This window comes from Kribbella sancticallisti (assembly GCF_039530625.1).
Lineage (GTDB): Bacteria > Actinomycetota > Actinomycetes > Propionibacteriales > Kribbellaceae > Kribbella > Kribbella sancticallisti.
The window spans coordinates 1-48168 of the sequence record NZ_BAAAOS010000060.1; the positions used below are offsets into that span (position 1 = coordinate 1).

At 68.4% G+C, this 48168-nt stretch carries 52 protein-coding genes; 19 read left to right on the plus strand and 33 right to left on the minus strand.

Annotation, left to right across the window (positions count from 1 at the left end; genetic code table 11):
- Positions 1-196 (plus strand): hypothetical protein (locus ABD255_RS37940; protein WP_344221646.1); only part of this gene is annotated, 196 nt, incomplete at its 5' end.
- A gap of 132 nt (positions 197-328) precedes the next feature.
- Positions 329-976, plus strand: coding sequence for a hypothetical protein (locus ABD255_RS37945; RefSeq protein ID WP_344221647.1), 648 nt, complete (start codon positions 329-331; stop codon positions 974-976).
- 81 nt (positions 977-1057) lie between these two features.
- Here the strand turns inward: ABD255_RS37945 and ABD255_RS37950 are convergent, their stop codons facing one another.
- Entirely contained in the window at positions 1058-1654 is a 597-nt protein-coding gene (locus tag ABD255_RS37950) for a helix-turn-helix domain-containing protein (protein WP_344221648.1), read from the minus strand.
- A 152-nt stretch (positions 1655-1806) separates the two neighbouring features.
- Between ABD255_RS37950 and ABD255_RS37955 the strand changes: the two genes are divergently transcribed.
- Positions 1807-2112 (plus strand): hypothetical protein, encoded by a 306-nt coding sequence (locus ABD255_RS37955; RefSeq protein ID WP_344221649.1) that lies wholly within the window; start codon positions 1807-1809, stop codon positions 2110-2112.
- Here ABD255_RS37955 and ABD255_RS37960 read toward each other — a convergent pair.
- Together ABD255_RS37960 and ABD255_RS37965 are read right to left on the minus strand one after the other, a co-directional pair.
- Entirely contained in the window at positions 2035-3555 is a 1521-nt protein-coding gene (locus ABD255_RS37960) for a leucyl aminopeptidase family protein (RefSeq protein ID WP_344221650.1), read from the minus strand. The genes ABD255_RS37955 and ABD255_RS37960 overlap by 78 nt on opposite strands.
- 129 nt (positions 3556-3684) lie before the next feature.
- Positions 3685-3852, minus strand: a complete 168-nt coding sequence (locus ABD255_RS37965) for a DUF3117 domain-containing protein (protein ID WP_012923066.1) — start codon at positions 3850-3852, stop codon at positions 3685-3687.
- A gap of 178 nt (positions 3853-4030) precedes the next feature.
- Between ABD255_RS37965 and ABD255_RS37970 the strand changes: the two genes are divergently transcribed.
- Both ABD255_RS37970 and ABD255_RS37975 read left to right on the plus strand, forming a co-directional pair.
- Positions 4031-4840, plus strand: a complete 810-nt coding sequence (locus ABD255_RS37970; RefSeq protein ID WP_344221651.1) for a PaaX family transcriptional regulator — start codon at positions 4031-4033, stop codon at positions 4838-4840.
- A 32-nt stretch (positions 4841-4872) separates the two neighbouring features.
- Positions 4873-5664 carry an enoyl-CoA hydratase/isomerase family protein gene (locus tag ABD255_RS37975; RefSeq protein WP_344221652.1) on the plus strand — a complete coding sequence of 264 codons (792 nt, stop codon included), beginning with the start codon at positions 4873-4875 and terminating at the stop codon, positions 5662-5664.
- A 90-nt stretch (positions 5665-5754) separates the two neighbouring features.
- Here ABD255_RS37975 and snpA read toward each other — a convergent pair whose 3' ends face one another.
- From snpA to ABD255_RS38015, 8 genes are all read right to left on the minus strand, one after another.
- Positions 5755-6423, minus strand: a complete 669-nt coding sequence (gene snpA / locus ABD255_RS37980; protein ID WP_344221653.1) for a snapalysin — start codon at positions 6421-6423, stop codon at positions 5755-5757.
- A gap of 155 nt (positions 6424-6578) precedes the next feature.
- Complete coding sequence (locus ABD255_RS37985; protein WP_344221654.1) at positions 6579-7139, minus strand: DNA-3-methyladenine glycosylase I; 561 nt, start codon at positions 7137-7139, stop codon at positions 6579-6581.
- On the minus strand, positions 7136-7612 hold the full coding sequence (locus ABD255_RS37990) for an SRPBCC family protein (RefSeq protein ID WP_344221655.1): 477 nt from the start codon (positions 7610-7612) through the stop codon (positions 7136-7138). The genes ABD255_RS37985 and ABD255_RS37990 overlap by 4 nt, the downstream gene beginning before the upstream one ends.
- Positions 7612-8631, minus strand: coding sequence for a DivIVA domain-containing protein (locus ABD255_RS37995; protein WP_344221694.1), 1020 nt, complete (start codon positions 8629-8631; stop codon positions 7612-7614). The genes ABD255_RS37990 and ABD255_RS37995 overlap by 1 nt, the downstream gene beginning before the upstream one ends.
- A 120-nt stretch (positions 8632-8751) precedes the next feature.
- On the minus strand, positions 8752-9621 hold the full coding sequence (locus ABD255_RS38000) for an LOG family protein (RefSeq protein ID WP_344221656.1): 870 nt from the start codon (positions 9619-9621) through the stop codon (positions 8752-8754).
- A 44-nt stretch (positions 9622-9665) separates the two neighbouring features.
- Entirely contained in the window at positions 9666-10727 is a 1062-nt protein-coding gene (dapE, locus tag ABD255_RS38005; protein ID WP_344221657.1) for a succinyl-diaminopimelate desuccinylase, read from the minus strand.
- Positions 10714-11430: a VOC family protein gene (locus tag ABD255_RS38010; protein WP_344221658.1), complete on the minus strand. Its 717-nt coding sequence runs from the start codon at positions 11428-11430 to the stop codon at positions 10714-10716. Before ABD255_RS38010 ends, dapE begins: the two co-directional genes overlap by 14 nt.
- A gap of 145 nt (positions 11431-11575) precedes the next feature.
- On the minus strand, positions 11576-12178 hold the full coding sequence (locus ABD255_RS38015) for a CGNR zinc finger domain-containing protein (RefSeq protein WP_344221659.1): 603 nt from the start codon (positions 12176-12178) through the stop codon (positions 11576-11578).
- A 62-nt stretch (positions 12179-12240) separates the two neighbouring features.
- On the opposite strand from ABD255_RS38015, the gene ABD255_RS38020 reads away from it, so the two are divergent.
- Complete coding sequence (locus tag ABD255_RS38020; protein ID WP_344221660.1) at positions 12241-12897, plus strand: maleylpyruvate isomerase family mycothiol-dependent enzyme; 657 nt, start codon at positions 12241-12243, stop codon at positions 12895-12897.
- An 18-nt stretch (positions 12898-12915) separates the two neighbouring features.
- Here the strand turns inward: ABD255_RS38020 and ABD255_RS38025 are convergent, their stop codons facing one another.
- Genes ABD255_RS38025 through ABD255_RS38050 form a run of 6 tightly spaced genes read right to left on the minus strand, consistent with a single transcriptional unit; the run spans position 12916 to position 19362 of the window.
- The gene (locus ABD255_RS38025) at positions 12916-14988 is read right to left on the minus strand and encodes a DUF4185 domain-containing protein (RefSeq protein WP_344221661.1); all 2073 of its coding nucleotides are present in this window, start codon (positions 14986-14988) and stop codon (positions 12916-12918) included.
- 9 nt (positions 14989-14997) lie between these two features.
- The gene (locus tag ABD255_RS38030) at positions 14998-15210 is read right to left on the minus strand and encodes a DUF2961 domain-containing protein (protein WP_344221695.1); all 213 of its coding nucleotides are present in this window, start codon (positions 15208-15210) and stop codon (positions 14998-15000) included.
- Positions 15114-16223, minus strand: a complete 1110-nt coding sequence (locus ABD255_RS38035; protein ID WP_344221662.1) for a glycoside hydrolase family 172 protein — start codon at positions 16221-16223, stop codon at positions 15114-15116. The genes ABD255_RS38030 and ABD255_RS38035 overlap by 97 nt, the downstream gene beginning before the upstream one ends.
- Before the next feature lie 13 nt (positions 16224-16236).
- Complete coding sequence (locus ABD255_RS38040; RefSeq protein WP_344221663.1) at positions 16237-17034, minus strand: carbohydrate ABC transporter permease; 798 nt, start codon at positions 17032-17034, stop codon at positions 16237-16239.
- Positions 17024-17986, minus strand: a complete 963-nt coding sequence (locus ABD255_RS38045) for a carbohydrate ABC transporter permease (protein ID WP_344221664.1) — start codon at positions 17984-17986, stop codon at positions 17024-17026. The genes ABD255_RS38040 and ABD255_RS38045 overlap by 11 nt, the downstream gene beginning before the upstream one ends.
- Positions 17983-19362 (minus strand): ABC transporter substrate-binding protein, encoded by a 1380-nt coding sequence (locus tag ABD255_RS38050; protein ID WP_344221665.1) that lies wholly within the window; start codon positions 19360-19362, stop codon positions 17983-17985. Before ABD255_RS38050 ends, ABD255_RS38045 begins: the two co-directional genes overlap by 4 nt.
- A 216-nt stretch (positions 19363-19578) precedes the next feature.
- Here ABD255_RS38050 and ABD255_RS38055 point away from each other — a divergent pair, with 216 nt between their 5' ends.
- The 3 genes from ABD255_RS38055 to ABD255_RS38065 are packed head-to-tail and all read left to right on the plus strand — an operon-like array spanning position 19579 to position 22287.
- Positions 19579-20247: a KpsF/GutQ family sugar-phosphate isomerase gene (locus ABD255_RS38055; RefSeq protein WP_344221666.1), complete on the plus strand. Its 669-nt coding sequence runs from the start codon at positions 19579-19581 to the stop codon at positions 20245-20247.
- Complete coding sequence (locus ABD255_RS38060) at positions 20244-21239, plus strand: ribokinase (protein ID WP_344221667.1); 996 nt, start codon at positions 20244-20246, stop codon at positions 21237-21239. Before ABD255_RS38055 ends, ABD255_RS38060 begins: the two co-directional genes overlap by 4 nt.
- A gap of 49 nt (positions 21240-21288) precedes the next feature.
- Positions 21289-22287, plus strand: coding sequence for a LacI family DNA-binding transcriptional regulator (locus ABD255_RS38065; RefSeq protein WP_344221668.1), 999 nt, complete (start codon positions 21289-21291; stop codon positions 22285-22287).
- A 49-nt stretch (positions 22288-22336) separates the two neighbouring features.
- Here the strand turns inward: ABD255_RS38065 and ABD255_RS38070 are convergent, their stop codons facing one another.
- The 4 genes from ABD255_RS38070 to ABD255_RS38085 all read right to left on the minus strand — a co-directional run bounded on the left by ABD255_RS38070 (position 22337) and on the right by ABD255_RS38085 (position 25826).
- Positions 22337-23134 carry a MerR family transcriptional regulator gene (locus tag ABD255_RS38070; protein ID WP_344221669.1) on the minus strand — a complete coding sequence of 266 codons (798 nt, stop codon included), beginning with the start codon at positions 23132-23134 and terminating at the stop codon, positions 22337-22339.
- Between the two features lie 43 nt (positions 23135-23177).
- Entirely contained in the window at positions 23178-24059 is an 882-nt protein-coding gene (locus tag ABD255_RS38075) for a Rossmann-fold NAD(P)-binding domain-containing protein (protein ID WP_344221670.1), read from the minus strand.
- A complete protein-coding gene (locus ABD255_RS38080) occupies positions 24056-24919 on the minus strand; it encodes a phosphotransferase family protein (protein ID WP_344221671.1) in 864 nt (287 codons plus the stop codon). Before ABD255_RS38080 ends, ABD255_RS38075 begins: the two co-directional genes overlap by 4 nt.
- A gap of 64 nt (positions 24920-24983) precedes the next feature.
- Positions 24984-25826, minus strand: coding sequence for a nucleoside hydrolase (locus ABD255_RS38085; RefSeq protein ID WP_344221672.1), 843 nt, complete (start codon positions 25824-25826; stop codon positions 24984-24986).
- 96 nt (positions 25827-25922) lie between these two features.
- Between ABD255_RS38085 and dapD the strand changes: the two genes are divergently transcribed.
- Positions 25923-26861, plus strand: coding sequence for a 2,3,4,5-tetrahydropyridine-2,6-dicarboxylate N-succinyltransferase (gene dapD / locus ABD255_RS38090; protein ID WP_344221673.1), 939 nt, complete (start codon positions 25923-25925; stop codon positions 26859-26861).
- Positions 26862-26967: 106 nt separating this feature from the next.
- A complete protein-coding gene (locus ABD255_RS38095; protein ID WP_344221674.1) occupies positions 26968-27945 on the plus strand; it encodes a VldE C-terminal domain-containing protein in 978 nt (325 codons plus the stop codon).
- Position 27946: 1 nt separating this feature from the next.
- On the opposite strand, the gene ABD255_RS38100 is transcribed toward ABD255_RS38095, so the two are convergent.
- Both ABD255_RS38100 and fdxA read right to left on the minus strand, forming a co-directional pair.
- Positions 27947-28372 carry a class I SAM-dependent methyltransferase gene (locus tag ABD255_RS38100; RefSeq protein ID WP_344221675.1) on the minus strand — a complete coding sequence of 142 codons (426 nt, stop codon included), beginning with the start codon at positions 28370-28372 and terminating at the stop codon, positions 27947-27949.
- Between the two features lie 90 nt (positions 28373-28462).
- Positions 28463-28789: a ferredoxin gene (fdxA, locus tag ABD255_RS38105; protein WP_012923087.1), complete on the minus strand. Its 327-nt coding sequence runs from the start codon at positions 28787-28789 to the stop codon at positions 28463-28465.
- A gap of 128 nt (positions 28790-28917) precedes the next feature.
- Between fdxA and ABD255_RS38110 the strand changes: the two genes are divergently transcribed.
- Together ABD255_RS38110 and ABD255_RS38115 are read left to right on the plus strand one after the other, a co-directional pair.
- The gene (locus ABD255_RS38110) at positions 28918-29856 is read left to right on the plus strand and encodes a GNAT family N-acetyltransferase (RefSeq protein ID WP_344221676.1); all 939 of its coding nucleotides are present in this window, start codon (positions 28918-28920) and stop codon (positions 29854-29856) included.
- A gap of 37 nt (positions 29857-29893) precedes the next feature.
- Positions 29894-30325 (plus strand): type II toxin-antitoxin system PemK/MazF family toxin, encoded by a 432-nt coding sequence (locus ABD255_RS38115; RefSeq protein ID WP_344221677.1) that lies wholly within the window; start codon positions 29894-29896, stop codon positions 30323-30325.
- A 42-nt stretch (positions 30326-30367) separates the two neighbouring features.
- On the opposite strand, the gene ABD255_RS38120 is transcribed toward ABD255_RS38115, so the two are convergent.
- The 4 genes from ABD255_RS38120 to ABD255_RS38135 form a co-directional block, all read right to left on the minus strand.
- Positions 30368-32143 carry a VanW family protein gene (locus ABD255_RS38120; RefSeq protein WP_344221678.1) on the minus strand — a complete coding sequence of 592 codons (1776 nt, stop codon included), beginning with the start codon at positions 32141-32143 and terminating at the stop codon, positions 30368-30370.
- Between the two features lie 64 nt (positions 32144-32207).
- Positions 32208-32723, minus strand: a complete 516-nt coding sequence (locus ABD255_RS38125) for a flavin reductase family protein (protein ID WP_344221679.1) — start codon at positions 32721-32723, stop codon at positions 32208-32210.
- A gap of 103 nt (positions 32724-32826) precedes the next feature.
- Positions 32827-33738 (minus strand): N-acetyl-1-D-myo-inositol-2-amino-2-deoxy-alpha-D-glucopyranoside deacetylase, encoded by a 912-nt coding sequence (gene mshB / locus ABD255_RS38130; protein ID WP_344221680.1) that lies wholly within the window; start codon positions 33736-33738, stop codon positions 32827-32829.
- A gap of 84 nt (positions 33739-33822) precedes the next feature.
- On the minus strand, positions 33823-34119 hold the full coding sequence (locus ABD255_RS38135; protein ID WP_344221681.1) for a response regulator transcription factor: 297 nt from the start codon (positions 34117-34119) through the stop codon (positions 33823-33825).
- A gap of 118 nt (positions 34120-34237) precedes the next feature.
- Between ABD255_RS38135 and ABD255_RS38140 the strand changes: the two genes are divergently transcribed.
- On the plus strand, positions 34238-36604 hold the full coding sequence (locus ABD255_RS38140; RefSeq protein WP_344221682.1) for an ATP-binding protein: 2367 nt from the start codon (positions 34238-34240) through the stop codon (positions 36602-36604).
- A gap of 173 nt (positions 36605-36777) precedes the next feature.
- On the opposite strand, the gene ABD255_RS38145 is transcribed toward ABD255_RS38140, so the two are convergent.
- From ABD255_RS38145 to ABD255_RS38170, 6 genes are all read right to left on the minus strand, one after another.
- Positions 36778-38490 carry an ABC transporter substrate-binding protein gene (locus ABD255_RS38145; RefSeq protein ID WP_344221683.1) on the minus strand — a complete coding sequence of 571 codons (1713 nt, stop codon included), beginning with the start codon at positions 38488-38490 and terminating at the stop codon, positions 36778-36780.
- Between the two features lie 174 nt (positions 38491-38664).
- Entirely contained in the window at positions 38665-39705 is a 1041-nt protein-coding gene (locus tag ABD255_RS38150) for an ABC transporter ATP-binding protein (RefSeq protein WP_344221684.1), read from the minus strand.
- 23 nt (positions 39706-39728) lie between these two features.
- Positions 39729-40826 carry an ABC transporter ATP-binding protein gene (locus tag ABD255_RS38155; RefSeq protein ID WP_344221685.1) on the minus strand — a complete coding sequence of 366 codons (1098 nt, stop codon included), beginning with the start codon at positions 40824-40826 and terminating at the stop codon, positions 39729-39731.
- 58 nt (positions 40827-40884) lie between these two features.
- The gene (locus ABD255_RS38160; RefSeq protein WP_344221686.1) at positions 40885-41889 is read right to left on the minus strand and encodes an ABC transporter permease; all 1005 of its coding nucleotides are present in this window, start codon (positions 41887-41889) and stop codon (positions 40885-40887) included.
- Positions 41890-41891: 2 nt separating this feature from the next.
- Positions 41892-42938 (minus strand): ABC transporter permease, encoded by a 1047-nt coding sequence (locus ABD255_RS38165; protein ID WP_344221687.1) that lies wholly within the window; start codon positions 42936-42938, stop codon positions 41892-41894.
- 119 nt (positions 42939-43057) lie between these two features.
- Entirely contained in the window at positions 43058-43447 is a 390-nt protein-coding gene (locus ABD255_RS38170; protein ID WP_344221688.1) for a (deoxy)nucleoside triphosphate pyrophosphohydrolase, read from the minus strand.
- 60 nt (positions 43448-43507) lie between these two features.
- Between ABD255_RS38170 and ABD255_RS38175 the strand changes: the two genes are divergently transcribed.
- The 5 genes from ABD255_RS38175 (at position 43508) to ABD255_RS38195 (ending at position 48114) form a co-directional block, all read left to right on the plus strand.
- Positions 43508-44158: a hypothetical protein gene (locus ABD255_RS38175; RefSeq protein WP_344221689.1), complete on the plus strand. Its 651-nt coding sequence runs from the start codon at positions 43508-43510 to the stop codon at positions 44156-44158.
- A 107-nt stretch (positions 44159-44265) separates the two neighbouring features.
- The gene (locus ABD255_RS38180; RefSeq protein ID WP_344221690.1) at positions 44266-44559 is read left to right on the plus strand and encodes a hypothetical protein; all 294 of its coding nucleotides are present in this window, start codon (positions 44266-44268) and stop codon (positions 44557-44559) included.
- Positions 44559-45359 (plus strand): hypothetical protein, encoded by an 801-nt coding sequence (locus tag ABD255_RS38185; protein WP_344221691.1) that lies wholly within the window; start codon positions 44559-44561, stop codon positions 45357-45359. The genes ABD255_RS38180 and ABD255_RS38185 overlap by 1 nt, the downstream gene beginning before the upstream one ends.
- A 36-nt stretch (positions 45360-45395) precedes the next feature.
- Positions 45396-47288 carry a fumarate reductase/succinate dehydrogenase flavoprotein subunit gene (locus tag ABD255_RS38190; protein WP_344221692.1) on the plus strand — a complete coding sequence of 631 codons (1893 nt, stop codon included), beginning with the start codon at positions 45396-45398 and terminating at the stop codon, positions 47286-47288.
- Positions 47289-47361: 73 nt separating this feature from the next.
- Positions 47362-48114, plus strand: a complete 753-nt coding sequence (locus ABD255_RS38195; protein WP_344221693.1) for a succinate dehydrogenase/fumarate reductase iron-sulfur subunit — start codon at positions 47362-47364, stop codon at positions 48112-48114.
- The last annotated feature ends 54 nt before the right edge of the window (positions 48115-48168 follow it).

Consider the following 48168-nt stretch of genomic DNA (forward strand, 5'->3'; position numbering starts at 1 on the left):
CGAGGTCATCCGGTCGGTATACGCCGACGTCATGGGGAAGCTGCCCGACGCCGCATGGGCGCCCGGCGCCACCATCGTCCGTGAGCTCGTCCCCGCCCCGCCGGAACCGCCGGAGCTGCCGGAGACGAAGTGGCGCGCCCCCAGGGGTGACGCGGCGAAGGGTTCCGGAGATGCGCTACAGATCTCCGCAGGCTGATGTCACGGCGACAACCTTTCGAACGCCGGCCGCATCAATCCTGGTAATCCTTACAGAACGGGGACAGGACATGAACATCCGTAGAGCAGGACCCCAGCGACGCCCGACGGTGAGGCTGTTCAGGGGTGCGTGATGACTACTTTCGACAGTCGTTCCGCTGACACTCCTCTTGAGGCAGGCGGCCGGCCGCTGTCCCGAAGCCGGCTCAAGGCGACGGCGTTGCTCGCCGGCGTCACGATCAGCGTCGTGACCACTTTGCTTGTCGCCGGTTGCGGTGGCCAAGTGGACGAGCAGTCCGCTGCTCCCAAGCCCAGCGCGAGCATCTCCAGTACAGGCAGACCGATGCCGACCGCGCCCAGTGCCGCCACGACGGCGACGGGCCCCGTGACCGGCCAAGAGCTCGGCTGGCTTCACGCGGTGGAGATGCTTCTCCCGAGAATGAACCAGACCTTCACTGACAGCCCATCCGACCTCACACCCTCCGCTCTTAGATCGCTGGCGAACAAGGTTCGCGGCTGCAGCCGCGAGGTGGCTCGGATCGGCCCGTCCAGTACTCGCATGCAGCCCGTCTACGCGCTCGTCAAACAGGGTTGCCAGGAGTACGACGTGGGGGCGACATGCTTTGCGGACGGCGCCCGCATGGGCACCCCTTCCAGCTCGGCGGCGCTGCGAAAACTTGAACAGAAGATCAACTGTGGCTTCGCGTCTTCCGGGAAGGGCGGTGCTCTCCTGACCGCTGCCCAGGAAAAGGCCGCCGAGGTCAAAGCCGAGATCGGGTGAGTCACCCGCACCAGGAGGCAGCTCGGCGGGGTGGAATCACCTGGCTGACACGCGTCACCTCGTGGTGGGTGCCTCGGGCAACTAGTTTGACGATCGGGATTTCGGGGCTATTCGTACGTGGGCGCGTTCGCCCTGTTTGCCGATCAGGCTGAGGAACTCGACGGGGCCGGAACTGGTGGCGCCGAACCAGTGCGGAGTGCGGGTGTCGAACTCCGCTGCCTCGCCGGGCTTGAGGATGAGGTCGTGCTCGCCGAGGACGAGGCGCAAGGTTCCGTCGAGGACATAGGCCCAGTCGTAGCCCTCGTGGGTGCGCAGATCGGGCTCGGTGTCGTCGTCACCGGCCGGAAGCACGAACTTGTAGGCCTGGATCCCTCCGGGCCTACGGGTCAGGGGCAGGATGACCGACCCGTCGTCGCACTTGATGGGCCGCAGGGCGATCCGGGGATTACCGGTGGGTGGAGCGTCGACCAGTTCGTCGAGGGTGACCCCGTGGGCACGGGCGAGCGGAAGCAACTGCTCCAGCGTGGGGCGCCGTAGGCCGGCCTCGAGCCTGGACAGAGTGCTGGTCGAGATGCCGGTCTCGGCCGCGAGGTCGACGAGGGTGACGTCGCGGCGTTGCCGGAGTTGCTTCAGCCTCGGTCCCACCGCGCTGAGGGTGCGATCCCACGAGTTGTCCATGGCCTCGATTTTCCATTCGGCAACGAAGTTTGCTCAACCGTTCCCAATCGTCGCACGATCGTCAAGGAGCCCACTGGGCTCCATTGCGACCACCCCAGCGCCGGAACTCACCGCTCCGGCGCCGGTCTCCCCTGCCTTCCCGAGAGGAAAAGATGACCACGAACCACCCCGCACCGGCGGGAGCGGCGGACCCGACCATCCACGATCCACGCCGACGTCGGGCGATCCTGATCGCGGTCTGCATCGCCCTGATGGCCGTCATCGCCTCGGTGTCCGGGCTCAACGTCGCCCAGCCCGAACTCGCCGTCGAGTTCGGCGCCTTCCTGTTCGTCTACGTCATCGCCCGCGGTCCCAGGAACACATCAGCGGGCTCGGTCCAGTCAGTTGATGCCGGCGGTGGGGTTGTCGGAGGTCAGCCAGGTGGCGAGGAGGCGAGCGCCCGCGCCAGTAGCGCCTAGGGAGTACTCGTACTCGTCGCGCGGGGACTCGGCGATGCTGGAGAGGTCCAGGTGGGCCCAGGGAAGGTTGCCGGTGAAGGGCTTCAGGAACAGGGCGGCGGTGATGGAGCCGGGACCCTTGGAGCTGTTGACGGAGTCGGCGATGGGAGTGGAGATCAGGTCGGTGTAGACATCCGGCAACGGCATCCGCCAGAGGCGTTCGCCTGAGGTTTCGCCGGCTGCCGTCAGTTGCGCGGAGAGGGCGTCGTCGGTGGCGAACAGGCCGCCGTACAGCATCGACCCCAGGGAGACCTTGATCGCGCCGGTGAGGGTGGCGATGTCGACAATCGCGTCGGGCTTCAGTTCGGACACGGCGTACGCGAGTCCGTCGGCGAGAACCAGGCGGCCCTCGGCGTCGGTGTTCTTGATCTCGGTGGTGCGGCCGCCGTAGTGCTTGACCACGTCGTCGGGGCGGTACGCCGTACCGGACGGCATGTTCTCGGCCGCGCAGATCAGGCCGGTCACCTTGACCTTGGCGCCGAGTTCGCGCAGTGCCGACATGGTCGCGATCACCGAACCGCCGCCGGTCATGTCGCGCTTCATCGACACCATGCTCTCGCGCGGCTTGAGCGACAGGCCGCCGGTGTCGTACGTGATGCCCTTGCCGACCAGGACGACGTACGGCGTGTCCTTGGTCGCGCCGTCGGGTGTGTAGTCCAGCCGGATGAATCGCGGCGGCCGGGTGGACCCCTTGCCGACCGCGAGGATTCCGCCGAAGCCGTCGGCGGCGAGTTGCTTCTCGTCCCAGACCGTGACGTCGAGCCCGCCCGGGCCGGCCACCTCGGTCGCGCGGGCGGCGAGCCAGGCCGGGTCCTTCTCGTTCGAGGGGGTGGTGGCGAGCTCGCGGGCCAGCCAGCCGGTCCGGCCGATCACCACACCACGTTCCAGTACTGCGTCGCGGTCGGCCTCGGTGCCGTCCGTCAGCACGATCCGCTCGACCAGCGGCTTGCCGGGATCGACCGTCTTGCGGGTGAAGGTGAAGGAGCCGAGCACGATGCCCTCGGCCAACCCCTGGAGCGCCTCGTCCTCGATGCCTTCGGCAACGACCGTGGTCAGCTCGTCCTTGCCGCGGCCGAACCGGGCGATCGCCGCCCCGGCGTGTCGCAGGTCCTTCGCCGACCCGTCGCCGGCGCCGGCCAGCAGCACCTCGGTCACGTCGCCGGTCAGCAGCGGGTACGCCGCTGTCGCGCCCGCCGCGGGACTGAACCCAGTGGCGACCTGTGCCTCGAGCAACCGGTCGAGGTCGACGCCGAGGCGTTCACCGGTCTCCTTGGCGGCGGTCGGCAATCCCGCCTCGCCGACCACGATCACCCAGGTACGCGACCCGTGGACCGGAAGGCCCGGCTGCCAGACGACGGAGGGCAGAGTCGGGAAGATGTTGCGGGCGCTGCTGCGGCGAGCCACCTGAGGGTCCTCACTGTTTGATCAAGTAGTTTCGGGTGCAACCGTAACGACCCCGGCCGGTGCCGGAAACGGCACCCACCGGGGTCGTGGACTAGTCACGGGTGCGCTGGAGCACCCCGGGAGATCGGATCAGCCGACAACGGCCTTGAGCGCGTTCCCCAGCTCGGTCGCCTCATCGGCGTTCAGCTCGACGACGAGCCGACCGCCGCCCTCGAGCGGAACCCGCATCACGATGCCCCGGCCCTCCTTGGTGACCTCGAGCGGACCATCGCCCGTCCGCGGCTTCATCGCCGCCATGCGCGCACCCCTTCCCTCATTGGATACTGCCCTCTTCGGTGTTGAGCGACGACACCGCCCGGACCGTCGCCGGCGACCGTGCGGTGATGCGCCGTCGGCGCGTATCGCAGTGTGTATCGCGACCCATTATCCCCGATCGCGGGCCAGAGCCGTGCACCATACGGCAGACTCAGGTCTCGTGCACGCCCGTTCAGCCCTCTTCGACCTGTACGGCGACCACCTCCGCGCCCGAGGTGGCCGCGCACCGGTGGCCGCCCTGGTCCGGCTCCTTGCCCCGCTGGGGGTGCATCCTCCGGCTGTTCGGACCGCCGTGTCGCGAATGGTTCGGCAGGGCTGGCTCGAGCCTGTCCGGATCGATGCACAGCCTGGTTACGAACTGACCGCCCGGGCGCGTCGCCGGCTCGACGACGCCGCCGCGCGGATCTATCGCACCGATCGGACCACCGGAGCTCCGGGCAACGGACGCGGCGACTGGGACCGGCACTGGCATCTCGGCATCCTCCGCGAGGTCCCGAACGCGCGCCGGCGCGAACAACTGGCGAGCCAACTCGCCTTCCTGGGCTGGGCTCCGCTGTCCGACGCGGCCTGGGTCGGGCTGCGCAACGACGCCGAGGTGGACCAGATCCTCGGCCTGGAAGGGATCGCCGCCGATCGGTTCCGGGCCCCCGTCGACGACGGCGCGGTGGAGTTCGCCCGCCGGGTCTGGCGACTGGACGAACTCGGCGCGTCGTACGACAACTGGCTGAACGAGGCGAAGTCCCTGGCCGAGAGCGCGGGCGACGACGTCAGCGACGAGCAGGCGTTCGCCGTACGGTCGGAACTGGTGCACGAGTGGCGCAAGTTCCTGTTCCTTGATCCGGGGCTGCCGGCCGAGTTGCTGCCGGACGACTGGGCCGGCACCCGGGCGGCCGCGTTCTTCGATTTTCACGCGACACGCCTGAGCCACGCGGCCGGGCGTTTCGTCGACAACTGCCTGACCGTTCACTGATCTGTTTCACCGATTGTTGGGAGCCTGCCACGATGAGTGACTCTGTCGTGTACGACGTGTCCGAAGGTGTCGCCACCATCACGCTGAACCGGCCGGAGGCGATGAACGCCCTCGACACGCCGACCAAGGTGGCGCTGCGGGACACGATCCAGGCAGCGGCCGAGGACGACGCCGTCCGGTGTGTGGTGCTGACCGGGACCGGCCGGGCTTTCTGCGTCGGCCAGGACCTGAAGGAACACATCGGCCTGCTGCAGGCCGGCGACATGGACGCCCTGTGGAACACGGTGCCCGACCACTTCGCCCCGATCGCGCTGGCCGTGGCCGAGATGCCGAAGCCGGTGATCGCCTCGCTGAACGGCGTGGCCGCGGGCGCCGGCGCGTCGATCGCCTTCGCCTGCGACTTCCGGATCGCGGCGGACACGGCGGGGTTCAACCTCGCCTTCACCGGGATCGCGTTGTCCTGCGACACGGGCGTCTCGTGGACGCTGCCCCGGCTGATCGGTCAGGCGAAGGCGCTGGAGTTGCTGTACTTCCCGCGCACGGTCCCGGCCGCGGAGGCGTTGACGCTCGGCCTGGCGACGAGCGTCGTACCGGCTGACGAGCTCGCGACGGCGACGGCCGAACTGGCCGGACGGCTGGCGAACGGGCCGACCGTCGTGTACGGCTCCGTCCGCCAATCCCTGGCGTACTCCGCCTCGCACACGCTGGCCGAGTCGCTGGAGTTCGAGGCCGGCAAGATGCACCTCACCGGCGACACCGAGGACCACCGCAACGCCGTCACCTCCTTCGTCGCCAAGGAGAAGCCCACCTTCCACGGCAAGTAGTCCCTCGGGCCGTCTCGGTGGGATGACAGCGACCAAGACCGCGGCCCGGAGTTGATGAGGCTCCGGGCCGCGGGATTGTCTGCGGTGGAATCAGCGGACGGTTTGGAAGCTGCTCAGGCCGGTGAAGCCGTTGGCCCAGAGCTGGTTGACCCGCCTGCGCTCGGTCGAGTTCGGGTAGGCGTTGGTGCAGGACGGGCCGGGGCCACCGCCGGACATCAGCTCGCTGCAGGGGCCGGAGTAGTGGTCCGGGAGACCGAGGACGTGGCCGGTCTCGTGGGCGGTGATCCGGGTCGGGTCATACACCTGGGCCTGGCGGTAGTCGAGGAAGATGTAGCCCCGTCCGTGGCCGTTGGTGGACGCGTACGAACCGCGCGGGTCGTTGCCCTCGGTGTAGTAGAAGTCGTAGCCGCTGGTGCTCTGGACCAGCCGGACGTTGGTCACCGAGGAGTTCCAGATCTGCGTGGAGCGGGAGATCTGGGTGGCGAAGGTCGGGGCGTTGACGCGGTACCGGACGGTGACCGCGGCGAGCTTGTTGCCGCTCTTGGCCTGCTTGGCCAGGGCGGACTTCATCACCGCGTCGTAGAACGCCTTGTTGGCGGCGGCGTCCTGTGGCGACCCGGCGTACGACGAGACGGTGGTCGACCGGACCGGCTCGGGTGCGGGGGCAGCGGTGGCGGCCGGGGCGCCGGCGAATGCGGTGACGGCCATTGCGGCGGCGGCCAGACCGGCGAGGGAAGACAGGATCTTACGTTGGGGCATGGGCGGGCCTCACTCCAGATCTGTGGCGGAGAGCGATCGGCGGACTACCGAACGCGTCTGACCAGGAAGTGATAGCAAGGATCGGGCTTTTCCGCAGTACGCCGGGAAATAACCGAGGGTATACCTGCGCGTACGCTGCGCTGACCCTCGCGGAACTAGCGGGCGATGCAGTCGGACAGGTGGTCGTTGACGATGCCGGTGGCCTGCATCAGGGCGTACGCGGTGGTGGGGCCGACGAAGACGAACCCCTTCTTCTTGAGGGCTTTCGACATCGCGATCGACTCCGGCGTGGTGGCGGGGACGTCGGCGTTCGTCTTCGGCGCCGGGCGGTCGGGCGGCTGGAAGGACCACAGCAGGGTGGTCAACTCGCCCTCGTCGAGTTCCAGCAGGGCGCGGGCGTTGGCGATGGTGGCGTTGATCTTCAACCGGTTGCGGACGATGCCGGGATCGGCCATCAGACGGTCGAAGTCGGCCTGGTCGTAGCCGGCCACCTTCTTCGGGTCGAAGTCGTCGAACGCCCGGCGGAAGTTCTCCCGCTTCCGCAGGATCGTGATCCACGACAGGCCGGACTGGAACCCCTCGAGCGTCATCCGCTCGTACAGGCCCTGGTCGTCGCGGATCTCCCGGCCCCACTCGTCGTCGTGGTACGCGATGTACTCCGGGGCCGAGGTCGCCCAACTGCAGCGCGGGCGGCCGTCCGGGCCGGGCACGGTCATCGGGCGACCGCCTTCGCGAGGCGGTTCAGCGAGATCCGCATCATCAGCTCGAAGCCGGGGCGGATCACCGGCCACGCGGCTCGGCCGAGCCGTCCCAGCGGGGGGATCACGTCTTCGAACCAGACGAACGTACTGCGGGGCGCGGCGTCGCCGGGCGAGGTGGTCGCGGGGTGGATGGCGAACGTGCCGGCACCGCGGACGATGGTGCCGAGGTGTTTCACCGTGCATTCGCGCGGCGGATCCCAGTGCGTGATGACCATGTCGTCAGTGAACCCGAGAGGACCGACACTTGTGCGCGCCGCGACGCCTCCGCCTACTCCGCGGCCCTCGTTGCCGGTCGCCCAGACGCGGGTGAACAGCATCCATTCGGACTGGCGGTTCCAGTCCATCGCGGCGTCCCAGGCGGATTGCGGGTCGAGGGGGAGGTCTACGGCGGCCTCGGCGTGGCAGCGCGGGGTGTCGTCGGAAGGCATCAGCTGGGCCGTTGCGGGACGTTCACGTCAGGTGCGGCGCTGTGGCGGCCTCTGTTGGGGGTGTCTTCTTCGTCCTGCTCGTTGGCTGGTGGTTGCTCTTCAGCCGTTGGCTGCGGGGGGTTCGTGTGGTCGGGGGGTGGTTCTTTGGCCTGGAACCAGGGTTGGGGGTCCGGGGCTTCGGAGGGGTCGTGGGTGTGGACCAGCTCTTGGAGGAGAGGCGGGAGCGGGACCTGGGCTGGCGGGTGCGGTTGGTCGTCGAGCACCGAGTGGGCTGCGGGGTCCTCGGGGGTTGGTTCTTCGAGGGACTCGGGCTGAGGCTGCTGCTCGGCGGGGTGCTCGATGGTGGCTGAGGGCTCTTCAAGCGCTTCGGGTGCGGGCTGCGGGTCGGCCGGCTGGTCGGCGGTTGGTGAGGGCTTTTCAAGAGCTTCGGACACGGGCTCGGGCGCAGGTTGCTGATCGGCCGGCGGCTCGGTGAGGGCTGAAGGCTTCTCAAGAGCTTCGGGGTCAGGCTGCGGCTCGGCGGGCTGGTCGGCCGGGGCCGGCTGCTCGGCCGAGGCTGGCTGGTCGGCTGGGGCCGGCTGGTCGGCTGGGGCCGGCTGGTCGGCCAGGGCGGGCTGCTCTGCTGTGTCGGGGAAGTCGCCGCCTACGAGGATGGGCTTGGTGTAGCCGGTGTCGTCGAGGTCGGGGGCGGAGTACTCCGCGCGGGCGGTGAAGCCCGCACCCTCGGGGCCGTGGATGATCGGGGAGACGGCTCGTTCGAGGTCCGCGATGCGGCGGTCGCGTTCGGCGACCTCGCGGGCGACCCGCTCCAGCAGCGTGTCGACCTCGTCCATCCGGTAGCCGCGGACGCCGACGCCGAACCTCGCGGTCTCGATGTCGTCGGAGGTGAGCGCTTGCCGGGCCGGCACGCTCAGGTCCGGCCGGTCGTCGTACGCCGGGGCCATGGCACCCCACCGTCCCGAGGCCACGACGGCAACAGCTCCGATCAGGAGCACGACAATCAGCCCGAAGAACCACATCACGGGTCCGATCGTGCCATGTCGACGGACCTCACCGCACAACCGCCGGTGTCATGACCCCGATCCGCCGCCCGGATCCAGCTCGTCCGAACCCGGGTCGGCTCCCGCCCGAACCCGCAATCAGCTCCCGTCCGAACCGAGCCGGTGCGCCTCGCGCCGCTCCCGGGCCGCGGGGCTGTCGGCTTCGGCCACATCCTGCGCCGCCGCCGCCGCGGCTTCCTCGGCCGCCGCGTCGGCCAGTTCGCCGGCCTTGACGATGTAGCTGACCGCCTCGTCCACGTCGTCGGTGACGGTGAACATCTCCAGGTCGGCCGCGGAGATCTTGCCGTCGGCAAGCATCGTGTCGCGCAGCCAGTCCGCCAGCCCGCTCCAGTACGACGTACCGAACAGCACCACCGGGAACGAGGTGACCTTGCGGGTCTGGGCCAGGGTGAGCGCCTCGAACAGCTCGTCCAGGGTGCCGAAACCGCCGGGCATCACCACGAAGCCCTGCGCGTACTTCACGAACATCGTCTTGCGGGTGAAGAAGTAGCGGAAGTTCATCCCGATGTCGACCCACTCGTTCAGGCCGTTCTCGAAGGGCAGTTCGATGCCGAGCCCGACGGACACGCCGCCGGACTCCGAGGCGCCCTTGTTCGCCGCCTCCATCACGCCGGGCCCGCCGCCGGTGATCACCGCGTACCCCGCGCCGACCAGCTTGCGGCCGAGCTCCTCCGCGGCGACGTACATCGGGTCCTCCGGCTTGGTCCGGGCCGAGCCGAACACGCTGATGGCCGGACCGAGCTCGGCGAGCATGCCGAACCCCTCGATGAACTCCGACTGGATCCGCAGTACCCGCCACGGGTCGGTGTGCACCCAGTCCGACGGGCCACGGCTGTCCAGCAGCCGCTGCTCCGAGGTCGACTGCTGCACCTGGTGGCGCCGCATCACCACGGGCCCACGCTGCTTCGAGCCGAGCGGACGGTCGGGGTGGATCGATGGTTCTGCCATGCACCCAGGTTAGTGCGGCGCCGAAGTACCGGCCTGTCGAAACCCTAGTCCGTCAACCAAGTCCTCAACCGTTGTTCACATTGCTCGATCTCCGCCTCGGGGACGTACTCCTCCTGCTTGTGCGCGAGCAGCGGGTCGCCCGGGCCGTAGTTCACCGCCGGGACACCCAGCAGAGTGAAACGGGCCACGTCCGTCCAGCCGAACTTCGGCTTCGGCTCGCCGCCGACGACCTGCAGGAACGCCGCCGCGGCCGGCCGGTCGAGTCCCGGCAGGCCGCCGGGCGCGGTGTCGCTCACCGCGACCTCGAATCCCTCGAAGACCTCCCGGACGTGCGCCTCCGCCTCGGCCTCCGAGCGGTCCGGCGCGAACCGGTAGTTGATCGTCACCGTGCACAGATCCGGTACGACGTTGCCCGCCACCCCGCCGCTGATCCCGACCGCGTTCAGCCCCTCGCGGTACTCCAACCCGTCGATCGGCACCCGGCGCGGCTCGTACGCCGCCAGCCGGGCGAGGATCTCCCCCGCGGCGTGGATCGCGTTCTTCCCCATCCAGGAGCGCGCCGAGTGGGCACGCTCCCCACGGGTCGTCACCTCGACCCGCATCGTGCCCTGGCAGCCGGCCTCGACCACGGCGTTGGACGGCTCCATCACCACGGCGAACACGCCCTGCAGCAGTTCGGGGTGCGTCCGGGTCAGCTTGAACAGCCCGTTCCGCTCGGCCTCGACCTCTTCGCAGTCGTAGAAGACGAAGGTGAGGTCGCGGTTCGGCTCGGTCAGCGTGGCGGCGAGCCGGAGCCCGACCGCGACGCCGCCCTTCATGTCGCAGGCGCCGAGCCCGTGGATCAGCCCGTCCGCGCGCCGCGACGGCAGGTTCCCGTTCAGCGGGACGGTGTCCAGGTGCCCGGCGATCACGATCCGCTCGTCCCGGCCGAGGTCGGTCCGGGCGACCACCGTGTTGCCGTGCCGGGTGACGGTCAGGTGCGCGTACGCCGACAGCGCCGCCTCGACCGCGTCGGCCAGTTCCTGCTCGGTCCCGCTGACCGACGAGATGTCGACCAGGGACGCGCACAGGTCCGGTCCGGGCTGGGTCAGATCAAGCTTCGCCATCAGCATCCTCAGAGGCGTCCGCCTCGGTCTCGGGGGGAAGGAACACGCAGAACTCGTTGCCCTCGGGATCCGCGCAGACATGCCAGCCGATCTCGTCGTCCTTGGGCCGCAGCAGTGTCGCACCCGCGTCGAGCACCGGCTGCAACTCGTCGGCCGTAACGTCCCAGTGGATCCGGTTTTTCACCGTCTTCGGCTCCGGCACCGGCACGAACACCCAGTACGGGAACGGCAGCCCCGGCACGTTCTCGAGCCAGTACCACGGATTCTTTGGGTCGTGCGCGACGTCGCCGCCGATCACCCCGGCCCACCAGCGCGCCTGCGCCTCCGGATCGGCCGCGTCGACCACCAGTTCCATCAGCCGGTACTCCGGAACCTTCTCGCGCACGAAGCCGCAGACCTCGCCGCCCTCCGGATCACCGAGCACCGCCCAGTGCTGCTCCTCGGTGATCGGCCGCCGCACGACGGCCCCGAGCTTGACCAAGTCCTCGATCGCGCTGGTGTGCACGTCCAGGTGGACCCGCTGCTTCACCGTCCGCGGCTCGGGCACCTTGTTGATCCAGATGGTCTTCTCCGGCCGGTCCCCGACCAGCACCTCCGGGTTGTCCGCCGGCGAGGTCAGACCGAGCGCCTTGCCCCAGAATGACGTCATCGCGCTGGACCAGGTGACATCGATGCAGAGGTCCTTGAACCGCGCCACAGTCATATCGTCAGGCTAACGGCCCGCCGCCCTTTGAGGGGTTAACCCCCGAGACGGTGGGTTGTCCCCCTAGATTCCTGCGGGGCGACCCTGTCTTTGAGGGGTTAACCCCTCAGAGGCCGCAAAGGGCTCAGGGGGCGATGGGATGCGGTCAGGCGGTGATGTGCTTGCGCTGGTAGTAGCGGTTGACTCGTTCGCGGTTGCCGCAGGACGGGGAGCACCAGGTCTGGCGGGGGTCGTCCTGGAGGAAGTACTTGACGCAGCGGGCGGCCGGGCAGGCCCGAAGGCGTTGGCGGTCGGGGCCGGTGAGGAAGTCGATGCCGGAGCGGCCGATGGCGCCCAGCAGGAGGGCGAGTGGTTCCGACGAACGACCGGACCACCGGGTGACGGGTTCGCCGGTCTGCGGCCAGTCCAGGTGGGTGGTGCCGAGTTCGTCGGCCGCCTCGTTCAGCAGGCGCAGCGCGGTCGAGGGCTCGAGCAGGGTGTTCGCATCGGCCTTGCTCGGCGGCGCCGGACTCACCGCACGCGCGAAGAGCGATCGAACCGCCCGGCGCAACTCCCGCAGAGGCTCCCCAGCCTCTCCAGCGCCGAAGATCAGCGACGGGTCGAACGGTCGACCCAGCAGGTCAGCGACCAAGGGACTGTTGCGGCGAAGCCACTCCTCGACCCCGGCCGACGACTCGAGCCCGTCCGCGACGCCGCCCTGTCCGTCATGCCGCACGGTCGCCGCGAGTTCGAAGGCCAGCACACTCATACGGCACATTCTAATGGGAAACCGGCTTGCTGCCATATGACGTGGCGTCTAGGGTCGGAATCGTGAAACCTGAAGTGATCGCGGCGGCCGGCCGCCTGGACGGAGTACTGGCGGAGCTCGACGACACCGCGGCGCGGGCGCCGTCGGGGCTGCCGGGGTGGTCGCGCGGCCATGTCGTCACCCACCTCGCCAACTTCAGCGAGGCGATGACGCGGCAGGTCGACGAGGCTCTCGCGGGCCGCCTGGTCGAGATGTACGACGGCGGCCGCCCGGCGCGTGACGCCGCGATCGAAGCAGGCGCGGGAAGGCCGGCCGAGGAGCTGAGGCAGCACGTCAGCCGGGCCACCACGGGACTGATCGCGGCCTGGGAGCGGGTGGACGACTGGACCCGCCCGGTCCGGCACCGCGACAGCACCCTCGGCGCCACCGTCTACGCCGGCTGGCGCGAACTCGAGGTCCACACCGTCGATCTCGCGATGGCGCCGACCAGCGACGAGTGGTCGGAAGAGTTCTGCCTGCACCTGCTCGACTTCCTCCGCCCGCGCACGCCCGACGGCCTCCACCTGATCCTCGACACCGGTGAGAACCGGTGGGAGAACGGCAGTGGCGAGCCGCGCGTCCTGAGCGGCAGGCTGACCGATCTGACCGCCTGGATGGCCGGGCGCCAGCCCCGGGAGCCTCTCACTGGAGACCTCCCCGAGCTGGCACCCTGGCCCTGATCCGCAGCCGGCTTCTAATCAGCTGACGGTGAAGTCGTCCACCTGGATGAACGTGTCCACACCTGGTGCGGTGAAGCCGGCATAGACCGTGACCTCGTGGACTCCCGCCGGGATCGTGACGGGGACCTCGTGGTGCACGTAGCCGGTCGACGCACCGAAGGTCTTCTCCCCCAGCACCTGGCTGCCGTCCGCGCCGAGCCGTACGCCGAACCGGCCGCCGCCTGCCGGCAGATTGGCCGACGCGTTGATCCACGACCCGAACGTGTACTGCGCTCCCGGCGTCACCGGCACCTTCTGGGTCAACGCGCTCCAGCCGGTTCCCGACGTACGGATCCAGCCGTTGTTCGCACCGGAGTGGGCGAAGCCGAGACCCCGGTCGACGCCGTTGAACGCGCCGCCCTCGAAGCTCCAGGCCGCCTTGCCGCCACCTGTTCCCTCGAAACCACCGTCAGCCAACTGAGCGGCGTACCGGACGGCCACCTCGGAGACCGTGCTGAAGCTCCGGGTGCCACCCGGCAGGCCGATCACCCGGACGCCGTCGGTCTCCACCGGCCGGAACGTCAACGTGTACGTCGTATGCGCGCCTGCCGAGGCGTCGCCGGGATAGGCGGGCGACACGGTCTGCGCGCCGACCTCGACCCAGGCGCCGTTCTGCTTCACCTGGACCCGCGGGCGCCCGGTGAAGAAGCCACCCTGGGCGGAGACGGCACCTGAGCTGAAGTCGACCCGGTTCACCTTGTGCTTGGCCGGCCAGGTGTAACCCCACCAGGACGCGCCCTTCACCTCGTCGTCGAAGTCGCTCTCGCTACCGGTCGTCGCGCCGTCGTTGAGCGTCGCCAGGCTGCCGGACTGCGAGGACTTCGAGATCGCCACGGCGCCGGTCGACGGCGCCGCCAGGTTCGCGTTCGACGGGAGGTCGGTCGCGGGGGCGCTCGAAGAAGGCGTGAGCACCATCTTGCGGAGGTTGAAGTTGTAGACCGAGGTGCCGATGCCACCGCCACCGCACGGGCAGACGTTGGCCTGCAGATACATCGTCTTCCCGTCCGGCTGGACGAACTTGGACGGAATGGTCACCCCGTAACCGCCGTACTTCGAGGTCGACCACGGGTAGCCGCTGAAGTCCTTGCTCAGGAAGTGCTTCCACGGGCCCCACGGCGTCGGCGACTCGTAGAACTCGAACGTGTACTCCGTCCACGACGTGTAGACGTAGCGCTTCTGCTGGGGCAGATAGGTGACACCACCCTGCGAGATCACGCTAAGGTTGCTCGCGTTCGTCCCGTAGGTCTGGGCGTAGAGGCGGCGCTGGTCGGTAAGTACCGGTCGCCGGTCCGCCACCTTGCCGGACCACTCGGGCCGGCCGCGGTCGTTGCTCCCAGCAAAGAACTCCCAGGCGCCGCGGTCCTGCACCTTGGCCTTGGGAACGCGCGCCATGAACACGTCCTGCGGATCGGCGACGGTGTCGTCGAAGGAGTCCCGCCAGTTCCCGTCCAGCCCGTAGGCGTAGACGTAGCCGTCGGGGGCGGCCGCGCCGCCCTTGCCGTGGTCGGCGAACCAGATCGTGGTGAAGACGTGGTCGGCGAACATCGGCTTGCGCTTGTCCCAGCTCCAGGTCCGGCCGTGGTCGGTGGACTTGAGGATGGTCGCCGCCGGGACGTCGTTGAAGTCGAGGGCGAGATCCTGGACCGCCAGGTACATGGTGTCGCCGACGCAGACCATGCCGGTCGGCTTGCGGTTGTACCCGGTGCCGCTCCAGATCGAGCCCACCTGGTCGCCGCGGGCGATCGTCGTACCGGACAGGCTGCCGGGGTCGCCCTTGATCTCGTTGACGGCGATGTCCGCGAACTCCTGGTCCAGGCTGAAGCCCTTGCCGTCACCGTTGGCGGCGTACAGGTTGCCGTTGCCGGCCCAGCAGGACGGCCAGAGGTCACCGTCACTCCGGCTCGGCGTTCCCTTGGTCTCGACGGTGGTGGTGCCGACGTAGGTGCTGGGCCCGTCGACGGCCACAGCACCTCCCCCGGCGGATGATTGGGTCAGGACGGCGGCCGATCCGAAGACGAGCGGCAGCACGGCCAGCAAAGCTTTACGCTTCACGGAGGACTCCTAGAGTCGGGCGGAGACCGGCAGCAGGGTCAGCGGCTTGCCGGGGAGGGTTTGGTACCAGTAGGCGACCGAGGACCAGTCGTCGTTGCGCTTGTTCGCGTGACCGTGTTCGAGCGTCACCTTGATCGAGGACCGGAAGGTGATCGGGTCCTCGATGTGGAACCGATACAGCGAGATCTCCCCGCTCCAGTTGGGCCCGCCGGGCAGCGTGATCCCGTGGTACGGCGAGGAGTAGCTCTCGCCAGTGCCCTGCGTCGGGTGTCGTTTGAGTGATTGCGGTGTCCAGGTGCGTGCATCGCGGTGGCGGAGGGAAGGCCTCGATGTGGTTCATCGTGGCCTTCCCTCCGCTGCCGCGAGGTGCGTGCCTGGGCGCCGCAAGCGCCGAACGACACCCGACGCAGGGCACTTAGGCACCAGGCGGTGTTGAAGTAGTCCTCGGTGCCGGTGCCGTGCAGCGACGGCGGGAACGGCTCGCCGTCGATGAAGATCATGTCGTCGCCCTCGCCGTACCAGTTCCACTCCGCCGAGTCGCGCAGGTTCCGCACGTTCAGCACACAGCCGACGTAGTGACCCTTGCCTTCGGCATCCAGTACGACGTAGTTGCCCGCGCCGTCGAGGTTCGTCCCCTCGACCTGGTACTCCCGCAGGCTCTGCTCGCCCTGGCCGATTCCATCGGTCGGGTTCTCCCGGTGCCAGGACGCGTGGAAGTAGCCGAGATCCTCCTGTACTCCGTCGAACAGCTCGTAGTCGACGTAGTAGTAGAAGAAGACGGGCACCTCCGACAGCTCGGAGATCAGCTCGATCTTCGCCCGCGACGCGAACGGCATGTGGAACCAGCTGTTGAACCCCTTGCCGTCCTGCGGGCTCATCTGCAGCGGCGCACTGCTGAAGTTGACGGTCTTGCCGAAGCCGACCCCGAAGAAGTCCCCCAGCGGCACCAGCACACTCGGTCCGGGCTGGTCCTCCCAGGTGATCTTGAGGACCAGTTTCCGCAGGTAGTCCCCCTCGGCCTCGTCCGGTCCCCACGCGGTGTCCCGCGCGACCGTGCACCAGATGTGGTTGATCGATCCGGGCCCGTCGAGATCCGCCAGTACGGCGGTCTCCCCCGGCTGGATCGTCAGGCGGTCGTCGTTCCCGCCGGAGCGGTCCCAGCTGGACGCGCGGCGCCGCCGGGAGTTCCTCAGCCGGGGGAGATCGCGCAGACTGCTGCCGTAGTCGCCGTACATGCCAGCCTTTCGGTTACTTGAGACCGGTGGTCTTCATCGCGTCGACCAGGCGCTTCTGGCCGGCGACGAACACCACGACGGTCGGGATCGCCGCGATCACCGCGGCCGCGAGAATGAGGTTCCAGGCCGAGGCGTACTGCCCCTGCATGCCCGAGATGCCGAGCTGGATCACCCGGAGATCGGGGTTGCGGGTGATGGTCAGCGGCCAGAGGAACGCGTTCCAGTTGGCCAGGAAGAACAGCACCGACAGCGACGCGAGCACCGGCCGGCTCAGCGGCAGGATGACGCTCCAGTAGCGCCGCCAGTAGCCGCAGCCGTCCAGGTCGGCGGCCTCTTCCAGCTCGCGCGGAATGTTCAGGTAGTACTGCCGCAGCAGGAAGATGCCGAAGGCATGGAAGATGCTCGGCACGATCAGGCCGGCATAGCTGTCGAGCAGGCCGAGCTGCTTGGCGACCAGGAACAGCGGCACCAGGATCACCGGCAGCGAGACGAGCAGGGTCGACATGATGCCGGAGAAGATGATCCCGCGGCCGGGGAACCGCAGCCGGGCCAGCGCGTACGCCGCCATCGAGTGGAAGAACAACGCCACCACCGTGACCACCACGGAGACGATCGCGCTGTTCAGCAGGAAGGTCGGCAACGGGATCTTCAGCAGCACGTACCGCAGGTTGTCGAGCGTCCAGGTCGACGGCCAGCCGAACGAGAACACGTCCTCGGCCGGCTTCAGCGCGCTGATCAGGATCCACAACAGCGGTGCCACCGCCACGATCGCCAGCACGTGCGCGAGGATCGGGAAGAATCTAGTCCTCATCGAAGCGACCTCCTCGCGTGAAGGCGAACATCAGGCCGGTGCAGAGGATGAGGATCGCGACGACCACGGTGGTCAGCGCGGCCGCGTAGCCCATGTTGTTGAAGGTGAAGGCCTGCTCGTAGATGTAGAGCACGACCGTGCTGGTCGCCCGGGCCGGACCGCCCTTGGTGAGCACGTAGACCAGGTCGAACGCCTGCAAGCCGGTCACCGCGCCGATGGTCGAGTTCACCACGACGAAGAAGCTGGTCGGCCGCAGCAACGGCCAGATCACGTACCGGAACCGCTGCCACGCGCTGGCTCCGTCGATCTCGGCCGCGTCCTCGAGCTCCTTCGGGACATCCTTCAGCCCGGCCAGGAAGACCAGCATCTGGTAGCCCATCAGGAACCACACGCTGATCACCACATAGGTGCCCAGCGCAAGCGACGGCGTACCGAGAAACGACACGTCGCCGAGGCCGAGCGGGGCCAGCAGGTTCGAGATCGCGCCGCGCTTGTCGACCAGCAGGAACTGCCAGATCAGGCCGACCACGACCAGGCTGACCACGTTCGGCAGGAAGAACGCGGACCGGACCCAGCCGATCCCCTTGAAGTGGTTCCGGACCAGCATCGCCAGCGCGAAGCTCACCACGAACGCGATCGGCACGAAGGTCACCACGTAGATGCCGGTGATCCGCAGCGACGCCCAGAGCTGGTCGTCGGAGCCCATCAGCCTGTAGTTGGCCAGCCCGACGTACTGGTAGTTGCCGAAGCCGTCGACCTTGAAGAACGCGACGCCGAAGGCGAGCACCATCGGCAGCGCGACGAAGATCAGCAGGCCGATGACGTCCGGCGCGAGGAAGGCGTACGCCGCCATCGCCTCGCGCCGCTTCTTCGTCATCGGCGCCTTCTCACGACCCGCCCGGGCCTTCACCAGTCGAGGCTCGGACGGTGGTGCGCTGGTGGTCGCCGTCATGTGATGGGCGCACCCTGGTAGGTCTTCAGGAAGGTGTCGATCTTCTGCGCCGCGTCAGCCGCCGCCTTGCCGGGATCGGCGCCGTTCAGCTGGCAGGCCTGGATCGCGTCCGCGATCGGCTGGTACACCTCCGGTGGGAACCGCGGCTCCGGCTGCCCGGTCGGCGCGATCTCGCTGACGAACTTCTTCAGCACGCCCTCGCCGAAGGCACCCTTGGCGTCCGCGGCGGCCTGGACCGACTTGCGCGGCGGCACGTTGGTCTTCACCACCGTGTTCCACTGCCGCTGCCGCTCGACGCCCTCGGCGTCGGTCGACCCGAGCGCCCAACTGATGAACTTGGCCGCGGCCTCGGGGTTCTTGCCCTTCGAGTTCGCCACGAAGGCCCAGCCGCCGAGGTCGGTGGCCGGCTTGCCGCCGTCGGGGGTGGGGTGCGGAATGATCCCGTACTTGAAGTTCTTGGCCTTGGTCCGCATGTCCGCGACGGCCCAGATCCCGCTCTGCTGCATGGCGACGGCTCCCGAGCCCAGGTTCGACACGACGTCACCGCCGCCGTCGCCGAGGGCCTTGCGCGGCGCCACCTTGTTCTTGATCGTGTCCTGCCAGAACTTCAGCGCCTGCACGGCGGCCGGCGAGTCGAAGGCGACCTTGCCGTCCTTGATCGGGGTGCCGTCGCCCTGCCAGAGGAACGGGTACCAGGTGAAGTTCTGGTAGTAGCCGGGCAGCGTCTCGAACATCACGCCGTTGCGCTTGTCCCCGGTCAGCTTCTGGGCGACGGCCAGGGTCTGGTCCCAGGTCTTCGGCAGGTCCGCCTCGGACAGGCCGGCCTTCTCGAACGCGGCCTCGCTGTAGTACATCGCGAGCGGCTCGATCTCCATCGGCAGGCCGTAGATCTTGCCGTCGACCGACCGCGCCTCCAGCAGACCGGGCAGGTAGTCCGCCTTGGACTCGGCGGGCAGCGCCGACGACAGGTCCTGGAGTACGCCGCCGTTGTAGTAGCGGAGGAAGTCGCCAGGGCTGATCAGGAAGATGTCCGGGCCCTGCCCCGACTGGAACGCCGTCTGCAGCGTGGTGCCGCTGAGGTAGTCCTTGCCGGGGATGTAGCGCAGCTTGACCTTGACGTCGTTGTTCGCGTTCCACTGCTCCGCGAGGGTGACGAACCACTTGCTCTGCGGGCCGTTGTCGTCGGCGGGGCCGTAGAAGTTCCAGAACGACATCTCCTTGCCGCCGCCGCCACCGGCGTCGTCGCCACCGCACGCGGTCAGCAGAGGTCCACCGACGGCCGACGCGGCCAGTGCGCCGAGACCGCCACGCAGCACGGACCGCCGGCTGATCGGCCTGACCGGCAGCGTCGGTTTTCCGGGGGAGTTTGCGGACATCAGATGCTCCAGGGGGTTGTCCGGCCCAGATGGGCAATCGATTTCTCGCAATCTACGAGTGTCGCCGGAAGTGGTCAAGAGTTACCGCCGGATGACTTCGATCAGATATCGGTTTCCTTCTTGTTTTGAACAGGATGCAGACGTTGACACCACCTCGCCTCGCTGCCTACTCTTCGGAAATCGATTTCTGACTTCAGACCGGAAAGCGGGTCGAGGATGCCAGTTGTGCCGAACCGTGCGGACGCCCACCGCGCGGCCGACGAGCTGCCGCGGGACCTGGTGACGCGGGGCCTGGCCGCGGCCCGGAGCGCGATCGAGACCGAGGCCGCCGCCGTCTCCGCGCTGGCGGACCGGCTCGACGGCGTCTTCCTCGACGTCCTCACCGCCGTCGCTGCCTGCGAGGGACACCTGGTCGTCACCGGGCTCGGCAAGTCCGGTCTGGTCGGCCGCAAGATCGCGGCGACGCTTGCCAGCACGGGCACGCCCGCGACGTTCATCCACTCCGGCGACGCGCTGCACGGCGATTCGGGGGCGGTCACCTCCCGCGATCTCGTGCTCGCCCTGTCCGCCTCGGGCGAGACCGCCGAGGTGTGCGCCTTCGCCCGGATGCTGCGCGACCGGGAGATCCCGGTGATCGCGATGACCGGCGCCGAGGAGTCCACCCTGGCCGGGCTCGCGACGTACACGCTCGACACGATGGTGCTGCGCGAGGCCGATCCGCTGAACCTCGCCCCGACCGCGTCCACCACCGCCGCCCTGGTGATGGGCGACGCGCTCGCCTGTGCGCTCGTAGTACTGCGGGAGTTCACTCACCACGACTTCGCCCGGTTCCATCCGTCCGGGGAACTCGGCCGCAAACTGCTCGGCCGCGGGGAGGATGCATGAACCGCCGGTACGACGTGTGCGTGCTGGGGTCGTTCATGAAGGACCTGGTGGCGAGCGCGGAACGCCGGCCGCTGCCCGGGGAGACCTTGCACGGCACCGGCTTCGCGGAGTTCCTCGGCGGCAAGGGTGTGAACCAGGCCATCGCGGCGGCGCGGATGGGAGCCCGTACTGCGATCGTCGGCACCATCGGCGAGGACCGGTACGGCGAGGAGTTCCTCGAACTGCTGAAGACCGACGGGGTCGACACCGACTGGGTGGTCCGGCATCCCGAACTCGGCACCGGCGTGGGCCTTCCGCTGGTGCTTCCCGACGGCAGCAACTCGATCATCATCGTGTCCCGGGCGAACTCGGCGATCACCGCCACCGATGTCGAGGACGCCGCCGAGGTGCTGACGTCGAGCGCGGTACTCAGCGTGCAACTGGAACTCCCGGTCGAGGCGAGCAGAGCTGCCCTCCGGCTCGCCTCGGCCGCGGGGGTGACGACGATCCTCACCCCGGCACCGGTGGGACCGGTCGATCCGTCCCTCGGCGCGTACGTCGACATCCTGGTCCCGAACGAGGTGGAGGCCGCGGCGCTGACCGGCCTCGACTGCGACGACGAGTCGCAACTCCCGAAGATCGCCCGCAAGCTCGCCGACGAATGGGACCTCCGCGGCTGCGTCATCACCCTCGGCGGCCGCGGCGTCTTCGTCCTGGACCGCTCAGGCACCTCGAACTCCAACGGGGGCGAGGAGATCCGCATTCCGGGCCACACCGTGGCCACCGTCGACACCGTTGGTGCCGGCGACGCATTCTGCGGCTCACTCGCGGCATCTCTGGCCAGCGGCGCGGCGCTGGCGGACGCAGTACGGCTGGCGAATGCGGCGGGTGCACTCTCTACAACGGTGAACGGCGCCGCCGCCTCAGCCCCCGACCGCGCCGCGGCTCAAGCGTTGCTCGACGCGGACCCAGTTGACGAGTCACCTTTCCCCGTCGGACCTGCGCCCGCATGAGACCCTAGTGCCGTCCAGACGGCAAGTAGGCCTCAAGCGGGGAGCGAGCATGACGACGATCTACGACGTCGCGCGTAGATCTGGCGTGTCGCCGGCCACCGTCTCGCGGGTCCTGAGCGGGCGCCGCAACGTGGACCCGGAGCTGTCCGAGAAGGTCCGCGCCGCGGTGGCGGAGCTCGGGTACCGGCCGAACGGGGTGGCCCGCAACCTGCGCCGGGCCAGTACGAACCTGTGGGCAGTGGTCATCTCCGACATCGAGAACCCGTTCTTCACCTCGCTGGTGCGCGGGCTCGAGGACGTCGCCCAGACCGAGGGCTACCACGTGGTGCTGTGCAACTCCGATGAGGACCCGGCCAAGGAGGCGGCGTACGCGTCGGCGGTGCTGACCGAGCAGATGGCCGGCGTGGTGATCTCGCCGACCTCGACCGCCGAGGGAGTCCAGCAACTCGACGAGGCGAAGACCCCGATGGTGCTGATCGACCGCCGGGTCGAGGGCGTCGAGGCCGACACCGTCCTGGTCGACAACGAGCACGGCGCGTTCGAAGGCGTCAACCACCTGATCGAGGGCGGGTACCGCCGGATCGCCTGTATCACCGGCCCCCGCCGCGTCAGTACCGCGATGGACCGGCTGGCCGGCTACCGCGCCGCCCTCCGGGCCGGCGGGATCCGCTTCAGCAAGGACCTGGTCCGGCACGCGGACTTCCGCGAGGCCGGTGGCTTCGCCGCGATGGAAAGCCTGCTCGACCTGCCGGAGCCGCCCGAGGCGCTCTTCGTCACCAACAACCTGATGACCGTCGGCGCGCTCGAATGCCTGGCCAAGCGAGGACTTCGCGCCCCCGACGACATCGCCGTCGTCGGCTTCGACGACATCCCCTGGGCCGATCTCGTGGTCCCCTCCCTCACCACCGTCGCCCAGCCGACGTACGAACTGGGCCGCACCGCCGGTCTCCTGCTCAAGGACCGCATCGCCTCCCCGGGCCGGCCGCCGTCCACTGTCACCCTCCGCACCGAGCTTCACATCCGGGCGACCTCGGCCCCGAAGAAGTAAGGACCAGCCGAAGAGACCTCGGGGTCTGCAGCCCCCGAGACTCAGTGGCTCACTCGCTCAGCCTGTTGTCGGCATAGACAGTCATCGCGTCGCGCAGGTACTCGACCAGCGAGTCGTCCCCGCCGCCGATGTTGCTGCGGAAGCGCTCGTCGTCGACGTACATCTGACCCAGGCCCTTGTAGGCCTCGGCCGTCGGCGTCCAGAACAGGCTGATCACGTCGTAGTGCAACTGGATCAGTTCCTGCACGGTCAGGTCCGCCACGTCGGCTCCTTCCCCCTTCAGTGCCGCGAGTCCCTCGTGAACGCGGGTGTATCCGGTCCGGGCCTTCTCGGCGTCCGCCTCGGACCAGCCGCGCATCCGCTCGTAGCCCGCGTCGACGGCCTCGTCACCCCAGCGCTCCCGGGCCTCGGCCTCGTACGGGTTGTGCTCGAATCCCTCGAACACCTTGTCCGGTGTCATTTCTCCTCCTCTCTTGACGTTCTCGATGGTGGAGTCGACGGTCCGGATCAGCCGGCCGAGCCGCAGTTGCTCACGCAGCAACCACTCCTTGTGCCGGCCGAGCACCTCGATGGTTCCGTCCTTGCTCTGCTTGGCCAGCACTTCGGCGACCACGTCCAGGCTGAGCCCGAGCTCGCGGAGCAGCAGGATCTGCTGAAGCCGCAGCAACTGCTCCTGTTCGTAGTACCGGCGTCCGCCGGGCGCAGTACGGGCGGGAACCAGCAGGCCGATCGCGTGGTAATGCCGCAAGGTGCGCGAGGTGACACCCGAATCGCGGGCCACCTCGGCGATCGACCAGGCCACCGCCGCACCGTCCCTCCACTCGTCGCGGCCGGTCTTTCCGGCCACACCGACGACGGTAGAGGTTGTCGCTACGTCAACTTCAAATCGATTAATGCGGCGGTGGGGGTGGCGTGTTGCCGGCCGCGATCCACTCGACGCAGGCCCGGGCCGAGTCTTCGGCCGGCCGGACCTCGAGCCCGGCGGCCAGCGCGCGAGCGTTGGAGAGTTGGAAGGTCCCGTCGTCCGTGAGGTGGAAGCGATCCACCGCGGGCTCCCAGTCGACCGGCAACGCACCCGGTACTACGGAACGCCAAACCTCGGCGAACTCCGCCATCGACAGGGTGCTGCTGACAGCGTTGAAGGCGCCGCCTGGTCCGCGCATCGTCAGGCGGAGCAAGAACGCGGCGAGATCGCGAGCGTCGAGGTACTGGACCGGCTGGTCGGGGCGAGCCGCGCACTCGGGCGCCTTCCCCGAGGCGAGCGCTTCTCCCCAGTTGCCGAAGTCCGGGTTGTACGGCCCGACCACGAAACCCGAGCGCACCGACGCCGCGCGTTCACCGAACACCTCCGCCAGGACCTGCTCGGCTCGGATTTTGTGCGGCCCGTACAGATCCATGCTGAACTCGTCGTCGGCCGCATCCTCGGGCCACGAGAGAAGCTCGGCGTCCTCGGTCAGGCCCGGCTCCGTCTTGCTCGCATAGACCGCGATCGACGACATGAACGTGTACCGCGCGACCCGATCCCGCAGCAGTTCGGCACTTCGCCAGACGTCGCTGACCAGGAAGCCGGACAGGTCGATCGCCCCATCCCACTCCCCTGTCGCCAGCACCTCCGGAGCGGCACGTTCGCCGACCAGCCGGGTCGCCTCGGGGAACAGGGACGGGTTGGTGAGCCCGCGGTTGAACAGCGTGACGTCATGGCCGTCCCGGAGCGCGGCCTCGACCACATGCCGTCCCAGATTCTTGGTGCCGCCCAGCACCAGAAGCCTCATCGCAGTTCCTCGGTGAGCTCGCCGAGCTCGGCCAGCAGCGGTGCGATCCAGTCCTTCGACGACGGCACCGTGCGCAGGCCCTCCGCCATGATCCAGTTGAGGGCCAGCAGGCTGAAGCAGATCCCGCCGACGGACAGCTGCCGCTGCACCAGCTCCGAATCCGTGCCCGCGGCATCGATGTAGTGGGCCACGACGGGTCCACGTTGGTGGCCGAGGGCAACGGCATCCCGGACCAGCGTGTGCAGGTCCGCCAGGTGCGGCGCCAGGTACGAGGCCGGCCAGTCGACCACCGTCCACCGGGTCCCGTCGGTAACGAGGTTCTTCGGCACGAAGTCGCCGTGGACCACTCCGAGCGGCGCCTCGCGATGCAGTTCGTCAAGGGCCGGAACAGCCTTGGCCGCCAGCCGGTCCCGCAGGTCCGCGTCGATCGGATCGATCCGGTCGGCCAGTTCGAGCAACCGCTGCGAGGTGAAGTCACTCGGCCCTTCCACCGGCTTGGCCCGGATCTCCGCCAGCAACTCCGCCGCGGCCAGGAACCCCTCGGCCGTCGGCTCCTGCTCCAGGTTCACCCGGCCCACGTCGGCCAGCACCAGCAGGGCCGCGTCGTCGACCGCGGCGCGGTGGATCAGCTCCGGCCCGGGCAGCCCGAGCGGCACGACGAACCGCTCGTACGTCGTCGCCTCGCCGGCCTGGGCGTCGCTGCCCCGCTTGACGATGACGCTGCGCAGTCCGTACGACAGGCGCCAGACCTCCGACGAGCCCCACTCGCGCAGGAGTTCGCCGGTCAGCGCCCGTGGTTCGGGCGCCCGGGCTGCCGTCAGGACGGGTTCGGCGATGGACTCCAGCCAGACCGGACGCATGCGGAAAACCCTTTCACAGGAGGCGGTCGGCCAGTACACCACGCGCGTCGCGCGGACCGCCCGTCTATTTTCCGCAGGCGGTGAGGATGCGCGCGACGATGCGGCGCGCGACCGCCTCGGTGTCGAGGTCGGTGACGATCCGGTGCGGTCCCACGCCCGACGCGGTGAACCTGCTGAAACCGTCCGAGACGATCTCGATCACCCCGGTGCGGAAGGTGAACAACTCCGGCTCGACCAGCATCAGCACGGCCGCGGGATCGTGCGGTGCGTTGGAGTCGGCGGCCATGAACTTCCAGAACTGCCGCATCTCCGCCGCCAGCAGCCGGCCCAGCTCACCCGCTGCCTCGATCTCGGCGACGACCGCGGCGTCGAGGCGCACCCGGAGAGTCTGGTCGAGCCCGATCACGGTCGCCGGCACCCCCGAGGCGAAGACCGCCGCGGCCGCGTCGATGTCGCACTTGATGTTGTGTTCGGCCTCGGCCAGCGAGAAGTCGCAGCCCATCACGAAGAGTTGCTCGATCCGATGGCCGGGTCGCTCGACCGCCGCGGCCACATTGGTCAGCGGCCCGACCGCGACCACCGTCGCCGACTCCGCCAGCAGGCCGATCGCGTCGACCTGCTCGTTGACCTGCTCCTGGTCGAGGTCAGGCATCAGCGAGCCCTCGTGCCCTGCCCAGAACAGTTCGCGCCCCGAGCGCGGCTCCGCCAGCCCGGGGACGATCGGCCCGACCTCATGCCCGACGATGCCGGCCACTCTGGCGACCATCCGGGCCCGGAGCAGCACGTCGCCGTACACGGTGGTCACTCCGGCGAGCTCCAGTTCGGGTGAGCCGAGGATGACGGCCAGCGCGAGCGCGTCGTCGACATCGGTGCCGATATCGGTGTCCAGGACCACAGAGGTTGCCATCCGCATCCTTCGCCAGCAGGGTCGCGATCGTCTCGCCGAGCCTACCCATCGAGACGCGAGGACAGCGGCTGACCGCGCGTCTGGCAGGCTTTGGGCATGACTGAGAACGCCACGCGCGCCTGGGGCTTCGGCCTCGCCACCGTCACCTCTGCGGGCACCGTGCTGGATGTCTGGTACCCGGCCCCCGAACTGGGCGAGGCGCCGGAGGACGTCAAGGCACCGGCCGAACTGATCGCCGCCGAAGGAAACGACGACCTCCGCCAGGTACGCCGTACCGTCGTGAAGGCCGCGATCACCCTCGACCAGGCTCCGGCCGACACCGCGGACGCCTACCTGCGGCTGCACCTGCTGTCGCACCGGCTGGTCCGCCCGCACGGCGTCAACCTGGACGGCATCTTCGCCGCCCTCCCGAACAACGCCTGGACCTCGCACGGCCCGGTCCCGGTCGAGGAGATCGAGCAGGTCCGCCTGCGCGCCCGCGCGGCCGGCCTGCACCTGTCCGTCACCAGCGTCGACAAGTTCCCGCGGATGACGGACTACGTCGTCCCGAGCGGCGTCCGGATCGGCGACGCGGACCGGGTCCGGCTGGGCGCCCATCTGGCCGAGGGCACCACCGTCATGCACGAGGGCTTCGTGAACTTCAACGCCGGCACCCTCGGCACCTCGATGGTCGAGGGCCGGATCGTGGCCGGTGTGGTCGTCGGTGACGGCAGCGACATCGGCGCGGGCGCGTCGATCATGGGCACCCTGTCCGGCGGCGGCAAGGCGGTCATCTCGATCGGCAAACGCTGCCTGCTCGGCGCCAACGGCGGCATCGGCATCTCGCTCGGCGACGACTGCGTGGTGGAGGCCGGACTCTACGTGACCGCCGGCACCAAGGTCACCCTGCCGGACGGCAGTGTGGTGAAGGCCCGGGACCTGTCCGGCCAGCCGGGGCTGCTCTATCTCCGCAACTCCGTCACCGGCGCCGTCGAGGCGCGGCCGCGGCAGGGTCAGGGCATCACGCTCAACGAAGCGCTCCACGCCAACGCGTGACGGACCACGCCAACCAAGGCGACCAGCCGGACGTCATACCCAGCGTGACCCGACACACCACGCCCCCGCCGGAACCTCGACGCCGGTCCCGCACGTTGAGACCGGTATGCCGATGAATCGTGGCGCGATCGTGGCGTTGGGCGCTGTGGGTGCGCTCGCGCTCGCTGTCGTTGCCGGAATCTCCTGGATCGGCGGCAGGGGCGTCGGTCCGCTGCTGCCACCTCGCGAGCAGTGCGAGGCCACGGTGGCGGGGGCGACCGTAGTACTGGAGCTGGAGCAGGCTGAGTCGGCCGCGATCATCGCCGGCGTCGCAGTACGGCGTGGGCTGCCGGCGCGGGCGGTCACGATCGCGCTGGCGACGGCGTACCAGGAGTCGGGGCTGCGGAACCTGGCCCACGGGGACCGGGACTCGCTGGGGCTGTTCCAGCAGCGGCCTTCGCAGGGCTGGGGCACGGAGGCACAGGTGCGGGACCCGCACTATGCGGCCGGGAAGTTCTACGACGCGCTCGTCAAGGTGCGGAACTACCAGACGCTGGCTGTGACCGTCGCGGCTGACCGGGTGCAGCGCAGCGCGTTCCCCAACGCCTATGCCGATCACGAGGCGGACGCCCGGATCCTGGCCTCCGCGCTGACCGGGCAGTCGAAGGGCGCGTTGAGCTGCACGGTGAACCCTGCCTCGGCCCCGGCTGAGGTGATCGGGAAGAACGGCCTGACCCCTCGGGCTGAAGCCGTCCGCAAGGACCTGGCCGCGACCTTCGGCAAGTTGTCGACGGGCGGCTACCGGCCCGGCGGGCTGAGCACGGGCCACATGGAGGGCTCGGCGCACTACGAGGGCCGGGCGATCGACGTCTTCGTCAAGCCGATCACGGCGGCGAACACGACCCGGGGATGGGCGCTGGCGCAGTACCTGGTCGCGCGGGCCTACCACCTCGGCATCAAGACGATCATCTTCAGCGACCGGATCTGGACCGCCGGAGGTCGCTCGGACAGCGGCTGGCGCGACTACCAGGCACCCGACCGCCCTGGGAACACCGACACCCTGCGCCACCTCGACCACGTCCACGTGGATGTGGTCGAGCAGTAGGTCAGCGGGTTAGGTCCAGCTCACGCAGTGGGTTGCCGCCGTCGATGAAGAGCTGTCCGGTCGGGGTCAGCGCGGCCGCGATCCGGGCGAGGGCCTGCTGCTCCAGGTCGGGATGTCTGCCGTCCAGAGCACCTACGCGGATCGCGAAGGCCAGGTCGTAGGGCTGTTCGCCGGGTTCGAGCTCGAACGCCTCGATGGTCGACCGGCGGAAAGCGAGCGTGCCCGGGGAGCTCTGCTCCTGCGCGAGCGCCTGCTCGATGGCCTTGGCCGACCGGTCGACGCCCAGGACGAACCCGGCAGGCCCAACTCGCCGGGCCACCTCGCGGGTCGCGGCTCCCGGGCCGCAGCCGAACTCCAGCACCCGCAGCCCGGGGCTGAGCGGCAGCGCGTCGACGACCGCTGCGAGGCGAGGGGAAAGTGTTTGCATCGGCGTCGTTCCTCCACAGACCTGTCCCGACGGAAAGACAAACACCCGGATGATCGGTCGATCATCCGGGTGTACGCAAGACCTGTCGTTCTACTCGTCGTGCTCCTGCGGCGGCAGCGCGGCGATGAACGGGTGGTCCTTGTCGATCTTGCCGAGCTTGGACGCGCCGCCCGGCGAACCGAGATCGTTGAAGAAGTCGACGTTCGCGGTGTAGTAGTCCTTCCACTGCTCCGGGGTGTCGTCCTCGTAGTAGATCGCCTCGACCGGGCAAACCGGCTCGCACGCTCCGCAGTCGACGCACTCGTCAGGGTGGATGTAAAGCATCCGGTTGCCCTCGTAGATGCAGTCGACAGGGCATTCCTCGACACAGGCGAGGTCCTTGAGGTCAACACACGGCTGCGCGATGACGTAGGTCACTGGTACTCCTCCTATGGCCAGCAGGCGCAGCGGACAGGATGCTGCGGTGCGGTATTCCTGATGCTCAAGTTGATGCAGCTACCTAGTATCACGGTAGTCCCTGCCCCACTCTGCCAGGAGTCCGCATCGTGTCAGGCCTCAGTGCCCGTGATATCGGCCACCGTGTCGTGGTCCGCCACCGGCTTCCGGGTGACCAGTTGACCGACGTGCTCGGGGTGCTGCAGGCCTACGACGAAGACTCGCTCGTAGTCCGGCATATCGACAGTACGCTTCATCAGGTCCGTCTGGAGGCTGTGGCGGCCGCCAAACGGATCCCGCCGATGCCGCTCCGGCCGGTGGACGTCGAGCAGCTCCTCCTCACCACCGCGCTGGGCCGGCCCGCCGTGGAGACCGCGTACCTCGGCCAGTGGTTGCTGCGGGCGTCCGGAGGATGGACAGGGCGGGCCAATTCGCTGCTGCCGGTCGGGGATCCCGAGATGCCGATCGCGGACGCGCTGAAGCAGGCGGAGGCGTTCTACCTGGAGCGTGGTCTGCCTCCGCTGGCTCTGGTGCTCCCGGACAGTCCATTGGCTGAGGAGTTCCGCCGGCTGGGCTGGAGAGACGCCCGGCCGGAGCAGGCCGACCCGCTGGTGCTGCATACGACGCTGGACCTGGTGAACGCCGAACCGGCGTACGAGGTGCTGGTGACGGAGAAGCCGGACGCCGAGTGGTACGAGGCTGCCTTCGAGGGCGCAGTACCGGCTGAGGCACCGGCTGTGATGGAGGGGGCACCGAAAGCGGCTTTCGCCTCGGTTCAGCTCGATGGTCAGGTCGTAGCGGTCGGCCGGGGGGCCATGACGGGCCACTGGCTCGGCGTAGACGCTGTGAGAGTGCTCCCGTCCCACCGGCGGCGTCGGCTCGCCACAGCCGTCCTGCAGGGCCTGGCGCGCTGGGCAGGCCCGCAAGGGGCCCGCCGGAGCTATCTGGAGGTCGTGGAGGACAACCTCCCCGCCCTGACCACCTACACCAATCTTGGGTACGCCCTAGCCTACCGCTATCGCTACCTGACGAACCAACCGGCGAGGTGACCGGGCCTTCGGGCGGGATTGTCCGTAGGGTCGGCACATGGCTGAACTGGCGCGTCCGGAGTACGCGGGTGACTACGAAGGCACGGTGCACGTCGAGTACACGCCGCACCCGGACGACGGGGTGGCCGATCCGGGCGAGGTGGTCTGGACCTGGGTGCCGTTCGAGGAGGACTTCAACCGGGGCAAGGATCGGCCGGTGCTGGTGGTCGGTTCGGACGGGCCGCTGCTGCTGGCGCTGATCCTGACCAGCCAGGACCACGACCGGGACGCGGCCGACGAGGCCCGCTGGGGCCGGGTCTGGCTGGACATCGGCAGCGGTGCGTGGGACACCGACGGACGCCGCAGCGAAGTACGGCTGGATCGGGTACTGCGGATCGATCCGCGGGCGGTCCGCCGCGAGGGCGCCGCGATCGGCGAGAAGGTGTTCAACCTGGTCGCCGAGAACCTGCACCAACTCCACCGGTCATGACGAAGGGCCGCCCGCAGGCGGCCCTTCGTGCAAGTGACTCGGTTAGTTCGGCGGCCGGGTGGACGTGGACGGCTTGCCCGTACCCGGCGTCGGCGGCGTCTCGGTCGACGGCGGCGGGACGGTCCCGGGCTTCGGGCCGCAGCGGATGTCGTCGGCCGCGTTGTACTTCGTGGTGAAGGACTCGGTCTTCACCCGCGCGCCGTTCTTGGCGAAGTACCGGAAGATGGTGATGTCGAACCCGGCCGTCGGCGCCTGCGGGCGGCAGTCGGTGGCGGTGTTGTATACCACGCCAGGCGCGCGGTGGTTGGACTTGCCCGAGGCGCCGGCGGTGATGTCCCAGACCTTGGTGCCCCAGATCTTCACCGTGATGCTGCCCTGGTTGCCCGGCGTCGAGGCCTTGAACAGGGTTTGCACCAAGATGCCGTGGCCGGAGTCGTTCTGGAACTTCAGGTCGACAGACGGCCACGCCACGGTCGCCTCGCGGCCGACCGGGTAGCGGTTGATGTAGACGCTGTGCGCCTTGTGCTCGACGTCCTTCAGGCCGGCGAAGAAGGCCGCGTTGAAGGTCGTGGTGGCCGACTGCGACACCCCGCCGCCGAGGTCGAGCTTGAACACACCGCCGTCGATGATGTTGCCCTCGGTGAAGCCGTTCGCCTTGGTCCGCTCGCCGACGATCTTGTTCAGGCTGAACATCTCGTTCGGCTTCAGCAGCGTCCCGTTGATCTTGCGAGCGGCGGTGCCGATGTTCACGTTGCGGTAGTCGGCGTGCGGGAACTTGGTGGTGAACTGCCCCATCACCTCCTTGATCCCGAGCGCCGCGGCCGCCTCGGTGGTGACGGCGGCCGGGGTGGCGGCCAGGCCGACGGCGACGGACCGGTCACCGACGGGCTTCGGCAGGACCGAGAGCATCGCCGGGATCACCTTGTCGCGGGCGACGACCATGCCGTCGACCGCCGGGATCACCTTCGGCTTGCCGGCCACGATCTGGACCGTCGCGTCCTTCGGCAGCGTCTCGAGCTTCTTGAACCGCTCGGCGAACAACGGCTCGAGCTTCTTCGCGTTCAGCGTCGGCGTGAAGGCGCCGCCCTTGGCGACCAGCGTCAGCGCCGGGGCGTACTCCTCAGGCTCGAGGTCCACGCTCTTGCTGCCGACCGTCAGCCGGATCGCGCCGGACATCGCCGGTACGGCGTACTCGGTCATCGCCTTGTCGATGGCGTCGGTGCCGGCCTTCGGCTTGGTGACGCTGACCGGGAGGTCCTTGGGGTTGCCGTCGGACGGGAAGCCGGACACGACCGTGCCGGTCGCCTTCTCGTTGTCCAACTGCAGGCCGTCGGCGGACGGGTGCTGCACGGCCTTGGCCTTCGGGAAGGTGATGGTGCCCTCGGTGGCCGGCCGGTTCACCTGGGTGGCCAGCTTCTCGATGGCGGCCTTCAGCTTGGCCTCGTCCTGGGCGATCACCGGCTGGACCGCGTCACCGCCGGTCATCGCCTGCCAGATCCGCGCCGGGTTGAGGCTGCGCCCGGCACCGGCCTCGGCGATGGTCGCGTCGACGTCCAGGGTGAGCCCGGCCTCGGCCGGCTTCACCTGGTACGTCGTCTCGCCGGCCTTGACCTTGATCGGCAGCACCAGGCGGTCCTTGAGACCGGCCTGCAGCTTGGTCTTGGCGTCCTCCTCGGACAGACCGCCGAGGGGAATCCCCAGCACCGTCGTATCACCAGGTACCTTGTCGCCGGTCAGCGCGAACGCCAGACCGTACCCGACCACGAGCACACCGAACCCCGCCGCGGCGATGATCCCCGCGAGCTGTTTTCTCCCCACCGGACAGAGTCCTCCTGCTCGAACCAAGTGACAGCAACGGCACAGACTACAGGACCGGGAAGAGCTATCTGCCCCGGAGTGCCCTGTAGTGCCCCGCGTAGTAGATCAGGGCCGCGGGGTCAGTCGGCTCTCCGGCGCCCAGGCTCAGCACCTCGCCGACCACGATCGTGTGGTCGCCGCCGTCGTACGTCGCCCAGGTGCGGCACTCCAGCCAGGAGAGCGCTCCCTCGATCAGCGGGCAGCCCGTTTTCGGGCCCGGCTGGGTGTCGATCCCGTCGAACTGGCTGTACAGGTCGCGGCCGGACTTCGCGAAACGCTCAGCGATCTCCCGGTGACCGTCCGCTAGCACCGAGACGGCCCAGTACCCGCAGTCGAGCACGGCGTCGTGCATCCGCACGCCCTTGTCCACACAGACCAGCACCAGCGGCGGATCCAGCGACACCGAGGTGAACGCGTTCGCCGTCATCGCGTGCGCGACCCCGTCCTGCAAGGTGCTCATGATCGTGATGCCCGACGCGAACCGGCTCATCGCCGTACGGAAGTCCTGCGGCTCGATGCTGCCACTGGGATCCGGGGTCACCCCAGCAGCCTAAGTCCCGCACAAGGTTGACGCCTCAACCGACGGTGTGGCACCTGTCACTGCCCGGCCGACGGCGCCGCGCGACGGCGGCCGGGTCCACCGGTCAGAGGCCGGCGAAAAGGTCGTCCTCCACGCCGTCGGGTCCGGGAGCCGCGGTGCCCTTGACCAGACGGTAGGCCTCACTGCCCCAGATCTCGCTGCCGTTGTTGTTCGACAGCGCGAAGAACGGCCCGTCGACGGTGATCTGGGTGGCGTGCGCCTTCATCGCGTTCATCTTGCGGTCGATGTACCCCTCGCCGCTGATCACGCAGTCGACGAAACGGTCCGGCGTGACGTACGGGCCCAGCGGACCGTCCGGGTCCAGCCCTTCGAAGGTGGTGGTGTCGCCGGACTCACGCAGCTTGCGCAGGCTCTCGCGCATGCCGGACTCCGCCATCGCCATCCAGTAGATCTTCGCGACATCCCAGGGCTCGCCGAGGTCCTCCCGGTACGACCTGCTGGCAGCCAGGGCGGCCGCATAGGTGGCGACGCGGTGGGCCTTGATGTGGTCGGGGTGGCCGTAGTTGCCGTACTGGTCGTAGGTGACCAAAACCTGCGGGCGGATCTCCCGGATGATCGGGACCAGGTCGTCGGCCGCGGTCAGCAGGTCGGCCTGCCAGAAGCTGTCCGGCCGGGTCTCCGGCGGGACGTCGGCGTTGCCCTCGTCGTTGTAGATCATCCCGGTGTCCCGGTACTTGCCCGGGCCGCCGAGGAACCGGTGGTCGGTGACGCCCAGTTCGTCCATCGCGGCGGCCAGCTCGCCGATCCGGTGCCGGCCGAGCTGGTCGGTCTGGTCCGCGGCCAGGTGCTCCAGCTCGGGAACCAGCACCTCGCCCTCCTCACCGAGGGTGCAGGTGACCAGCGTGACGTGCGCGCCTTCGGCCACGTACCGCGCCATCGTCACGCCGTTGTTGATGGTCTCGTCGTCCGGGTGGGCATGCACCAGCAGCAGCCGGCGGTCGGGAAGCTCGCTCATGTCGCCAGCGTACGGGCAGGAAGGGACAGTTTCCGGGGGTCGGTGGTGGGACCTGCGAACAGCCGCTCAGGGACGCCGACGGCCTCAGCCGAACCGGCGCACCAGCAGGCAGCCGGCCTGGAAGCGGGACCGCGCCCCGAGCCCGGCGATCAGGGCGCTGATCTCGGCCCGGACGGTCCGCAGCGAGAGCCCCAGCTGCCGCGCGATGGCGGCGTCCTTGGCGCCTGTGGCCATCAGCCGGCCGATGGTCACCTGGCGGTTGGTCAGCTCCTTGACGGTGACCGCCGTACGACGCCGCGACCCGAGTTCGTAGACCTCGCAGACAACCTCCGGTGCGAAATCCTCACGTCGCACCACAGGTACAGCCTGGTAAACCGACATGCACATCTCCTCCCCAGTCGTCGTGCAGGTCCAATTCTCGGTTGGCACCGACGGGGTCACCAGGTACAACCCATACAGTTCACCCATACAAACCTGGCAATCACCGGAGGTGACGGGAGTGGAATCGCAGTTCGCGGCTCTGCTCCGGCGGCACCGGATCGCGGCCGGTCTGACCCAGGACGAGTTGTCCGCCGGATCCGGGGTGAGCGTGCAGGCGATCAGCACCCTGGAACGTGGCACCCGCCGCTACCCGCAGCCGGGCACTGTCGAGGCTCTCGCCGACGCGTTGCACCTGGACCCCGACCAGCGGGCCGCGCTGGCTTCCGCCGCCTCCCGCCGGGGCAAGACCGGCACCGACAAGCAGCGGCCCAAGCCGACCGTCGCGGCCTCTCCCCGGCAACTGCCGTTCGCAAGCGGGGACTTCACCGGCCGGGTCCGGGAGATGGACCTGCTGACGAAGCACCTGCTCAACGCCAAGGGCGTCAGCGTCACCGCCATCACCGGGATGGGCGGCATCGGCAAGACCACCCTCGCCGTGCACGCGGCCCACCAGATCGCTGACCACTTCCCCGACGGCCAGCTGTACCTGGACCTGCGTGGCTTCGGCATCGGGCCACCCCTGGAACCACTGGACGCCTTGACCTACTTACTGGAAGACCTCGGCGAGACACCACCCGCCGACGTCGCCACCGCCTCCGCCCGCTTCCGTACTGCGCTCGCCGACCGCCGCCTGGTCCTGCTCCTCGACAACGCCTCCGACCAGGAGCAGATCCGGCAACTCCTGCCCGGCTCGGGTGGTTGCGCCGTCATCGTGACCAGCCGTCGCAGCATGGCCGGTCTCGGTGGTCGCCATTTCCAGCTGGGCGAACCACCGCTGGATGAGTCCATCGAGATGCTCCGGCGCATCTCCGAACGCCCGGACGCCCCCGAGGACGACTGCGCCGAGGTGGTCCGGCAGTGCGGTGGCCTACCCCTGGCGATTCGGATGGCCGGGGCTCGGCTGGCGTCCCGCCCGACCTGGCCGGTGGCACACCTGGCCGAGCGCCTTGCGGACGGCCGTCGCCGGTTGGACGAGCTCCAGTTGGACGACTCCGGCGTACGGGCGACTCTGGTGCTGTCCATCGAGCAATTGGCCGGCAGCGACGACCCGGTCGACGTACAGGCCGTCACTATGTTCGCGCTGCTCGGGTTGTCTGACTCGGTGGATCTCACGTCCGCTCTGGCGGCTGCGCTGTCGAACAGCCCTGAGCCCGAGGCTGTCGTAGTACTGGAGCGGCTAGTAGACGTGCATCTGCTCGCGACACCCGGCCCAGGACAGTACCGGCTGCATGACCTCGTACGGGTCGCCGCACGGGAGTTGTCCGAGCAGATGCTGACCGAGCCGGACAAGGAGGCCGCCAACACCCGCTGGATCAAGCGGGTCTCCGCTGTCGTCTGGAGAGGCAGCGAGTACGCGGGGCACGGGGTGACCCGGGAGAAGTGGATCGACAAGGAGTGGCTGGCCGGTGCCGACGACCTGCCGACAGCCGAGGACATACTGGCCTGGCTGGACCGCGAGCGACCTAACCTCGTCGGCACCGTCCAGCAGGCCGCCCAGTTGCACCCCATGCTCGCCATCCAGCTGGCCATCGGCCTCAACGCGTACTACGCGCTCAGGCGCGCCTGGCTCGAATGGCTGCAGGTCAACGAAGCCGTACTGCGCCTCGTCAGCGCCGGCCAGGACCGGGTCGCCGAAGGCCTCGTCCTCCACGATCTAGGCGCCGCTCATGCCGAGCTGGGCCAGTACGAGCAAGCCGTGACTCCCCTGCTCCGGGCAGTCGAAGCAGCGGAGGCTTCCGGCGACGGCAACCTGCAGGCACTCTGCCTAAGCAGCCTCAGCCACGTCCTCGAGCGCACCGGCCGCATCACCGACGGCATCCCGTACGCCGAACGCGCCCGCGCGATCGGCCTGCGGCTTGGGATTCCACCGCGGGCCGCGTGGGCCTGCCTGGCGCTCGGCATGCTCTATCTGAAGACAGGAGCCACCGAGGCCGCCGAGCGGCACTTCACCGAGGCGATGGACCTGCTGGTGGAGCCAGGCCAGGAGAAGTACCGCGGCATGATCGCGCAGAACGTGGGAGTCGCCTATCGAGAGGCCGGCCGGTACGACATCGCCGGCAAGGCGTTGCAGGAGGGGCTCGAGCTCTACCGGCTGGCCGGCGTGGCGATCCCGCAGGCCGAAGTACTGAACGAACTGGGCCGGCTCCGGATGGCCGAGGGGCGATTCGACGAGGCGATCGCGTTCCAGAGCGAGGGGCTGGCGATCGCCGGCCAGCACGGCGACTGGCTGTGCGAAGCGGACATCCGCAAGAGCCTCGGTGAGGTGCACCGCGCCCAGGGCCGGCTGCCCGAGGCGCGGCGCGAGTGGCGGATCGCCCTGTCCATCCACGAACAGCACGACGCCCACGGCGCCGCCCACCTTCGCGACCTGCTCGCCTCCACCTGATCTCGCACTTCCGCCTGTCCTGCGGCAATCCTGTCCTGCGGCAATCCTGTCCTGCGGCAATCCTGTCCTGCGGCAATCCTGTCCTGCGGCAATCCTGTCCTGCGGCAATGACGAAGGGCGGTGCCGGAAACCGGCACCGCCCTTGTCCTATTGCTTCAGTTCACACCGTTGGATCAGCCGACCTTCTTGACGGCGATCTTGGTGAGGTCCGGCAGACCACCGATGTCGGGGTTGACGGTCGCACCGGTGATGTTGCCGCCGAGGACGTACACGTTGTTGTCCTCGGAGATCGGCACCAGCGGCGCCGTCTTCATGACCTCGTCCAGCAGGTCCGCCCACGCGTTGGTGGCTTCCTTGCTGTCCTTGATCTTCGGGATCTCGACCATCTTGTCCCAGCCCGCCGTCGAGCGGCTGTAGTTGTTCTGCGCAGCCTTGCCCTTCGCGGTCGGGTCCGGGCCGAGCACCGGCGGGACGATCGTCGACATCGACGCCCAGTCCTGGCACCAGCCCGCGGTGATCAGGTCGGTCGCCGAAGCGTCGTTCTGCTGGGTCGAGTAGTAGTTCGCACCCGGGATCTTCTTGATGTCGACGTTGACGCCGATCCGCTTCCAGGCAGCCTGCGCGGCCTCGGCGGCCTTGATCGAGATGCCGGTGGCGTCGGACGCGCCGAGCACCAGCTTCTCGCCCTTGTAGCCCGACTCGGCGAGCGCGGCCTTGGCCTTGTCCAGGTCACCGGTCAGCGGCGCCTCGAAGGTCTTCTGGTCGCGGTAGCCGTCGAGCGACTTCGGCACGATCGAGTTGATCGGGCGGTTCAGCCGGTCGCCGCCACGCGCCGTCATGTAGGCCGTCTTGTCGAAGGCGTAGGTCAGCGCCTCGCGCATCTTCTGGTTCTTCAGCAGCGGCTTCTGCTGGTTGAACGCGATGTAGCGCTGGCAGACGTCCGCACCCTCGATCACGCGGTCCTTGACGTTGCCCTGGCTCAGCTTGGCCAGGTTCTGCGGCTGGATGCCCGAGAAGCTGACCGCGTTCGCGTCGGCACCGGTGCCCGCGAGCAGGCGCTGGTCGACGGTCGCCTCGTCGTCACCGAACTTGAAGGTGAAGCCGTCCGGCATCGCGGTCCGGATCGGGTCCGTCTTCTGGTCCCAGTTGGTGTTGCGGGACAGCGTCAGGGTCTTGTCCCGGACGTAGCTGTCGATCTTGTACGGGCCGGAGGAGAAGACGCGGTTGTCGTACTGCGTCTTGGTGTCCTTGGCCTGCGGGACCGGCGAGAAGGTCTTCATCGAGGTCGTCATGTGGAACTCGGAGACGGCCTGGTTCAGCTTGAAGACGATCGTCTTGTCGTCCGGCGTCTCGACCGCGGTGCAGCCCTTGCCGCCGTTGTTGCCGGCCGGCTTGTACGGACCCAGGTAGCCGGGGCAGTCGAGGAAGTTCTTCGCGTACGGCGCACCCTCGGACAGGTCGGCGGAGAACGACCGCTCGACGTTGTACTTGATGTCCTTGGCGACGATCGGGCTGCCGTCCTCGTACTTCAGGCCGTCCTTCAGCGTGAAGGTCCAGGTCTTCAGGTCGTCCGAGGACTCCCACTTCTCGGCCAGGTCGCCGACCAGTTCGATCTTCTTGGCCTTGGCATCCCAATCGAACGCGGTCAGCGTCCGGTAGAGCAACTGTCCGGCCATGCCGACGTCGGTGACGAATGCCCGGGCCGGGTCGAGGTGCTCGAAGTCCGAGGCGTGGTAGACGGTGACGGTACCGCCCTTGACGCCATCGGTTGCTTCGGTACCACCGGCGTTGTCGTTGTTGTTGCTGTCCCCACCGCATGCCGCCAGCGTGAGGGTAAGGGCAAGACCCGTGGCAATCACGGATCCGACTCGCTTGGCGTATCTCATGCCATCCTTCTTTCTCTTCCTCCATCGGGACGCCGGGTCACGGCTGCCCTGGTGACTGGAATGCCGGGACATCTACTCATGACCGCGATAGCGCTTCAACCGTTCTGTTCGCCAGTAACCTGATCGTGACTAGTTCAGTGCACGAAGGAGACTGTTTACTACTCTGTGTAACTGTCAGACAACGTCGCGTTCCTCCGGGAAGTGACACGCGGCCTGGTGGCCGGGGGCTCCGATCTGAAGCAACGGGGGCTCCTGCGTGGCGCAGATGTCCTCCGCTTTCCAGCACCGGGTGCGGAAACGGCACCCGGAGGGCGGGTTCAAGGGGCTCGGCACGTCACCGGTCAGCCGGATCCGCTCCCGGCGCTTGACCGCGTCGGGATCGGGCTCCGGCACGGCCGAGAGCAGCGCGTGCGTGTAGGGGTGCCGAGCATGGTTGTACAACTCGTCGCGGTCGGCGATCTCGACGATCTTGCCGAGATACATCACCGCGACCCGGTCGGAGATGTGCCGGATCACCGACAGGTCGTGCGCGACGAACAGGTAGGCGAGGTCGAACTCGTCCTGCAGGTCGTCGAGCAGGTTCACCACCTGGGCCTGGATCGACACGTCCAGGGCCGACACCGGCTCGTCGCAGACGATCAGCCGGGGCCGCAGCGCCAGCGCCCTGGCGATCCCGATCCGCTGCCGCTGACCGCCGGAGAACTCGTGCGGGTACCGGTTGTAGTGCTCGGGGTTGAGTCCCACCCGGGCCATCAGGTCCTGGACGGCCTTCTTGGTCCCGTTCTCGGTCTTGATCCCCTGGATGTCGAACGGCGCGGCGATGATCGTGCCGATCGTCTGCCGCGGGTTCAGCGACGAGTACGGGTCCTGGAAGATGATCTGGACGTCCCGCCGGAACGGCCGCATCTGGCGCCGGTTCAGGTGGGTGATGTCCTTGCCCTGGAAGGTGATCGTGCCCTCGGTCGGCTCGTCCAGCCGGGTCACCAGCCGCCCGGTGGTGGACTTGCCGCAGCCGGACTCGCCCACCAGGCCGAGGGTCTCCCCGGTGTTCAGGGTGAAGTCGATCCCGTCGACCGCCTTCACCGCGCCGGTGGCGCGCTGGAAGATGATGCCCTGGGTGACCGGGAAGTGCCGTTGCAGGCCTTTCACCTCCAGCAGCAGGTCACCCTTGACCGGGCCGGTGCGCTCTGCCACCGGCGACGTCGAAGTTGTCACGTCAGCTCCTCGATCGTCCGCGCTCACAGGCTCGGCTTGATCTGCTCGGCGAAAATGCGCTTGCGTTCCGCGCTGTCGATGTGGCACCGGGCGAGGTGCCCGGCCGCGTCCGCCGGCGACTGACCGGCGGCACCCACCTGCAGCAACTCCGGTACGTCGGTGACGCAGGCGTCGCCGGGCACCTTGTCCCGGTAGTCGCAGCGCGGGTGGAACGGGCAGCCGGTCGGCAGGTTGATCAGTGAGGGCGGCGAGCCCTTGATCGACTTGAGCCGGTCACCGCCACCGGTGATCCGCGGGATCGAGCTGAGCAGGCCCCAGGTGTAGGGGTGCTCGGGCCGGTAGAAGATGTCCCGGACCGTGCCGGACTCGACCACCCGGCCGCCGTACATCACGACCAGTTTCTCGGCCATCTGGGCGACCACGCCGAGGTCGTGGGTGATGATGATGATCGCGGAGTTGAACTCCTTCTGCAGATCGTTCATCAGGTCCAGGATCTGCGCCTGCACGGTGACGTCGAGCGCCGTCGTCGGCTCGTCGGCGATCAGCAGCCGCGGGTCGCACATCAGCGCCATCGCGATCATCGCGCGCTGCCGCATGCCGCCGGAGAACTGGTGCGGGTAGTCGTAGAACCGGCTGGCCGGCGACGGGATGCCGACCCGCTCGAGCAGGTCGATCGCCCGGGTCTTGGCGGCCGCCTTGGAGACGTCGTTGTGGACCAGGTAGGCCTCGGTCAACTGGTCGCCGATCCGGTAGAACGGGTGCATCGCCGACAGCGGGTCCTGGAAGATCATCGCCACCTTGCTGCCGCGCAGCCGGCGCATCTCCTCCACCCGCATCGAGACCAACTCGTTGCCGTCCAGCCAGATCTCACCCTCGACCTGCGCCCGGCTGCCCTTGTGCAGGCCCATGATCGCCAGGCTGGTAACGCTCTTGCCGGATCCCGACTCCCCGACGATGCCCAGCGTCTCGCCGGGCTGCAGGGAGAAGTTCATCCCGTTCACCGCGCGGACCAGGCCGTCGTCGGTGGGGAATCGGACCTGCAGGTCGTTGACCTCCAGGAAGGCCTTCCCGGCGGCAGGTGCGGCCGCGGGGAGAACCGGCTCTGTTGATGCAGTGCTCACTGGGGCTGCTCCGTCCCGGATCGGCTGGTCGTCATCGTGGTCGCGGTAGTCGTGGCGGTCATGACAGCCGGACCCGGGGATCGATCAGGGCGTACAGGACGTCGACCACGATGTTGGCGAAGACGACGAAGAAGGCGGCGACCAGGACGACGCCCATCACCACCGGCAGGTCGTTGGCGAGCACCGAGTCGATCGAGAGCTTGCCCAGCCCCTGGATGCTGAAGATCCGCTCGGTGATCACGGCGCCGCCGAGCAGCGCGCCGAGGTCCAGGCCGAAGATCGTCACGATCGGGGTGAGCGCGGCCCGGAGCCCGTGCTTGAAGACGACCTTGCGTTCGCCCAGGCCCTTGGCCCGCGCGGTCCGGATGAAGTCCTCGTTCATCGTGTCGATCATGTTCGCCCGGGTGAGCCGGGTGTACAGGGCGGCGTTGACGAGGGCGAGGGTGATCCACGGCAGGATGTAGAACTGCGCGAAGGCCACCGGCCCGGCGGTGAACAGGCTGGAGTTCGCCTGGTCCGGGTACGGCACCACCCCGGCCTTGACGGTGAAGACGAAGATCAGCAGATAGCCCATCACCAGGGTCGGGAACGAGACGCCGAACAGCGCCAGCCCGACGCTGAGCTTGTCCAGCCACTTCCCTTTTCGCAGCGCGGCCAGCAGTCCCAGCAAGACGCCGGAGACCAGCCAGATGACGGCGGCCCCGGTGGCGAGCCAGAAGGTCGGGCCGATCGCGTCGGAGATCGAGTCGGTCACCTGCAGGCCGTTCTGCAGCGAACGGTCCAGGCAGGGCCAGGCGCAGTGCTCCTCGGAGCCCTCGGAGCCGAGCTCGCGGCCGCCGGGGTTGACCAGGCCGCTCATGTAGTTGCCGTACTGCACGATCAGCGGGTCGTCGAAGCCGTACGCCTCGTTGACCTCCGCGATCCGCTCGGTGTTGCAGTCCTTGCCGCAGATCAGCAGTGCCGGGTTGGCCGGCGTGGCCCAGAACAGGAAGAACGTGATCGCGCTGATCGCGAACAGGATCAGGACCATCTGCAGCAGGCGGCGGACGATGTAGTTGAACATGCTCAGCTCCGTCCGGCACGCGGGTCGAGGGCGTCACGCACGGAGTCGCCCAGCAGGTTGAAGGCGAGCACGGTGACGAACAGCATCGCGCCCGGGAAGAACAGGTACAGCGGGTTGCCCTCGTACCAGTTGGAGGCATCCGCGATCATCCGGCCCCACGACGCGGTGGGCTCCTTGACGCCGACGCCGAGGAAGGACAACGCGGCCTCGGCGGTGATGTACGTCGGGATGATCAGGGTCGAGTACACCAGCAGCGTCGGGATCAGGTTCGGCAGGATCTGCTTGAAGATCACGTACCCCGGGCCGGCGCCGAGCGAGCGGGCCGCCTCGACGAACTCCCGTTCCCGGATGGACAGCGTCTGGCCGCGGACGATCCGGGCCAGGTAGGCCCAGCCGAAGAAACCGAGCACGAAGATCAGCACGCCCATCCGCAGGCCGTTGTCGTCGGGGATCCCGAAGGTGGCCTGGGCGCGGTCGGCGATCACCGGAGTCAGCGCCAGGATGAACAGCAGCGCGGGGAAGCTCAGCAGGATGTCCATCACCCGGCCGAGGACGGCGTCGACCCAGCCACGGAAGTAGCCGGCCACCATGCCGACCACGGTGCCGAGGACGACCGCCAGGACCGTTCCGCCGAGCGCCACCAGCAGCGAGGCGCGGGCGCCGTAGACGAGCCGGGCGAAGACGTCGCGGCCGTTCTGCGGCTCGACGCCGAGCCAGTGCTCGCTGCTCATACCGCTGCCGAACAGGCCGCCGGCGGGGATGCCGCCGTTGAACGTGTCCAGCAGGTCCTCGCCGTTCGGGCCCTTGAAGTTCGGCTGGTCCGGCGGATATCCGCTGATCTTCACGATCAACGGAGCGAAGACGGCCATCAGGATGATGAGGATGATCAACGTCGCGCTGATCAGCGCGACCTTGTCCTTCTTCAGCCGGGCCCAGGCGATCTGCCCGAGCGATCGCCCTTCGATTTGCTTCGCCTCCGCGGTTCCGGCCAGGTGTTCGGCCGGCAGGCCGTCGTCCGACGGAGTCGCTTCGGTTGCGCCCAAGGTCATGGTGCCCCCCTAGTTTTTCGCGGCTCTGTTCGAGTCCGTCAGCAGCTCAGCGGGAACCCTACGGATCTCGCACTGTGGACGCTACTAGCGCCGGGGCGATGTCACAGAATCGTGACGGATCAGAAAACTGCGGGGAGTATCCGATGCAACGCGGGGAGGAACGGCCGATCAGCGGGGAGCCATTCGATGTGTTTCAGGTCACCCACGCTGAGCCACCGGATCGCGGTGTGCTCGTGCAGGACGGGCTCGCCCGCGAGCAGTTCGGCCAGGTACACCCGCAGCAGGTACCGCTCGCCGATCGGCTGAGCCGGCCCGAGCGAGGCGCCGAGCTTGATCTCCAGGGACAACTCCTCCCGCAGCTCCCGGACCGCGGCCTCCTCGTCGCTCTCCCCCACCTCGACCTTCCCGCCGGGAAACTCCCAGCCGCCGTCGGCTCCCGGCCGCAGCGCGGCCAGCACCTTTCCATCCCGCACCACGGCGACTCCGACGACGATCTGCCTGTCCTTCATGAGGCCCGACTGTGCCAGAGACCCGACTGTGCCAGAGAACTGTCGGCACCTTGCCGGACGATGGGGCACGTGCCGTTGCAGAACAGAGTGCTGCCCACCCAGGAGATCGTGGCCGAGCCGGGCCGCGGTCTGCTGATGGGCAACCGCGGCACACTGCACGGAGCCGACCGGCAACTCGGGACCACCCGCTGGCGCTCAAAGGCGTGGATCTGCTGCGTACTGGACTGGAAAGGAGTGCGTCGCGACCCGATGCCGCCCGGCCGCTGGACCGCGCTGTTCTTCTTCGACGAGGCGGTCGCCCTGGCCGCCGGACACCGCCCCTGCGCCTACTGCCGCCGCCGCGACTACCTCCTGTACGCCGGTGCATGGGCCAGCGCGCGTGGTCTGGCCGAGCGACCCCGGGCGGCCGCGATGGATGCCCAGCTCCACCGCGAGCGGGTCGAGCCCCGCACCCGCCGGCAGCGGACCACCATGGCCGAGTTGGACGACCTTCCCGACGGCGCGATGATCCGGTACGACGGCCGCCCGGCGCTGGTGCTCGGCGACGGTTCGGGCCGGAAGAACGTGCTGGCCTGGTCGTGGGAGGGCTACGCCGATCCGGAGCGGCCACCGGGCTTGCGGGAGGTCGCCGTACTGACTGCGCCGGCGAATCTCCTTGTACTGAAGGCGGGATTCACTCCATTACTCCACCCGACCGCCATCGGCAACTGAGGTAATCCTAACTAAGAACACGCCGTACCAAGGGGTCTTCCGTTGTGCGCCTCGCGGGGGCAAAGTGTGCCCATACTTACAGCGACAAAACCATCACTGGAGTCGGTATGGGTGACGGCAACAGCACCGTGGCAGCGGTGCAGCGCGCGCTCGAAGCGTTGCATGCCAGCGTCGGCAAGCTCAGCCAGGAGTACGGTGACACCCTCGGCGTTCGCCGATTGGTGTCCGACGTGGCCAGGCTGAGCGACGATCTGGCCGAGATCGGCCCTCCCGACCCTCATCACAGACCCGGACCTGTTCCGGAGGACCTCGAGGAGATCCCCGACGTGGAATACGACGCGTCCATGTGGACCGACGCGGAGCACGAAGGCTTCGGCGCCCCTGACCGGCGCGCCCCCTGATGTCGACCGGAGTAAGCGCACCCGGTCGCGCACAGATCGGGCAGAAGACACTACGGACCGACCGCTGGTGGCTGGCGCCGCTGCGGATCGGCGTGATCCTGGCCTTCTTCGTCGTCTACGCGACGGTCCGGATCTTCATGAACAACTACTACTGGGTCGACGCGTACCACTACCTCACCCCGTTGTACTCCCCGTGCGTGACCTCGTCCTGTGTGGAGGGTTCGAGTCACCTGGGCACCTGGTTCGGGGACTTCCCCCGGGTCATCCCGTTCAGCATCATCACCTTCGCGGTGCTGGCCGGCTTCCGCGGTACCTGTTACTACTATCGCAAGGCCGGGTACCGCTCGCTGTTCTTCGCCCCGTCGGCCTGCGCCGTCCCGGAGCCGCACAAGAAGTACACGGGTGAGCGGAAGTTCCCGCTGGTCGCGCTGAACCTGCACCGCTACTTCTTCTACGGCGCGCTGATCTTCGGTGTGCTCAACGTGTACGACGGCGTGCTCGCCTTCCACGGTGAGGACGGCGGCTTCGGCATCGGGCTGGGCACCCTGATCATCTGGATCAACCTGGTCTTCCTGTGGCTCTACACGCTCTCCTGCCACGCCTGCCGGCACATCGTCGGCGGCCGGCTGAAGAACTTCTCCAAGCACCCGCTGCGCTACCGGTACTGGACCTTCGTGTCCAAGCTGAACCCGAAGCACGGCACCTTCGCGATGATCTCGCTGTTCACCGTGATCCTCACCGACGCGTACATCATGGCGCTGTCGGCGGGCTGGTTCTCCGACCTGCGCTTCCTCAACTGACTCTGCGGTTTCAACTGATTCGGACGTCTGACTTCTATGACTGAGCTGGAACGACACTCCTACGACGTCGTCGTGATCGGGGCCGGCGGCGCCGGTCTGCGCGCGGCGATCGAGGCCCGCGAGCAGGGCAAGCGCACTGCGATCGTGTGCAAGTCGCTGTTCGGCAAGGCCCACACGGTGATGGCCGAGGGTGGCTGCGCGGCCGCGATGGGCAACGCGAACTCCAACGACAACTGGCAGGTCCACTACCGCGACACGATGCGCGGCGGGAAGTTCCTGAACAACTGGCGGATGGCCGAACTGCACGCGCAGGAAGCCCCCGACCGGGTCTGGGAACTGGAGACGTACGGCGCGCTGTTCGACCGCACGCCGGACGGCCGGATCAGTCAGCGGAACTTCGGCGGCCACACCTACCCGCGGCTCGCGCACGTCGGCGACCGCACCGGCCTGGAACTGATCCGGACCCTGCAGCAGAAGATCGTCTCGCTGCAGCAGGAGGACTTCCAGGCCACCGGCGACTACGAGGCCAACCTCAAGGTGTACGCCGAGTGCACGGTGACCGAGTTGCTCAAAGACAACACAGCCGGCGACTCCGCGGCTATTTCCGGCGCCTTCGGGTACTGGCGGGAGTCCGGCCGGTTCATCCTGTTCGACGCGCCCGCGGTCATCCTGGCCACCGGCGGCGTCGGCAAGTCGTTCAAGGTCACCTCGAACTCGTGGGAGTACACCGGTGACGGGCACGCGCTGGCGATGCGGGCCGGCGCGACGCTGATCAACATGGAGTTCATCCAGTTCCACCCGACCGGCATGGTCTGGCCGCCGTCGGTGAAGGGCATCCTGGTCACCGAGTCGGTCCGCGGTGACGGTGGCGTGCTGAAGAACTCCGAGGGCAAGCGGTTCATGTTCGACTACGTGCCGGACGTGTTCCGGGCGCAGTACGCGGAGACCGAGGAAGAGGCCGACCGCTGGTACAAGGACGCCGACAACAACCGGCGTCCCCCGGAACTGCTGCCCCGCGACGAGGTTGCCCGGGCGATCAACTCCGAGGTCAAGGCCGGCCGCGGTACGCCGCACGGTGGCGTCTTCCTGGACGTGTCGTCCCGGCTCCCGGCCGAGGAGATCACCCGCCGGCTGCCGTCGATGCACCACCAGTTCAAGGAACTCGCGGACGTCGACATCACCGCCGAGCCGATGGAGGTCGGCCCGACCTGTCACTACGTGATGGGCGGGGTCGAGGTGGATCCCGACACGGCGTCGTCCGTCGTACCGGGTCTGTTCGCGGCCGGTGAGGTCGCGGGCGGCATGCACGGGTCGAACCGGCTGGGCGGCAACTCGCTGTCCGACCTGCTCGTCTTCGGCCGCCGGGCCGGCAGCGGCGCGGCCATGTACGTCGACTCGCTGGGCGCGGAGCGGCCGAAGATCGCCGAGGCCGACGTCGACGCGGCGGCGGCCGACGCGCTGGCGCCGTTCGAGCTCGAGGGCGGGGAGAACCCGTACACGATCCACCAGGAACTCCAGCAGGCGATGAACGACCTGGTCGGCATCATCCGCAAGGCCGAGGAGATGGAACAGGCGCTGGCGCGGCTGGCGGAGTTCCGCGGCCGGATCGCGAAGATGACGGTCGAGGGGCACCGGCAGTTCAACCCCGGCTGGCACCTCGCGCTGGACCTGCGCAACATGCTGACCGTGTCCGAGTGCGTGGCCAAGGCGGCGCTGGAGCGGCAGGAGTCCCGCGGCGGTCACACCCGCGACGACTTCCCCGGCATGAACGCCGAGTGGCGCAAGCTGCTGCTGGTCTGCGGGCTCAACGCCGACGGCTCGGTGAACGTCGCGCGCAAGGACCAGATCCCGATGCGCGAGGACCTGATGGAACTGTTCGAACTGGACGAGCTGAAGAAGTACCTGACTGAGGAGGAGCTGCCCGCATGAGTGAGCGAAGCGAGCTCTGCCAAAAGCACAGCGGCTTGAGGTCGGCGGCGCCCGGAGCGAAGCGAGGACGTCGATGAGCTACAAGGGCAAGTTCCGGGTCTGGCGCGGGGATGCCGAGGGCGGCGACCTGCAGGACTACGAGGTCGAGGTGAACGAGGGCGAGGTCGTCCTCGACGTCATCCACCGGCTGCAGGCGACCCAGACACCGGACCTGGCGGTCCGGTGGAACTGCAAGGCCGGCAAGTGCGGCTCCTGCAGCGCCGAGATCAACGGCCAGCCGAAGCTGATGTGCATGTGCCGGATGAACACGTTCGAAGAGGACGAGGTCGTCACCGTCACCCCGATGCGCACCTTCCCGGTGATGCGCGACCTCGTCACCGACGTGTCGTTCAACTACACCAAGGCCCGCGAGATCCCGGCGTTCACCCCACCGGTCGACCTGAAGCCCGGCGAGTACCGGATGCAGCAGGTCGACGTGGAACGCTCGCAGGAGTTCCGCAAGTGCATCGAGTGCTTCCTGTGCCAGGACACCTGCCACGTGATCCGCGACCACGAGGAGAACAAGGAGTCCTTCTCGGGCCCGCGCTTCCTGATGCGCATCGCCGAACTCGACATGCACCCGCTGGACGCCGCCGACCGCCAGCACGAGGCCCAGGACCAGCACGGCCTCGGCTTCTGCAACATCACCAAGTGCTGCACCGAGGTCTGCCCCGAACACATCAAGATCACCGACAACGCACTGATCCCCATGAAGGAACGCGTAGCCGACCGCAAGTACGACCCGATCGTCTGGCTAGGCAACAAAATCCGCCGCCGCCCAGCCTGAAGCTCCTTCCCGAAGGCCGCCCGCAGCTGTTTGCTGCGGGCGGCCTTCGCTTTC

Excerpts from the sequence above, each read along its gene's own strand:
- ABD255_RS37965 (WP_012923066.1), bottom strand. The coding sequence starts at position 3,852 with ATGGCGGCGATGAAGCCGCGGACGGGCGATGGTCCGCTCGAGGTCACC.
- ABD255_RS38145 (WP_344221683.1), bottom strand. The coding sequence starts at position 38,490 with ATGAGATACGCCAAGCGAGTCGGATCCGTGATTGCCACGGGTCTTGCC.
- ABD255_RS38190 (WP_344221692.1), top strand. The coding sequence starts at position 45,396 with ATGACTGAGCTGGAACGACACTCCTACGACGTCGTCGTGATCGGGGCC.
- ABD255_RS37975 (WP_344221652.1), top strand. The coding sequence starts at position 4,873 with ATGAGTGACTCTGTCGTGTACGACGTGTCCGAAGGTGTCGCCACCATC.
- ABD255_RS37950 (WP_344221648.1), bottom strand. The coding sequence starts at position 1,654 with ATGGACAACTCGTGGGATCGCACCCTCAGCGCGGTGGGACCGAGGCTG.
- ABD255_RS38160 (WP_344221686.1), bottom strand. The coding sequence starts at position 41,889 with ATGTTCAACTACATCGTCCGCCGCCTGCTGCAGATGGTCCTGATCCTG.
- ABD255_RS38010 (WP_344221658.1), bottom strand. The coding sequence starts at position 11,430 with ATGACTGTGGCGCGGTTCAAGGACCTCTGCATCGATGTCACCTGGTCC.
- ABD255_RS38075 (WP_344221670.1), bottom strand. The coding sequence starts at position 24,059 with ATGAGGCTTCTGGTGCTGGGCGGCACCAAGAATCTGGGACGGCATGTG.
- ABD255_RS37955 (WP_344221649.1), top strand. The coding sequence starts at position 1,807 with ATGACCACGAACCACCCCGCACCGGCGGGAGCGGCGGACCCGACCATC.
- ABD255_RS38060 (WP_344221667.1), top strand. The coding sequence starts at position 20,244 with ATGAACCGCCGGTACGACGTGTGCGTGCTGGGGTCGTTCATGAAGGAC.
- ABD255_RS38170 (WP_344221688.1), bottom strand. The coding sequence starts at position 43,447 with ATGAAGGACAGGCAGATCGTCGTCGGAGTCGCCGTGGTGCGGGATGGA.
- ABD255_RS38180 (WP_344221690.1), top strand. The coding sequence starts at position 44,266 with ATGGGTGACGGCAACAGCACCGTGGCAGCGGTGCAGCGCGCGCTCGAA.
- ABD255_RS38100 (WP_344221675.1), bottom strand. The coding sequence starts at position 28,372 with ATGCAAACACTTTCCCCTCGCCTCGCAGCGGTCGTCGACGCGCTGCCG.
- ABD255_RS38045 (WP_344221664.1), bottom strand. The coding sequence starts at position 17,986 with ATGACGGCGACCACCAGCGCACCACCGTCCGAGCCTCGACTGGTGAAG.
- ABD255_RS38115 (WP_344221677.1), top strand. The coding sequence starts at position 29,894 with ATGGCTGAACTGGCGCGTCCGGAGTACGCGGGTGACTACGAAGGCACG.
- ABD255_RS38195 (WP_344221693.1), top strand. The coding sequence starts at position 47,362 with ATGAGCTACAAGGGCAAGTTCCGGGTCTGGCGCGGGGATGCCGAGGGC.
- ABD255_RS38135 (WP_344221681.1), bottom strand. The coding sequence starts at position 34,119 with ATGTCGGTTTACCAGGCTGTACCTGTGGTGCGACGTGAGGATTTCGCA.
- mshB (WP_344221680.1), bottom strand. The coding sequence starts at position 33,738 with ATGAGCGAGCTTCCCGACCGCCGGCTGCTGCTGGTGCATGCCCACCCG.
- ABD255_RS38185 (WP_344221691.1), top strand. The coding sequence starts at position 44,559 with ATGTCGACCGGAGTAAGCGCACCCGGTCGCGCACAGATCGGGCAGAAG.
- ABD255_RS38055 (WP_344221666.1), top strand. The coding sequence starts at position 19,579 with ATGCCAGTTGTGCCGAACCGTGCGGACGCCCACCGCGCGGCCGACGAG.
- ABD255_RS38035 (WP_344221662.1), bottom strand. The coding sequence starts at position 16,223 with ATGTACGGCGACTACGGCAGCAGTCTGCGCGATCTCCCCCGGCTGAGG.
- ABD255_RS38065 (WP_344221668.1), top strand. The coding sequence starts at position 21,289 with ATGACGACGATCTACGACGTCGCGCGTAGATCTGGCGTGTCGCCGGCC.
- ABD255_RS38050 (WP_344221665.1), bottom strand. The coding sequence starts at position 19,362 with ATGTCCGCAAACTCCCCCGGAAAACCGACGCTGCCGGTCAGGCCGATC.
- dapE (WP_344221657.1), bottom strand. The coding sequence starts at position 10,727 with ATGGCGAAGCTTGATCTGACCCAGCCCGGACCGGACCTGTGCGCGTCC.
- ABD255_RS38095 (WP_344221674.1), top strand. The coding sequence starts at position 26,968 with ATGCCGATGAATCGTGGCGCGATCGTGGCGTTGGGCGCTGTGGGTGCG.
- ABD255_RS38080 (WP_344221671.1), bottom strand. The coding sequence starts at position 24,919 with ATGCGTCCGGTCTGGCTGGAGTCCATCGCCGAACCCGTCCTGACGGCA.
- snpA (WP_344221653.1), bottom strand. The coding sequence starts at position 6,423 with ATGCCCCAACGTAAGATCCTGTCTTCCCTCGCCGGTCTGGCCGCCGCC.
- dapD (WP_344221673.1), top strand. The coding sequence starts at position 25,923 with ATGACTGAGAACGCCACGCGCGCCTGGGGCTTCGGCCTCGCCACCGTC.
- ABD255_RS38040 (WP_344221663.1), bottom strand. The coding sequence starts at position 17,034 with ATGAGGACTAGATTCTTCCCGATCCTCGCGCACGTGCTGGCGATCGTG.
- ABD255_RS38085 (WP_344221672.1), bottom strand. The coding sequence starts at position 25,826 with ATGGCAACCTCTGTGGTCCTGGACACCGATATCGGCACCGATGTCGAC.
- ABD255_RS37990 (WP_344221655.1), bottom strand. The coding sequence starts at position 7,612 with ATGCCTTCCGACGACACCCCGCGCTGCCACGCCGAGGCCGCCGTAGAC.
- ABD255_RS37945 (WP_344221647.1), top strand. The coding sequence starts at position 329 with ATGACTACTTTCGACAGTCGTTCCGCTGACACTCCTCTTGAGGCAGGC.
- ABD255_RS38175 (WP_344221689.1), top strand. The coding sequence starts at position 43,508 with ATGGGGCACGTGCCGTTGCAGAACAGAGTGCTGCCCACCCAGGAGATC.
- ABD255_RS38015 (WP_344221659.1), bottom strand. The coding sequence starts at position 12,178 with ATGAGTGTGCTGGCCTTCGAACTCGCGGCGACCGTGCGGCATGACGGA.
- ABD255_RS37995 (WP_344221694.1), bottom strand. The coding sequence starts at position 8,631 with ATGTGGTTCTTCGGGCTGATTGTCGTGCTCCTGATCGGAGCTGTTGCC.
- ABD255_RS38000 (WP_344221656.1), bottom strand. The coding sequence starts at position 9,621 with ATGGCAGAACCATCGATCCACCCCGACCGTCCGCTCGGCTCGAAGCAG.
- ABD255_RS38165 (WP_344221687.1), bottom strand. The coding sequence starts at position 42,938 with ATGACCTTGGGCGCAACCGAAGCGACTCCGTCGGACGACGGCCTGCCG.
- ABD255_RS37985 (WP_344221654.1), bottom strand. The coding sequence starts at position 7,139 with ATGACCGTGCCCGGCCCGGACGGCCGCCCGCGCTGCAGTTGGGCGACC.